General features: G+C 61.9%; 52 protein-coding genes (2 of these 52 cut by a window edge). 27 read left to right on the forward strand and 25 right to left on the reverse strand.

What is annotated here, in order from left to right:
- Positions 1-173, forward strand: partial view of an ABC transporter ATP-binding protein gene (locus HPY65_04380; protein ID NPU83704.1) — the final stretch only. Its footprint begins 517 nt before the window's first position; 173 of the gene's 690 nt are visible here — the last part of the coding sequence; its start codon lies beyond the left edge, outside the window; it ends in the stop codon at positions 171-173.
- A gap of 39 nt (positions 174-212) precedes the next feature.
- Positions 213-1385: an FtsX-like permease family protein gene (locus tag HPY65_04385; protein ID NPU83705.1), complete on the forward strand. Its 1173-nt coding sequence runs from the start codon at positions 213-215 to the stop codon at positions 1383-1385.
- 105 nt (positions 1386-1490) lie between these two features.
- Here HPY65_04385 and HPY65_04390 read toward each other — a convergent pair whose 3' ends face one another.
- From HPY65_04390 to HPY65_04440, 11 genes are all read right to left on the reverse strand, one after another.
- Entirely contained in the window at positions 1491-2648 is a 1158-nt protein-coding gene (locus tag HPY65_04390) for an iron-sulfur cluster-binding domain-containing protein (GenBank protein ID NPU83706.1), read from the reverse strand.
- Entirely contained in the window at positions 2645-4153 is a 1509-nt protein-coding gene (locus HPY65_04395) for an NAD(P)/FAD-dependent oxidoreductase (GenBank protein NPU83707.1), read from the reverse strand. The genes HPY65_04390 and HPY65_04395 overlap by 4 nt, the downstream gene beginning before the upstream one ends.
- Positions 4154-4181: 28 nt before the next feature.
- On the reverse strand, positions 4182-7148 hold the full coding sequence (locus HPY65_04400) for a DUF748 domain-containing protein (protein NPU83708.1): 2967 nt from the start codon (positions 7146-7148) through the stop codon (positions 4182-4184).
- 75 nt (positions 7149-7223) lie between these two features.
- Entirely contained in the window at positions 7224-7994 is a 771-nt protein-coding gene (locus tag HPY65_04405) for a 2-hydroxyglutaryl-CoA dehydratase (protein NPU83709.1), read from the reverse strand.
- 2 nt (positions 7995-7996) lie between these two features.
- Positions 7997-8761, reverse strand: a complete 765-nt coding sequence (locus HPY65_04410) for an SDR family oxidoreductase (GenBank protein ID NPU83710.1) — start codon at positions 8759-8761, stop codon at positions 7997-7999.
- Between the two features lie 16 nt (positions 8762-8777).
- Complete coding sequence (locus HPY65_04415) at positions 8778-10010, reverse strand: 2-hydroxyglutaryl-CoA dehydratase (GenBank protein NPU83711.1); 1233 nt, start codon at positions 10008-10010, stop codon at positions 8778-8780.
- A gap of 168 nt (positions 10011-10178) precedes the next feature.
- Positions 10179-12566, reverse strand: a complete 2388-nt coding sequence (locus HPY65_04420) for an RNA-binding transcriptional accessory protein (GenBank protein ID NPU83712.1) — start codon at positions 12564-12566, stop codon at positions 10179-10181.
- A 107-nt stretch (positions 12567-12673) separates the two neighbouring features.
- On the reverse strand, positions 12674-13795 hold the full coding sequence (locus HPY65_04425; GenBank protein ID NPU83713.1) for a 2-hydroxyacyl-CoA dehydratase: 1122 nt from the start codon (positions 13793-13795) through the stop codon (positions 12674-12676).
- Between the two features lie 71 nt (positions 13796-13866).
- Positions 13867-15585: an AMP-binding protein gene (locus HPY65_04430; GenBank protein NPU83714.1), complete on the reverse strand. Its 1719-nt coding sequence runs from the start codon at positions 15583-15585 to the stop codon at positions 13867-13869.
- A 16-nt stretch (positions 15586-15601) separates the two neighbouring features.
- Entirely contained in the window at positions 15602-17395 is a 1794-nt protein-coding gene (locus HPY65_04435; GenBank protein NPU83715.1) for an ATP-dependent metallopeptidase FtsH/Yme1/Tma family protein, read from the reverse strand.
- Between the two features lie 84 nt (positions 17396-17479).
- Positions 17480-18469, reverse strand: a complete 990-nt coding sequence (locus HPY65_04440; protein ID NPU83716.1) for a KpsF/GutQ family sugar-phosphate isomerase — start codon at positions 18467-18469, stop codon at positions 17480-17482.
- A 215-nt stretch (positions 18470-18684) separates the two neighbouring features.
- Here HPY65_04440 and HPY65_04445 point away from each other — a divergent pair, with 215 nt between their 5' ends.
- Positions 18685-19146: a septal ring lytic transglycosylase RlpA family protein gene (locus tag HPY65_04445; protein ID NPU83717.1), complete on the forward strand. Its 462-nt coding sequence runs from the start codon at positions 18685-18687 to the stop codon at positions 19144-19146.
- A gap of 142 nt (positions 19147-19288) precedes the next feature.
- On the opposite strand, the gene HPY65_04450 is transcribed toward HPY65_04445, so the two are convergent.
- Complete coding sequence (locus HPY65_04450; GenBank protein ID NPU83718.1) at positions 19289-20191, reverse strand: LysR family transcriptional regulator; 903 nt, start codon at positions 20189-20191, stop codon at positions 19289-19291.
- Positions 20192-20350: 159 nt separating this feature from the next.
- Here HPY65_04450 and HPY65_04455 point away from each other — a divergent pair, with 159 nt between their 5' ends.
- The 5 genes from HPY65_04455 (at position 20351) to HPY65_04475 (ending at position 25511) form a co-directional block, all read left to right on the forward strand.
- Positions 20351-21268 carry a phosphate butyryltransferase gene (locus HPY65_04455; protein NPU83719.1) on the forward strand — a complete coding sequence of 306 codons (918 nt, stop codon included), beginning with the start codon at positions 20351-20353 and terminating at the stop codon, positions 21266-21268.
- A 1-nt stretch (position 21269) separates the two neighbouring features.
- Entirely contained in the window at positions 21270-22187 is a 918-nt protein-coding gene (locus tag HPY65_04460; protein NPU83720.1) for a phosphate butyryltransferase, read from the forward strand.
- Entirely contained in the window at positions 22180-23253 is a 1074-nt protein-coding gene (gene buk, locus HPY65_04465; protein NPU83721.1) for a butyrate kinase, read from the forward strand. The genes HPY65_04460 and buk overlap by 8 nt, the downstream gene beginning before the upstream one ends.
- A 36-nt stretch (positions 23254-23289) precedes the next feature.
- The gene (locus tag HPY65_04470) at positions 23290-24438 is read left to right on the forward strand and encodes an acyl-CoA dehydrogenase (GenBank protein ID NPU83722.1); all 1149 of its coding nucleotides are present in this window, start codon (positions 23290-23292) and stop codon (positions 24436-24438) included.
- Between the two features lie 158 nt (positions 24439-24596).
- Complete coding sequence (locus tag HPY65_04475) at positions 24597-25511, forward strand: 2-dehydropantoate 2-reductase (GenBank protein ID NPU83723.1); 915 nt, start codon at positions 24597-24599, stop codon at positions 25509-25511.
- A gap of 92 nt (positions 25512-25603) precedes the next feature.
- Here the strand turns inward: HPY65_04475 and HPY65_04480 are convergent, their stop codons facing one another.
- Together HPY65_04480 and HPY65_04485 are read right to left on the reverse strand one after the other, a co-directional pair.
- Positions 25604-26335, reverse strand: a complete 732-nt coding sequence (locus tag HPY65_04480; GenBank protein NPU83724.1) for a response regulator transcription factor — start codon at positions 26333-26335, stop codon at positions 25604-25606.
- A 2-nt stretch (positions 26336-26337) separates the two neighbouring features.
- Positions 26338-27306 carry a HAMP domain-containing histidine kinase gene (locus HPY65_04485; protein ID NPU83725.1) on the reverse strand — a complete coding sequence of 323 codons (969 nt, stop codon included), beginning with the start codon at positions 27304-27306 and terminating at the stop codon, positions 26338-26340.
- Between the two features lie 294 nt (positions 27307-27600).
- On the opposite strand from HPY65_04485, the gene HPY65_04490 reads away from it, so the two are divergent.
- A complete protein-coding gene (locus tag HPY65_04490; GenBank protein NPU83726.1) occupies positions 27601-29337 on the forward strand; it encodes a B12-binding domain-containing radical SAM protein in 1737 nt (578 codons plus the stop codon).
- Between the two features lie 140 nt (positions 29338-29477).
- Here the strand turns inward: HPY65_04490 and HPY65_04495 are convergent, their stop codons facing one another.
- From HPY65_04495 to HPY65_04540, 10 genes are all read right to left on the reverse strand, one after another.
- On the reverse strand, positions 29478-31013 hold the full coding sequence (locus tag HPY65_04495; protein NPU83727.1) for an MFS transporter: 1536 nt from the start codon (positions 31011-31013) through the stop codon (positions 29478-29480).
- Positions 31014-31392: 379 nt separating this feature from the next.
- Positions 31393-31797 carry a hypothetical protein gene (locus tag HPY65_04500; protein NPU83728.1) on the reverse strand — a complete coding sequence of 135 codons (405 nt, stop codon included), beginning with the start codon at positions 31795-31797 and terminating at the stop codon, positions 31393-31395.
- A gap of 145 nt (positions 31798-31942) precedes the next feature.
- Positions 31943-32344, reverse strand: a complete 402-nt coding sequence (locus HPY65_04505) for a hypothetical protein (protein NPU83729.1) — start codon at positions 32342-32344, stop codon at positions 31943-31945.
- Between the two features lie 25 nt (positions 32345-32369).
- The gene (locus HPY65_04510; protein NPU83730.1) at positions 32370-32795 is read right to left on the reverse strand and encodes a hypothetical protein; all 426 of its coding nucleotides are present in this window, start codon (positions 32793-32795) and stop codon (positions 32370-32372) included.
- A 313-nt stretch (positions 32796-33108) separates the two neighbouring features.
- Positions 33109-33528 (reverse strand): hypothetical protein, encoded by a 420-nt coding sequence (locus HPY65_04515; protein NPU83731.1) that lies wholly within the window; start codon positions 33526-33528, stop codon positions 33109-33111.
- A 125-nt stretch (positions 33529-33653) separates the two neighbouring features.
- On the reverse strand, positions 33654-34058 hold the full coding sequence (locus HPY65_04520) for a hypothetical protein (GenBank protein ID NPU83732.1): 405 nt from the start codon (positions 34056-34058) through the stop codon (positions 33654-33656).
- Positions 34059-34191: 133 nt separating this feature from the next.
- Entirely contained in the window at positions 34192-34611 is a 420-nt protein-coding gene (locus HPY65_04525) for a hypothetical protein (protein ID NPU83733.1), read from the reverse strand.
- A 107-nt stretch (positions 34612-34718) separates the two neighbouring features.
- On the reverse strand, positions 34719-35123 hold the full coding sequence (locus tag HPY65_04530) for a hypothetical protein (protein NPU83734.1): 405 nt from the start codon (positions 35121-35123) through the stop codon (positions 34719-34721).
- Between the two features lie 249 nt (positions 35124-35372).
- Entirely contained in the window at positions 35373-36365 is a 993-nt protein-coding gene (locus tag HPY65_04535) for a 4Fe-4S binding protein (protein ID NPU83735.1), read from the reverse strand.
- A gap of 218 nt (positions 36366-36583) precedes the next feature.
- A complete protein-coding gene (locus HPY65_04540) occupies positions 36584-37525 on the reverse strand; it encodes an MBL fold metallo-hydrolase (GenBank protein ID NPU83736.1) in 942 nt (313 codons plus the stop codon).
- 241 nt (positions 37526-37766) lie between these two features.
- Between HPY65_04540 and HPY65_04545 the strand changes: the two genes are divergently transcribed.
- The 7 genes from HPY65_04545 to HPY65_04575 all read left to right on the forward strand — a co-directional run bounded on the left by HPY65_04545 (position 37767) and on the right by HPY65_04575 (position 42809).
- On the forward strand, positions 37767-38267 hold the full coding sequence (locus HPY65_04545; protein ID NPU83737.1) for a cyclic nucleotide-binding domain-containing protein: 501 nt from the start codon (positions 37767-37769) through the stop codon (positions 38265-38267).
- A gap of 133 nt (positions 38268-38400) precedes the next feature.
- The gene (locus HPY65_04550; GenBank protein ID NPU83738.1) at positions 38401-39225 is read left to right on the forward strand and encodes a DUF2608 domain-containing protein; all 825 of its coding nucleotides are present in this window, start codon (positions 38401-38403) and stop codon (positions 39223-39225) included.
- 315 nt (positions 39226-39540) lie between these two features.
- Positions 39541-39912 carry a cytidine deaminase gene (locus HPY65_04555; GenBank protein NPU83739.1) on the forward strand — a complete coding sequence of 124 codons (372 nt, stop codon included), beginning with the start codon at positions 39541-39543 and terminating at the stop codon, positions 39910-39912.
- 123 nt (positions 39913-40035) lie between these two features.
- Positions 40036-40644 carry a LysE family transporter gene (locus HPY65_04560; GenBank protein NPU83740.1) on the forward strand — a complete coding sequence of 203 codons (609 nt, stop codon included), beginning with the start codon at positions 40036-40038 and terminating at the stop codon, positions 40642-40644.
- A 97-nt stretch (positions 40645-40741) separates the two neighbouring features.
- On the forward strand, positions 40742-41353 hold the full coding sequence (locus HPY65_04565; protein NPU83741.1) for a GrpB family protein: 612 nt from the start codon (positions 40742-40744) through the stop codon (positions 41351-41353).
- A gap of 72 nt (positions 41354-41425) precedes the next feature.
- Positions 41426-41926 (forward strand): HXXEE domain-containing protein, encoded by a 501-nt coding sequence (locus HPY65_04570; protein ID NPU83742.1) that lies wholly within the window; start codon positions 41426-41428, stop codon positions 41924-41926.
- 31 nt (positions 41927-41957) lie between these two features.
- Entirely contained in the window at positions 41958-42809 is an 852-nt protein-coding gene (locus tag HPY65_04575; protein ID NPU83743.1) for an MBL fold metallo-hydrolase, read from the forward strand.
- Here HPY65_04575 and HPY65_04580 read toward each other — a convergent pair whose 3' ends face one another.
- Positions 42810-44507: an AMP-binding protein gene (locus HPY65_04580; GenBank protein ID NPU83744.1), complete on the reverse strand. Its 1698-nt coding sequence runs from the start codon at positions 44505-44507 to the stop codon at positions 42810-42812.
- 467 nt (positions 44508-44974) lie between these two features.
- Between HPY65_04580 and HPY65_04585 the strand changes: the two genes are divergently transcribed.
- From HPY65_04585 to HPY65_04635, 11 genes are all read left to right on the forward strand, one after another.
- Entirely contained in the window at positions 44975-46489 is a 1515-nt protein-coding gene (locus tag HPY65_04585) for a transglutaminase domain-containing protein (protein NPU83745.1), read from the forward strand.
- Positions 46490-46495: 6 nt separating this feature from the next.
- Positions 46496-47227: an ABC transporter ATP-binding protein gene (locus HPY65_04590; protein ID NPU83746.1), complete on the forward strand. Its 732-nt coding sequence runs from the start codon at positions 46496-46498 to the stop codon at positions 47225-47227.
- Between the two features lie 3 nt (positions 47228-47230).
- Positions 47231-48925, forward strand: coding sequence for a hypothetical protein (locus tag HPY65_04595; GenBank protein ID NPU83747.1), 1695 nt, complete (start codon positions 47231-47233; stop codon positions 48923-48925).
- 83 nt (positions 48926-49008) lie between these two features.
- Positions 49009-49968, forward strand: a complete 960-nt coding sequence (locus HPY65_04600) for an MBL fold metallo-hydrolase (protein ID NPU83748.1) — start codon at positions 49009-49011, stop codon at positions 49966-49968.
- 377 nt (positions 49969-50345) lie between these two features.
- Positions 50346-51137, forward strand: coding sequence for an ABC transporter ATP-binding protein (locus HPY65_04605; protein ID NPU83749.1), 792 nt, complete (start codon positions 50346-50348; stop codon positions 51135-51137).
- Positions 51134-51907 (forward strand): ABC transporter ATP-binding protein, encoded by a 774-nt coding sequence (locus HPY65_04610; GenBank protein ID NPU83750.1) that lies wholly within the window; start codon positions 51134-51136, stop codon positions 51905-51907. The genes HPY65_04605 and HPY65_04610 overlap by 4 nt, the downstream gene beginning before the upstream one ends.
- A 7-nt stretch (positions 51908-51914) precedes the next feature.
- Complete coding sequence (locus HPY65_04615) at positions 51915-53759, forward strand: AMP-binding protein (protein NPU83751.1); 1845 nt, start codon at positions 51915-51917, stop codon at positions 53757-53759.
- 38 nt (positions 53760-53797) lie between these two features.
- On the forward strand, positions 53798-54697 hold the full coding sequence (locus HPY65_04620; GenBank protein ID NPU83752.1) for a branched-chain amino acid ABC transporter permease: 900 nt from the start codon (positions 53798-53800) through the stop codon (positions 54695-54697).
- A gap of 4 nt (positions 54698-54701) precedes the next feature.
- Complete coding sequence (locus tag HPY65_04625; protein NPU83753.1) at positions 54702-55739, forward strand: branched-chain amino acid ABC transporter permease; 1038 nt, start codon at positions 54702-54704, stop codon at positions 55737-55739.
- Between the two features lie 83 nt (positions 55740-55822).
- Complete coding sequence (locus HPY65_04630; GenBank protein ID NPU83754.1) at positions 55823-57037, forward strand: ABC transporter substrate-binding protein; 1215 nt, start codon at positions 55823-55825, stop codon at positions 57035-57037.
- Between the two features lie 207 nt (positions 57038-57244).
- Positions 57245-57671, forward strand: partial view of a nitronate monooxygenase gene (locus HPY65_04635; protein NPU83755.1) — the beginning only. 446 nt of this gene lie beyond the right edge of the window; 427 of the gene's 873 nt are visible here — the first part of the coding sequence; it begins with the start codon at positions 57245-57247; the stop codon falls past the right edge of the window.

Consider the following 57671-nt stretch of genomic DNA (forward strand, 5'->3'; position numbering starts at 1 on the left):
ACAGCCGGACCGGCCAGGAGATCATGGATCTCTTCCGAAAGCTCAACGAAGAGGAAGGAATCACGATTATCGTCATCACCCACGATCTCAAGATCGCCGCTCAATGCCGGCGCAGCATAGAGATCACCGACGGGCTCGTCACCCCTCCGGCGGTTGACGGGAATCCTCATTGAATATCCGGGCGCCGCGGGGCCTCCGGAATCAAGGACAACATGATCCTGAAAGCAAACATTTCCGAAGCGTTTACAAGCCTTGCAAACGCCCGACAGCGGACGATCCTTGCCATTATCGGCATCGTCATCGGCATCGGATCCGTCATCGGCATGGTCTCCATCGGCTCCATTGCGGAAAACGAGGCCCTCAAACAGTTCAAGGACATGGGTGTGGACGTCGTCATGGTGAGGCTGACGGAGAACAGTCCATCGGCAAACGTGACCCTACGGGACATCACGGCCCTGAAAGAAAAGGAGAGCTCGATCCTCGATGTCGCGCCTTACCTGCGATCCAGCGGCACATTCAGCATCGGCAAGAAGAGCATCTACCTGGAGGAGATGGGTGTGACCTCCAGCTTCTTCGACATGAACAAGATCCGGCTGGCGGAGGGGCGATTCATCTCGGACCTCGACGAGAACCGCTATTTCTGTGTCATCGGGAAGGAAACGGCGGCTTTCCTCCGGGGGATCGGATTGAATCCTCTCCTTGGCAGTCAGTTTCCTCTCGGAAACAGGATTTTCACGATTGTCGGTGTTCTCGACAACGTCTCGGATGGAGGGATGAGGCCTTACGGAGTCAACAGCTCCGTGATCATGCCCATTACCACGGCCGGGCGGTTCTTCGAGAAAAGCGACATCGACAGCTTTCTTGCCCTGGTCGGGAACACCGTCTCCCCGGCCCAGGCCAAGGTGGATATCCAGAATTACTTCCGGATGAAATCGCGGGACCTCAAAGTCAGGGTCACCACGGCGGAAGAGCTGATCGCCAACATGAAGAAGCAGATGCAGATCTTCTCGCTGCTTCTCGGCGCCATCGGCAGCATCTCCCTGATCGTGGGAGGCATCGGCGTCATGAACGTCATGCTCATCTCGGTTACGGAGCGCCGGATGGAGATCGGTCTCCGGCGGGCGCTGGGAGCCCAGCAGGGCGACATCCAGAGCCAGTTCATCATGGAGGCATTGGTTCTGTGCCTCGTCGGCGGCGTGATCGGGATTGTCCTCGGAGTCATCGTCTCCTTCGTTTTTGCAAAGGTCTCCCACTGGGAATTCCTGATCTCGTACGGATCCATTATTCTCGGTTTCGGCGTGGCCGCGGCGGTGGGCGTTTTTTTCGGCTATTATCCGGCGCGCTCCGCCGCCAGGCTGGACCCCATCAAGGCCTTGCGTTCCTGAGTACCGGAGGTGCGCACACTTTGCACCGGCGGCATGACCAGGGACGTCCCGAAGCATTTCGGGCGTCCCTGATCGGGCCGTTCTTGTGTCAGGGATGAAGGAAACCTACAGGAGAATCTCCAGGTCCTCCAGGGGGTAGGCGGCACAGGAGTGGATGTAGCCGTGCTGCCGGTCGGACCGCCGGACCAGCGTTCCCTCCGGCTGGTAGACCCGTCCCGCCAGCAGCTTCACCCGGCATTGGCTGCACTCCCCCGAGCGGCACAGGGACGGAATCACGATGCCCCCACGCTCCAGGGCGACAAGCAGCGGCTCCCCGGCCTTCGCCTGGATGTCCTTCCTTCCCTTGACGGAGACGGTGAAGAGATCGTTTTCCCGCACCTCCGCCGGCCAGCCGGGGGAACGGGAGATTGATTTCGGCGGTCCGAAAACCTCCCGGCGGATTTTCCCGGCGGGCACTTCCAGGGAGAGGATCTCGGGGATGCAGAACCGGTACATCTCGCCGGGGCCGCAGAGGAAGAAGGTCTTCCCCGCCGCAGATTCGATCTCCCGGCGGATCAGGTCCGCTGTGATGTAGCCGCAGGCCCCGCCGTATCCGGGTGAGGGATTCTCGATCACCGGGATGTACCGGAGATTCGGGAAACGGGTCGCCAGGCGCTCCAGTTCCTCCCGGAAAATCGCCTCTCCGGGCTCCCGGTCGCCGTGGAAGAGCCAGAACGCGCGGTCCAGGCCGCCTTCGAGGGCCTCCCGGATCATGCTCATGAAGGGCGTGACGCCGCTCCCTCCGGCCAGAAGCACCAGGGCACGGTCATGGAGGATCGGGTTGAAATGGAAATGCCCCTCCGGTCCGGAGGTCTCCAGGATGTCTCCCCGCCGGACGTCGTTCAGCAGGTGGGTCGAGACGAAGCCATCTTCCACGGACTTGACGGTGATGTCGTAATATCCCCTGTGGCCGGGCGGCGAGGAGAGGCTGTAGGGGCGGCCGGTGCGGACGCTTCCGATGTCGCAGTACACGCAGACGTACTGGCCCGCCTGGAACGGCGGCAGGGGTCCGTTCGTGGCGACGAGACGGAAGGTCTTCGCCGAGTTAGTCTCTTCTATGATCTCCGCCACCTTCAGGTGCATCCGGTCCGGGTGAAGCCTCCGGACGTAATCCTCCACGGCACCCCGGTCGACGCCGAAGTCCGTTCCATACTTGCGGCAGATCTCGCGTTCCCGGACGATCCGGTCGTATCCTTCGATTTTCGTGAGAATGTCCGGCCTCATTGCGCGTTCTCCTTTCTGCTCATCTCCCGCAGGATGGCCCGCGCCGCCGCGGCCCCCGAAGTGAGGGTCGGCTGGTAACCCGGCATGCCATACCACGCCCCGGTGCCATAAAGACCTTTGACGGGCGGCTTGGGGTTCCGGAACAGGGTCGAATCCTTGACATGCTGCTCGAACCCGTAGGGACTCCCGCCGGGGTGGCCCAGGTAGCGCATGTGGGTGATCGGCGTGGCGACCTCCATCTCTTCGATGTTCGCCGTGAAGCCCGGGAAGTGCGGTTCGATCCTGCGGAGAATGGTCTCGGCGGAGCGGTACTTCTCGGCGGCGTACTCCTCCGGAGGCACCCGGAGCCACGGCTCGGCGTACTTCATCGTCACGATGGCCGCCTGGCAGGTCCCCACCGGCGAGAAATCCGGGTCCGACACGTCGTAGCAGCTCATGATGAGCGGCGGCTCGCTAACGTCAAGGGTCCGGCAAAGGGCGAAGTCGCGGTCCATATCGGTGGACTGGCAGATGAAGTTGGTCGTCTCCGAGATGGAGACGGCCTCGGGGAGGCAGCGGAGCCCTGCATAGACCGTCAGGAACGAGGTGCCCACGACGGCCCCGCGGACCTGCTGCAAAGCCTCTGCCTGTCCGTCCCCTCCGTCCAGGAGACCGGCAAAGGTGGCCACCGCGGAGGCGTTGGAGACGACGTACCGGGTGGTGATCTCCTCTCCCCGGTCCGTCACGACGGCCTGCACGGCGCCGTCCCGTGTAACGATGCGCTCCGCCCCGCAGGAGAAGCGGATCTCGCCGCCGGCGTCCAGAACGGCTGCAGCCAGCGCGTTGGAAAGGGCCTGCGAACCGCCCTTGATGTGCCAGGGCTTGAACTCGATATAGGCGAAGAGAAGCGCCGCCAGGTCGCTGAAGGCAAGCAGGCGCGGCGGCAACCCCATGTAGCCCCAGTAGCCGGCGATGGTGAGCTTCAGGTAGGGGTCGCGGAAATGCTCGTCGATAACGCTCTGGGAATCCCGGAATGCGTACTGGAAGTACAGGGGGTACTTCTCGGGCGTCACCTCGGGGTCCCGGAGGTAGAAGGCGCCGATGACCTCCTGGAAGAACCGGTACACCAGGTCGAAGAACTGCTCAATCCCCTGCTTTTCATCGGGGAACCGCTCCTGAAGAACCTGGACGATGCCGGCCCGGTTTGCCGGCAGGGTCAGGTCCACTTTGTCCGGGACGATAAAACGGAACAGGTGCTCCATCTCCACGAATTCGAGCTTGGCGAGAACGCCCAGGTTCTGCAGGAGTCCCCGTAGAGGACCGGGAAACTCGGGGCGCCCGAGGCCTGAGAGCTGATGGAGGGAGACCTCGAACTCGAATCGGCCCCGGCAGAAGCTCGTAGCGCATCCTCCTGGGATGTTGTGGCGTTCCAGGACCAGCACCCGTGCACCGCCCCGGGCCAGCGCGGCGGCTGCGGCAAGCCCTCCATTGCCGGCCCCGATGACGATGGCGTCATAATCCGTCATTCTTTGCTCCTTTCTTTCCGATACCTTCTTATTTCAGGCGGAAATCCACCCGGCTGTTCTTCAGCTTTTCCTTTTTCTGTGGGGTCAGGGACTTCGGTTCCACGATGAACACCCGGTCCGGCGTGACGTCCCCGGATTTCAGCAGGACGTCACGGACCGCCTGCGCCCGTCGGGAAGCCAGGAGGCGGAGGTCCCCGTCCCTGATCTCGATGTTGGTGAGCATCAGTTTTTCCATCTCCGCCGGCGGCAGGCTCTTGGCCATGCCGATGAAGTTCCGAGGCTTCGGGAATGTCTCGGCGTCGTAGGCCATTTTCAGGTAGCGGTCCCGCTCTCCCGGCTCGATCTTCACGTCATCCACGGGCACCGCGACAGCGCCCTTTTTCAAGGTCTCGTTCAGCTTCTGGACCTTCAGCTTTCTCTGGAAGCGGGCTGTCCGGAGCGCCTCCCGTTCCTTTTCGACATCCACATAGCCTTCGATCTCGAGCTTCAGGGCCGGCCGTTCCTGCAATGCCTTCCCGAGCGTCACCAGTTTCTTCAGGTTTGCATCGCCGACGGCGGCGCTCCCGGCATCGAATTCAACATAGCTCATTTCCTCCCCGCCGCCCATCAGGGATCCGAGGAGGGCAAAGGGCGCCGTGGCCGCCTTGGTGAGGATGTTCACCAGGACCTGCACGATAATCCGCCAGACGCTGAATTGCGGGTCATCGAGGGTTCCCGCCACGGGGATGTCGAGCTTGATCTGGCCGTGGCGGTCCTTCAGGAGGGAGATGGCCAGGGAGACCGGTAGCTTCGTGGCCTGGGGACTCTCGACTTTTTCCCCCAGAGTGAGCTGGTCGATAAAGATGACGTTCTGCGATTCCAGCTTCCGCTTGGCAATCAGGTATCTCAGGTCGAAGGACAGCTTGCCCTTCTCGATGGCGTAGCCCGCATATTTGCCCGAATAGGGCGTCACCGGGCTCAGATCCATGTCCTTGAAGGACATCTTCAGATCCACGAAGAGGTCCTTGCTCAGGGGGTTGATCTTGCCGGTGATTTCCAGGGGGGCGTACCCGTCGAGCTTGCCTTTCAGGTCCACGTCCGCCTGGATTGCCTCCCGGGAGGACATCCTGCCGATGCGCCCCCCGATTTCCACGAGCCGGCCGGAGAAGGTGGGCTTGATGTGGCGGTCCATATAGTCGATCTCGCCGCCCTGGAGTGTTACGGCGCCGATGGTGATGTCGGGTCCCGCCTTCGGTTTCTCCTTCCCATCTTTCGCCGGCTCTTGCGGCGGCGCCTGAGGCTTGGCCGCTTCATCTTTCGCCGGCGGTTTCCCCGCTTCTTCTTTCTTCGCCGCAATGCTCTGGACGTTCAGGGTGGCGTCTGGATAGACCATGACCCGGCTATAGAAGTCCGTCAGTGCGACCTGACGGATTTGCACCTTCAGAGGGGATACATTGACATCGAGGTCGTTCAGGTACAGGGATTTCCATTTCAGGAAATCCACCGCCTGGACCTTGTCGATGGAGGCGAACCGGGTGACCATAAGACGCCCCGTGTACCGGATCCTGGGGGTCTTCTCCGCCAGGGAGACCGTCAGGGATCCCCGGGTGCCGATCTTGCCCCCGGTTACTTGGATATTGACCGCCTCCGTCCAATAGGGCTGAAATCCCGGAAGATCGATGTCCTTTGCGTCTACGGCCAGCCTGGCCGAGACCGGCGTGATGGTAACCGGCCCCTTCAGGGAAAGGGCGCCCCGTTTCGGGAAGCCGACGGAGAGATCGAGGGTTCCCTCCTTCCCGGTGGCGGTGGAGAGGTTGCGCCCCTCCAGACGGATGTCCCGAAGCGGGAGTGAAAACGGCTCCGGGGTCGTTTCGTCCCGGAAGGAGACGGTTCCTTTTTCGAGGAGCAACTCGTCGATGTCGACGACCGGGCCAGCCTTGTCCGGAGCCGGAGCGGCCTTCGCTGCAGGCAGGCCCTTCTTTTCCTCCGCTTTCTTCTCGTCTTTCGCTTTTTCCGGAGCAAGGGCCAGGAGGTTGATCTCCCCTGCCGCATTCCGGCGGACGTTTACCTCCGGTTCCTTCAGGGCCACTTTCGCCAGGTGTATTTTCACGATCAGAGGCTCCACGGCGGCCATGTCCACGGTGAGGGCCTGGAAGCGGATCAGCCGCGCCTTCCGCAGATCCTCCAGGACGACGTCGCGGAGTCCGGCCGTGCCCTTGATGATCAGCGCCGGCGTCTTGTTCCTTTCCTGACGGTACGTGAGGGTGGACTCGACGTCCAGCTTTGCCGAGGGGAGCCTGAAATTCAGCTTCATGGGCACGTAGGCCGTGTAATGCGGGATATCCAGGTCCTTGATCGAAATCCGGAATTCCGTTTCCCGGGAGTCCGCAAAAGGTTTTGTCTCCCCCTTGAGCGTGTAGGGGGTCCCGTTGATCACGGCGGAAAAGGACGGTTCGACCTTCGTTTCCAGGGCGTAGGTCATGTTCGAGAGGAAGGGGATTGCGGCCTGGATGTTTTCGGCGGTGTGCTTTGCATCTTTCGGGTTGTCCAGGAACTCGACGCGGCCGTCGATGAGGCGGATGTTGTTGACGGAGAAGAGGAACGGCTTCCCCGGCTCCTTCTTCTCTTCCCCCGGCTTCTTCTCCAGGAGATCGGAGAAGTTGTAGCTTCCGTCGGCGTTCCGCAGAATCCGGACGGAGGGCTTGACCAGCTTGACCTCGTCGAGGACGAGCGCCTGCCTGGCCACGGAGAGGATCTGCAGGTTCACGAAGAGTTCCTGGAAGGAGACAAACGATTCAGTGCCGCCCCTCTCCCGGATGCCGAATCCCTGGACGGACAGGGCGAGGGTGAAGGGATTGAAATGAATCCGCTCCAGGGTCACCTCGCGATGGAGGGATTCGGACAGCTTCTTGACCAGGACGGACTTCAGGATCGGCGGGACCAGGAAATACGAGGAAACCATCAGGATGACGAATAACAGACCCAGCGCGACCGTGATCTTCTTGAATCGGCTCATCGTGTCACCTCCCGTTAAGGCTGGGGTTCATCGGCATGCGAGCCCGCGGCGACAAAGCTCCGGCGGTGATGCGGTCTATCCCGGCCGGGAGGCCAGGAACGCGGCCCCGATGGCCCCGGTGAGCTGGGCCTGCGGGGAGACCCGAAGGGGAAGGTCGAGGGCTTTCCCCAGGGCCTGTACGACGCCGGCATTTCGGGCCACGCCACCGGTCATCATCACCGGCGGGACCATCCCGAGCCGCCTGGCCATCGCGGAGACGCGGGAGCCGATGGATTCGTGGATCCCGGCAATGATGTTCTCCCGCTTTTCCCCTCTGGCAATGAGAGAAATCACCTCCGACTCGGCGAAGACCGTGCAGAGGCTGCTGATTCTGGCCGGGGCCTCCGCATGGAGAGACAGGGCACCGAACAGATCCAGGTCCACTTCCAGAGCCCGGGCCATGACCTCCAGGAAGCGGCCCGTTCCGGCGGCGCACTTGTCGTTCATGGCGAAGGTCTTCACCCGCCCGTCCGCATTCAGGACGATGGCCTTGCTGTCCTGGCCGCCGATGTCCACGACGGAGCGGATCTCCGCATCCAGGTAGCGGGCTCCCGCGGCATGGCACAGAATCTCCGTGACGGCGCGTCCGGCAAAGGAGACGCTCTTCCGGCCGTAGCCGGTGGCGACGATCCCGCCGACGGCATCCTCTGCCAGTCCGGATTCCTGAAGGATCTCCTCAAAGATCCGGCGTCCTGCCGCCTCGGCGTTGTAGCCGGTAAAGGCGACCTTTCCCCGGACGAACCGGCCGTCCTCGAGGAGGACCGCCTTGGTGCTGATGGAACCGACATCGATGCCTGCTGTCAGCATGGTCAGACGATCGACGCCCCGCCGTCGACGGCGATAGTCTGGCCCGTGATGAAGTCGGAACAGCCCGAGCAGAGGAACAGGACCGAGTGGACCAGGTCCGACGGTTCGGAGATCCGCCCGGCGGGTGTTTCCCTGATGATCAGCTCGGCCAGTTCCGGTGAGGACCAGAAGAGCTTGCTGAAATTGGTCTTCACGAGGCCCGGTGCGATGGCGTTGGCCTGGACATTGAAGGGCGCCAGTTCCGCGCCGAGGACCTTCGTCATCATCTCCAGGGCGGCCTTGGCGATGCCGTAGACGCTCATGCCCGGCGTGGCCCGGGTGCCTGCCAGGGAGGATATGCTGACGATCTTGCCCCGCTTTTTCTCCCGCATGATCCTGCCGGCCCGGCGGGAGCAGAGGAAGGCCCCCGTGAGGTTCCCGTCCATGATCCGCTGCCAGACGGCAAGGTCCGTATCGACCAGGGATGCACTCATCAGGTTCATCCCCACGTTGTTAATGAGTATGTCAACCGTTCCGAATTTCTCCAGGACGGCGTCGAAGAGCCTCTCCACGTCCTGTTCCCGGGATATGTAGGCTTGTACGGCCAGCAGGTTGTTCCCGCCGTTAAGGATGCCTCGGGCCGAGTCCAGTCCGTCCTGCTTTCGTCCGCAGATGGCCACCTTTGCCCCCTGCTGGAGCAGGTTGTCCGCGATCTCCAGCCCGATTCCCCGGCTGCCGCCGGTGACCACAGCCACCTTGCCGCTCAGGTCGTAGGTGATGTCGTTCATTCGCGTCCTCCTTGTGTTATCCGTTCCGCCGGTTCCGGATCACTTCCATGAAGGCGTCGATCCGCGTATCGATCTGGCTCTCCGAGAAGGCCCGCTCGTCCACCATGTCCGCCTCGATCATGAGGGACGGAATGCCCGTCCGCTCCTCCACGACCCGCTGGATGTCGTACTGGCCCAGGGAGTAAGGCTTGCAGCTCCGGTTGGAGTGCAAGACGACGCCGTCGACGCCGTACTTGTCGGTCATGGCGACGACCGTGTCGGCCATCTCGTCGACACCGATGTTCAGGTAGATGCGACTGTAGCCCTCGGCCATGCTGCCCAGGAAGTCGTTCTCGTCCATGTACTTCAGGGAGCCGCACCAGGCGGACGTATAGGTGTCCGCCACGAGGCAGGCCCCGTGGGAGGCGAACTTCTCCGAGAGCCACTTGGTGCGGTACCAGACGGGCAGGTTGTCCCAGAGGAGACGGTATTTCTCGTTGGGGATGGAGCCGATGCCCTCCGCCGCCCGTTCCCGCATCTCCGCCAGGAGTTCCCGGTAGTAGTCCACGGCGATCTGCGTTCCCCGGAGGGTCACGATCAGGGCCAGGTGGAAGAAGGCGTCGAAGGCGCTGATGGGGGCCGGACGGTTCATGGCCGTGTCCAGGACCTGCTGCCAGGTTCGCTGTCCCTCGACGGAGAGGCGGCCCACCTCTATCATGCGGTCGAAGTCGAAGGGTCGGCCGCAGACCTCCCCCAGGAAGGCGGTGTACTCGTCCACCTGCCGGCGGACGTACCGCCTCATGTCTTTGTTGAATTCGATGTGGCAGAAGGGGGTGTCGAAGATGAAGAGGGGGCAGCCGAAATACCGGGCCTGGACCTCGTACCACTTAAGGACGGTGCCGCAGATGTTGTTCCCGCAGACGAGCATGTCCGGCCGGGGCAGCCCTCCGATGGGGCCGCCGTTGACGGTAGCGCACGCGATGTCCGAGCGGGCGTAGGAGCAAAGGTCGCTGGCGTAGCCCATGGCCTCCGCCTTCTCGCACAGGTCGACTCCCATCTTGCTGGCCCCTATCATGGCCCCGTGGTTTTCCGGATACACGGGGATGACGTCCATGGCCAGAAGCGGCTCCACGGGGCCGCCGCTGGTGATCCAGGCGACCTTTTTCCCCGTCTGGGCAGCCGTCTTGGCCTCGATGTAGTAGGTCGTCATGATGTCCTTCATCTTCTTGACGGCCTTCACCTTCCGCTTGTCTTCACCGGTCGATGCCATGATTCTTTCCTTGTCCCGTTGTGTAGAAATCTTGGGAGTTGCAGATTTTCCAAACCACGGTTGAATATCAGCCATGTAGCGGTTGAATTTCAACCCTAAAAAGCTTCACATTCACCGCGGGCGCTCTTTTCTCCGCCTGAACCACTCGAAGCGTGTCGCAGGCGCGGATCACTTTTTCCCGAAGACCGCGGCGAAGGGGTTGTTGAAGGGGATTTGTTCGTCCTGTCCTTTCCCTTCTTTTTTCCCTTGTCCCCGCCGGTCCCGCTTCGGTCCGCCTGGACCCGGCCGGCCGCGTCCATCCGTTCCGGTGCCGGACTTCCCGGAGCCGGGACCTTCTCCACCCGCGCCCCGCTCCGGCCGGCTCGCGGAGGCGCCTCCCGCAAGGTCCGGATTCTTCTTCAGCGACAGGGAGATCCGCCTTCTCTCCAGGTCCACCGCCAGGACCGTCACCTCGACGGCCTGACGGACCTTCAGGACCTCCCCGGGGTCCTTGACGAACCGGTCCGCCAACTGGCTCAGGTGGACGAGTCCGTCCTGGTGGACGCCGATGTCCACGAAGGCCCCGAAGGCGGTCAGGTTCGTCACGATTCCCGGAAGCTTCATCCCCGGGTGCAGATCCTCGATCTTTTCGATCCCCTCGGCAAATTGAAAGATCTCGAAGCGCTCGCGCGGGTCCCGCCCGGGCCGGGCCAGCTCGGCCAGGATGTCGTTCAGGGTGGGGAGCCCGACATCTTCGGTGATGTAGCGGGAGAGGTCGATTTGCTTCCGCAGCCCTGCGTCCGCGATGAGGTCCGCCACGGTGCACCCCAGGTTCGACGCCATCCGGTCCACGATGCCGTAGCGCTCGGGGTGGACGGAGGAGGCATCGAGAGGGTTCGCCCCGTCCCGGATCCGGAGAAAGCCCGCGGCCTGCTCGAAGGCCTTGGCCCCAAGCCGGGGTACCTGTTTCAACTCCTCCCGGGAGGAAAATGGCCCTTGCTCGTCCCGCCGGGAGACGATCCGGCCCGCCAGGGCGGGCCCGAGGCCCGAGACGTAGGTCAAAAGAGCCGCGCTGGCCGTGTTCACCTCCACGCCGACGGCGTTCACACAGCTCATGACGGTGTCGTCCAGGCCCTGTTTGAGGGCGGTCTGATCGACATCGTGCTGGTACTGGCCGACGCCGATCGCCTTTGGATCGATCTTGACGAGCTCCGCCAAGGGGTCCTGGAGGCGGCGGCCGATGGAGACGGCGCCGCGGACGGTGACGTCGTGGTCGGGGAATTCCTCCCTGGCGATCTTCGAGGCCGAGTAGACCGAGGCGCCGCTCTCGTTGACCATGACGACGGGGACCGCCTCGGGCAGGCCGATCTCCCGGAGGAAGGCCTCGGTTTCCCGGCCCGCCGTTCCGTTCCCGACGGCGAAGGCCTCAACCTGGAATTTTGCGGCAAGGGCTTGCACCCGCTCCGCCGCCTCGCCCCGGGCCCGCTCGGAGAGGTGGGGAAAGATCGCATCATGGTGGAGGAGCTTTCCCTGGGCGTCGAGGCAGACGAGCTTGCACCCCGTCCGGAAACCCGGATCCAGGGCGAGGAGCCGCTTCTGCCCGAGGGGCGGGGCGAGAAGGAGCTGGCGGAGGTTGTCGGTGAAGACCCGGATCGCCTCCGCGTCGGCCCGTTTCTTCGTGGCCAGGCGGATCTCCGTCTCCATGGCCGGGCACAGCAGGCGCCGATAGCCGTCCTCGACAGCCAGCCGGACCTGTTCCGACGTGGGGCCACCGCCCTTCACGAACATCTCCATGAGGAGTGCCAGCGCCTCCGCTTCCGGCGGTATGACCCGGAGAAACAGGAACTCCTCCTTTTCACCCCGCCGCATGGCCAGGATCCGGTGGGAAGGCGCCCGGACGGCAGGCTCTTCCCAGTCGAACCAGTCACGATAGCGGCTGCCTTCCGTCTCCTTGCCCGGAACGACCCGGGACTGGAAGAAGGCCTTCTCTGCAAAGAACGCCCGCATGCGGGACCGGGCCTCCTCGCTCTCGTTGATCCGCTCGGCGAGGATGTCCCGTGCCCCCGCAAGGGCCTCCTCCACGGAGGCCACGCCCTTTTCGGCATCGACGAAGGCGGCTGCAGAGGCAACGGGGTCGAAATCCGACTCCTGGATGAAGATCCTGTCCGCCAGGGGTTCCAGGCCCTTTTCCCGGGCAACCATGGCCCGTGTCCGCCGCTTGGGCCGGAAGGGGAGATAGATGTCCTCCAGAACGGAGAGGGTATCGGCGGCCGCGATCCTTGCCGCCAACTCGTCCGTCAGGAGCTCCCGCTCCACCAGGGACTTCAGGATCGCCTCGCGCCGCTTGTCCAGCTCAGCAAGCTGGACGAGGCGGTCCCGGATCTCCGTGATCTGGACTTCGTCGAGGGTGCCCGTTGCCTCTTTGCGGTAGCGGGCGATGAAGGGCACCGTACCCCCCTCTCCGAGGAGTCGCGCCGTGGCCTCGACCTGGCCCGCCGCGATGCCGAGCTCCCCGGCGATCTGCCGAATATGTGCTTCCGCGGGTTCTCCCGCTGCGTTGGCTGTCTGTTCCGTCATGTCTGATTCCTCTGTTGCTTGGATTCCGGGGATCGCCCGGGTTTGTGATCGCCGGGCGAACCGACCCGCTGCTCGTTCACGGCGGGTCGGGGCCGGCAAGTCGGGGTTTACAGCATCTCGAGAAATGCCTCGATGCGGGTCCGGAGCTGCCCTTCCGGCGGAAGGGGGTCCTCCACTTCCATCAGGATGCTGGGGATGCCCTCCCGGTCGAGGGCGGCCTTCAGATACGGATAATCGAAGGCGTGGGGGTCGCAGAACTTGAGGAGGAGGAAGATGACGCCCCGGGCGTCCTTTTCCTTCACGAGGTTCACCAGGTGGTCCGCCCGGTTCGTGAGGCCACCGTGCTTCGCCGGGCAGACGACCCGCTTCACGAGGCGGTCCGCCATCCCCTCGATCGGGTCTCCGCCGCCGGGAATCGGCTCCTCGAAGGCCCTGCCGCCGGTGCAGAGATCATCCCAGACGACGGCGCCTCCGGCGTCGGCGATCATTCCGTAGACGTCCGGGGCGTTGCAGACGCCGCCGGAGAGGATCAGCCGGTGTGGCTGCTTCGCTGCGGCCGGCGCGTCCTTTCCGCCTGCCTCCGCCAGGAGATCCTCCAGGAGGGCAAGAAACCGCCGGCGGTCCATGATCATGGAGGCCCGGACGATCCGGTGGACGTCGCTGCCGGAGATCCACCCGGGATTCGCCGCCCGGATCTCGTAGAGGCGCCGCAGGTCCGCCCGGATGCCGTTGGTGAGGTCGATTGCCTCCATGAGGGCCGCGTCGGTGATCGTCACCGAGAGGGTTTTTTCAAGGTCCCCCCGGAATTTCCGGAGGACGTCCGCCATGTAGTCCCGGGCGCTCGCGGTGGTCAGCTTCACCGGGAGGACCACGTCGGCGTGGAATCCGAAGGGGATGTTGAGGCGCCAGATGTCCGAGAGGCGCTGGATCGAGTCGCAGGTGTGGGGAAAGACCATCCCGTCCAGGAAATCCAGGTTTCCCGACAGTGCCTCCTCCAGGATGCCCCGCACAAGGGAGCAGCAGTAGCTCTGGAGGTGGGCGTCGGCCCGGTGGATGGCCTGATTCGTCCCGAGGAGCCGGAGCGGGTGAGCCCCCGCCGCCAGGATCAACTCCTCCGGCGTGTAGGAGCAGACGTAGCCCACCGTCCTTCCGTTTGTCCGTTTCTTGAGGTCTCTTGCGTATCCGCCGGCGTCCGCCAGGGCCGCCGTGATTTCAGCCATCGGATTCATCGATTTCGATCTCCTGTCGTGGTTTCCGGTCCGTTTGTCACAGCGGACGATCTTTCACGCCCGTGCGGCGGCTATTCCCCGGCGAACTTGCCGCAGGCCTTCAGCTTCTCGATCTCCTCCTGCTCCAGGGTGTTGTAGGCGATCTTGCCCACCAGCGTACAGGGGAGGGTGTCCCGGAACTCAATCTCCCGGGGACAGCTCCACTTGATCAGGTGCTCCTGGCAATAACGGATCAGCTTCTGCTCCATTTCCGGGGTCTCGTTCGCCCGGTCCTTCAGGACCACGAAGGCCTTCACCCGCTGGACCTGGGTCTCGTCGGGGACACCGATGACGCAGGCGTCCTTCACCTCCGGGTGGGCGTAGAGGATGTCTTCCACCTGGGCGGGATAGACGTTCATCCCCGAGGATTTGATCATCCTCTTGAGGCGGAGCTTGAAGTAGAAGAAGCCGTCGGCGTCCATGGCGGCGATGTCGCCGGTGTGGAGCCAGACCCGGCCGTCGGCGTGGGTCCGGAGCGTCCGGGCCGTCTCCTCCGGGGCGTCCAGGTATCCCATCATGACCGCCGGACCGGAGACGCAGAGCTCGCCCTCCTCTCCCAGGGGCGCTTCCTCCGTCGTGTCGACCGTCACGACCTTGGCCAGCATGTCCGGGAAGGGCACGCCGACGCTTCCCTCGCGGTACTCCTGGATCGGTGTGGCCATGATGGCCGTCACCGCCTCGGTGAGGCCGTAGCCCTCCAGGAGTTTCACGTTTCCCCCCCGCTCCTTTACCAACGTCTCGAAGCGCTCCTTTACGGGGCGGGGCAGGGTGTCGGCACCGCTGAAGGTGGCCATCAGGCAGGACAGGTCGGCGCTCTGGATGACGGGATTCCGGCAGAGGGCCTCGAAGAGCGTGGGGACCCCCACCACGAAGGAGGGGCGCTTCTTCTTGATCAGGCCGGCCACGATCTCCGGGGTGAACTGGGGGACCAGGATGCTCTTGGCGCCGCCCATGAAGGCGGCGTTGATGCAGACCCCCAGGCCGAAGCCGTGGAAGATGGGCAGAATGGCCAGGATGCCGTCGTTCTTCCCCAGGTTTCCCCAGGCGGAGACCATCATGCCCTCGCTGATGAAATTGTAGTTGGAGAGCATGATCCCCTTGGGGGTGCCCGTCGTGCCGCCGCTGTAGAGGATCACCGCCATGTCGTCCGTGCCCATGTCGGCCTTCGGCGCCTTGGGCCAGGAGGCGGCCATCATGTCCTTCCACCAGGTCACCATCGGGTCCGCCGGTACCGGCGGGATCTTCCGGCCCTTTGTCAGGTTGAAGCCGATCTTCTTGACGAGGCCCAGGTAATCGGGGATCCGCGCCAGGATCAGCCGCTCCAGCGGCGTCCCGTCCTTCGCCTCCCGGAACTTGCCGTAGAAGGCGTCCAGGGTCAGTGCAAACCGGCTCTGGCTCACGTTCAGGTAGAAAGCGATCTCCTTGGCGGTGGAGAGGGGGTGGATCATGCTGGCCACGGCACCCAGCCGGTTGGCGGCGTAGAAGGCGATGACCCCCTGGGGGCTCGTGGGCATGGAGATGGTGATCCGGTCGCCCTTTTTCAGGCCGAGCCCGGCCAGGGCGTCGGCGCACCGGTCGATCTCCCGGGCGAACTCGCGGTAAGTGGCCGTTGTGTCCAGAAAATCCCAGGCCGCGGCGTCGGGGAACTTCTCCACCGTCCCCATCAGGGCCTCGTACATGGTCACCCGCGGATAGTCGAGGGACTCCGGGACATGGCCGTAGAACTTCACCCAGGGTTTGTTGCCGCCCATAAAACCGGACCTCCTTTCACAGCAGTGCCTTGATTTCCTCTCCGTCGAGCTTTTCCTTCTCCAGGAGCAGCTTTGCCCCCCGGACGAGGGATTCCTTCTTCTCCTGCAGGATGCTTCTGGCCACGGCATACTGGGCGTCGATGAGTCCCTTGATTTCCCGGTCGATGGTGCGGGCGGTCTCGTCGCTGTAGTCGCTCGCCTCCCTGGCCGCGGGGTCCAGGAACATGGAGCGCCGCTCCCCGGAGAGATAGACCTGGCCCAGCCCTTCGCTCATGCCGTACTCCTTGATCATGCTCTTGGCGATCTCCGTCGCTCGGGACAGGTCGTTGTGGGCCCCCGTGGAGATGTCTCCGAAGACGATCTCCTCCGCCGCCCGGCCCCCCAGGAACGTGGCGATCTTATTGAGAAGCTCGGTCCGCGTCATGAGGAACCGGTCTTCCGTGGGGACCTGCATGGTGTAGCCCAGGGCGGCGATGCCTCTCGGAATGATGGAGATCTTCTGTACCGGGTCCGTCCCCGGCAGGGACAGGGCCACCAGGGCATGGCCCATTTCGTGGTAGGCCACCGTCTCCCGCTCCTTGGGATTGATGAGGCGGTTCTTCTTCTCCAGGCCGCCGACGATGCGCTCCACCGCCTCCGAGAACTCGGCCATGCTCACGTCCGTCCGGTCCCTCCGGACCGCAAGAAGCGCCGCCTCGTTCACCAGGTTGGCGAGATCCGCTCCCACCATCCCCGGCGTCATGGCGGCCAGGCGCTCCACGTCCAGGTCCGGCGCCGTCTTGATTTTCTTCAGGTGGACCTTCAGGATGTCCTCCCGCCCCTTCCGGTCCGGCCGGTCCACCAGGACGTGGCGGTCGAACCGTCCGGCCCGGAGGAGTGCCGGGTCGAGGATCTCCGGCCGGTTCGTGGCGGCCATGAGGATGACCCCGACCTTCGGATCGAAGCCGTCCATCTCCACGAGGAGCTGGTTGAGGGTCTGCTCCCGCTCGTCGTGGCCACCCATGGCGCCGAACCCCCGGGCCTTCCCCAGGGCGTCCAGCTCGTCGATGAAGATGATGCAGGGGGCCTTCTGTTTGGCCTGGACAAAGAGGTCCCGGACCCGGGCGGCGCCCATGCCGACAAACATCTCGACAAACTCGGAGCCGCTGATGCTGAAGAAGGGAACGCCGCTCTCCCCCGCCACGGCCTTGGCCAGGAGGGTTTTTCCCGTCCCCGGCGGGCCCACCAGGAGGATGCCCTTGGGGATCTTGCCCCCCAGGATTCCGAATTTTCCCGGGTTCTTCAGGAAGTCGATGACCTCCACCAGCTCCTGCTTCGCCTCGTCCACGCCGGCCACGTCGTCGAAGGTGACGTTCAACTCGTTCTCAACATAGATCTTCGCCTTGTTCTTCCCCAGGGTCATGAAGCCCGCCTGTTGGCTCCCCATGCGCTTCATGAGGAAATACCAGATGCCCACGAAGATCAGGACCGGCAGGACCCAGGACAGGAGGTCCCTGACGAAGGTGGATTCGATCTCCCCCTTGAAGACCACCGGGTACTGGGCGAGCATGTTGGAAAATTCCGGGTCGACGCGGATCGTCTTGAAGGCCTTCGTGTCCTCCGCCTTTCCGCCCTCGACCTTCATCTTCCCCTGGATCTGGTTGGCCGTGATGGCGATCTCGGTGATCTTGCCGCTCTTCAGGAGAGTGAGGAACTGGCTGTAGGGGATCACCTGGGCGGCAAAGAAGGAGGCGAGGTAACTCTGGATGAGCAGAACCGCCCAGATGGCCAGGAAGACGTACCAGATGGAAAAACGATGCTTTTTCTCCATGTATGTTCTCCTCGCGGGGGTTCCCGCTTGCTGGTGAGTATGGACTGTCCTCGCGCGGGGACGCCCGGGGGAGATTCGGGAATCCTACGGGATGACGGTCATCTTCAGGGTGCCGCCCCGCCCGAGGATGTCGTGGAGGTGGACGTAGCCCATGAGCCGGTTCTTCCCGTTGACGACCACCAGGGTGGTGATCTCCCGCTGCTGCATCGCCTCGATGGTCTCCCCGAGCGTGGTGTCCTCCCCGATGGTGCGGGGATTCGGGGTCATGAATTCGTCGATGGGACCCTGGAGCGTCCGTCCCTTCCGGATGTGGCGGCGGACGTCGCCGTCCGTCAGGATTCCCAGGAGCCTGTCCTTTTTGTCCGTTACGAGAACGAAGCCCATGTTCTTCTCGTCCATTTCGTCGATGGCCCGGAGGACGAGGGTGCCTTTGAAGACCCGGGGGATCCGCTCCCCGCTGATCATGACGTCCCGGACCTTCTCCCGGAGCCGGAGCCCCAGGGTGCCGCCGGGGTGCAGCTTGTAGAAATCCCGCTCGCGGAACTTGCGCTTCCCGATGAGGGCCACCGCCAGGGCGTCGCCCATGGCGAGGGCGGCGGTGGTGCTGGAGGTCGGGGCCAGCCCGAAGGGGCAGGCCTCCCGCTCGACCCCCACGTCGATGACGACCTCGCCGGCCCGTGCGAGGCTGGAGGAGGGATTGCCCGTCATGGTGATGAGCGGCGTTCCGATGGCCTGGATGCTGCCGACGAGCATGAGAAGCTCCTGGGTCTCGCCGCTGTTGGAGATGGCCAGGAGGATGTCGTCCTTCGTGACGATGCCCAGATCGCCGTGGAGCCCTTCCACGGGATGAAGGAAGAGGGCCTGGGTACCCGTGCTGGTCAGGGTGGCGACAATCTTCTTTCCAATGAGCCCGGACTTCCCGATGCCGCTGACGATGACCCGGCCCTTGGACTTCCAGATGAGGTTGACGGCCCGGGAGAAATTCCGGTCCAGCCGGTTCATCAGGCCGAGAATGCTTTCCGCTTCGATCTTGAGGACTTCTTTCGCCTGGGCGATGGTTTGGTCGGTTGCCATGAAACGTCGGTTCCTTTGCGCGCAGCCGGACAGACGTCCCGGCAGGTAGTGAATATCGCTTGGAAATTTATCTGAAACAGTCGGAACGCTACCAGAAATCCGGCGTGCTGGCAAGAGGCGGTTTCGGGGCGGACCGGATCGATGATTTGATTCCGCCGGTGAGTATGGTATGGAATGATCCGCTTGCGTGGAAATTCATTGCCGGGGAGTCGTGCATGCACCCAGTGAATCGGATCGGTAAGACCGCATGGATTGCCGCCGCCTGCCTGCTTGTTTTTTTCGCCGCCGTCCTGCCCCTCCGGGCGGAAGAGCCGACCGGCAGTGAACCCGCCGTGGTGGAGAAAGCGGATGCGTCCGCCGGGGACGAGCAGGATGGGACGCTCGGGAAGGCCTATTATTACCACAAGCGCTACAATTTCAGGAAAACCAGCTCGGGGGCGGTCTACGACCCCCGGAAGATGACGGCGGCCCATCCGGCACTGCCCCTGGGCACGCGGGTGAAGGTGATCAACCTCGCCAACGACCGGTCGGTCGTCGTGACCGTCAACGACCGCTGCCGCCGTCACAGCTTCGAATTCATCGACCTGTCGCGGGCGGCGGCGCGGGAGCTTGGCTTTTTCGGCCGGGGGATGGTGCAGGTGCGGATCATCCCGATGATTGAAGAGCAGCCGGAGTGATGCCGGGGGCATGACCGGTGGCGCCGGAGCGGCGGATCGAAGCCCGGCCCGGGACCGGGGAGAGGGACGCCCCGCCGGTTGAAGGCAAAGAAGACCAACCCCCGCGCTCCACCTTTCCTCCTGCCTCGAGCGTGCCGTCCGGTTACGTGCACGGGGAAAGCGAGCGCGCCGTTTTCCTGGCGATGTCGATAAAATTCCGCAGGACCGGTGACGGATTGCCGGTGACCCAGGCCATGTCGAGGACCGTCTCCACGCCGCCAGCAATCGTTCGGAATACAACGCCCTTCATGCGGGAACGCTGCATGGAGGCGGGCAAGATCGACACGCCGATTCCCGTTGCCACCAGGCCGATGACCGTGTGGAACTGCGACGCTTCGAGGACGATATGGGGGCTGAAGCCTTCCTGCTGACAGAGGGCAATGATGGAATCGAAGAAGCCGGGCCCCCGCTGTCTCGGAATCATGATGAAAGATTCTTTTGCCAGCAGGCGCAGCGGCAGAGGGGTCTCCCCTTTCAGGGGGTGATGGTCGGGAATGGCCGCAACCAGCGGTTCCCGAAAGACCGGCTCCACGGATATTCCTTCGTTTTCGATGCCCCGGGGCGGCCGCATGAACCCGACATGGATCCGGTCATCGCGGAGGGCCTCCAGCTGATGGCTTGTGTTCATCTCCGTCAGGGAAACCTCGACATCCTGGTACTGCTTCCGGAAATCGAGAATGACCCGGGGGAGTACGCTATAATTGGCGGATCCGATGAAGCCGATGGCCAGGCTCCCGAGCTCTCCCCTGTCGGCGCGGATCGTCTGACGGACCGCTTCTTTTGTCAGGGCCATGATGCGTCGGGCCTCCGTCAGGAACACGAGTCCGGCCGCGGTGATCTCTACACGCCGCCTGGTGCGGTTGAACAGCCGGACCCCGATTTCCTCTTCCAGTTGCCGGATCTGCTGGCTGAGGGGCGGTTGAGAAATGTTCAGTCTTTTCGCGGCTCGGCCGAAATGAAGCTCTTCGGCGACAGCGATAAATGAGGTGATGTGTCGAAGTTCCATTGATTTGTTATAGATATCAATTAGAGATGAATAATATATTTTTTATTTTGTGCCTTTTATATTAGCCTCCCTGTCAAGTCAATAAATCCATGGATTGACACGGCGGTACCAAGGGGCGTTACCCCGGCTGCGCGACAGTCCTGACGAAGGGGGTTGACCATGATCCGATCGTTGGCAGATTTTACCCGGATAGCGAAGGAAAAGGGACCGAAGAAGCTCGCCGTGCTCGCACCGGAGGACGAGGACTTTATGCGGGCGGTCAAGACAAGCTGGGAGATGGGCTACATCGAGCCCGTCCTCATCGGCAACGCCGAAAAGATGGAGCGGGTGGCGGCCAAAGTCGGCTTCGACATCGGGAGTTTCGACAAGATCCCCGGTGTCGAGCAGCAGGCCATCTCCGACCTGGGGATCCGCATGCTCTTCTCGGGGGAGCTGCCCATTGCGAGCAAGGGCCAGATTCCGACCTCCTACATCTACCGCTCCATCATCCGCGAGGAGGCGAAAGCGGCCTCCGGCATGACCGTGAGCGTCGTCACATTCTGGGAGATCCCCGGCATCGACCACCTGGTGGTCTTCACGGACACGGGTGTCAACATCAAACCCGACGCCAGGGCCAAGGCGGAGATCATCAAGAACGCCGCCTTCGTCTACCACCTCATGGGCGTCCCGAGGCCGCGGGTTGCCATCCTCTCGGGTCACCGGGAGGTGGGCGGCGATCTGGCCTCCTACCGGGACTACCGGTTTCTCAGGAAGGCGGCGGCCGCCGGCGAGCTGGGGGAATGCGACATCGTCGACGCCACCTCCTTCACGGAGATATTCCGGGGCTCCCGGAGGCCAGGGGCCCCGGCCGGAGACGTCAGGCGGGAGATGCCCCACATCCTGGTGGTGCCCTGCCTCGACACGGGCAACGTCATCTGCAAGCTCGACTTCTTCCTTGACGTGACGCGCAGCTCGCTCGTCGCCACGTCCCGAGGTCCGGTCTGCATCCCCGCCCGGTCCGACTTCAGCGACAACATCGTACAGCAGCTGGCCATGTGCGTCGTCCTGGCCGACCGCATGGGAAAGGAGGTGCACTGAGATGATCCGGTCCTTCAAAGACATCCTGGAAGCGGCCATGCAGGCGGGGCCGAAGCGGATTGCCGTTCCTTTTCCCACCGTCGAAGATATCCGGATCCTCTCCCGGGCGTCGTCGTCGGGACTCGCTGTTCCCTGTCTGATCGGCAGAGCGGAGGCACTGAAAGCCGCCGTCGGCCGGACGCCCCTGGCATCCCGGGAGCACGAGATCGTGGACGGGGCCGACCGGAAGGAGGCCCTGCGGCAGGCGGTGGTGCGGGTGCGGGAGGGCCGGGCCGACATCCTGATGCAGGGGGGCGCTTCGCACCGGGCCGTGATGAAAGCCGTGCTGGATCCCGCTGACGGCCTGAAGAAAAAGGGCGGCACGGCGAGCTACATCTCCGTCTTTCCGCTCCTGAAACGGGAGAAGCTGATCCTCATTACGGATACGTTCCTCAACGACTTCCCTGGCCTGGTCGAGAAGCAGGGGATCCTGAACAACGCCCTCCAGCTTGCGCGCCGGCTCGGCATCGAGACGCCGAACGTGGCCGTCCTGGCGGCGATCGAGCAGGTCAATCCGGGCATCCCTTCGACGCTGGACGCGGCGATCCTCTCCAAAATGGGGGAGAGGAGGCAGTTCGGCAAGGCCGTCGTCGAGGGTCCCGTGGACATCGACTGCGCCTTGAGCAAGGTCGCGGCGGACCGGAAGGGACTGCAAAGCGCCGTCACCGGCAATGTGGACATTTACCTGGTTCCCGAGATCGATACGGGCCACCTGCTGGCGGAATCCCTTGTCTTCTTCGGAGGCATGCAGACGGTGGGCTTTGTTGCGGGAACGGCCGGGCCGGTGCTCCTGAAGCTTCCCTTCACGTCCGCGGAAAACCGGGTCGTGGAAATCGCCTTGGCCGGCCTGATGAGCGGCAAAGGAGCGAACCATGGATAAGGAATTTCTTCTGCTCGCCATCAACGTCGGCTCGACCTCGACGAAAGTCGCCTTCTTCCGGGGAGAGCAGGCCGTCGCCCAGGAGAACATCGTCTACCGGGGGGAGGACCTGTCCCGCTTTTCCTCCCTGGCGGAGCAGCTTCCCCTGCGCGAGGAAGGCGTCCTGAAGTTCCTGGAGAAAAACGGGATCGGCCTGGAGGAGATCGACATCGTGGTCAGCCGCGGCGGCCTGGGACGGCCGGCGCCCGCCGGGGCCTACCGGATCGACGACGCCATGCGCCGCGACCTCCTGGAGGGGGTCTACGGGACGCATCCCTCCGCCCTGGGGCCGTCCATGGCCCTCGACTTTTCAAAAAAATGCGGCATGCCCGCCATCGTCATCGATCCGCCCAGCACCGACGAGTTCGAGCCTTTGGCCCGGATCTCCGGGATCCCCGAGATCGAGCGCAAGAGCGGGCTCCACGCCCTGAACCAGAAGATGGCGGCGCGGCGATGCGCCGCCGGGCTGGGGAAGAAGTACGAGGAGATCGACGTCGTCGTGGCCCACCTGGGGGGAGGCATCACCATCGGCGCCCACCGGAAGGGCCGGGTCGTCGACTGCACTCACGGGCTCGCGGAAGGCCCCTTCACGCCGGAGCGGGCCGGGGCGCTGCCGACGATGGACCTCCTGGACCTCGCCCTTTCCGGGACGATGGACAGGAAGCAGCTCCAGGGTCGCCTGGTGGGAAAGGGCGGACTGGCGGCTTATCTCGGCACGACGGACGCCCGGGTCGTCGAGGAGCGGATCCGGGGCGGGGACGAAAAGGCCGGGCTCGTCTTCGAGGCCATGGCCTACCAGGCCGCCAAGGACATCGGCGCCATGAGCACGGTCCTGGCGGGGCGGATCGACGGGATCGTCCTGACGGGCGGGCTGGCCCACTCGGAGATGCTCACCGGCCGGATCGGGGAGCGGGTCCGCTTCATCGCCCCCGTCTTCGTGTATCCCGGCGAGGACGAGATGACAGCCCTGGCGGAGGGGGGGCTCCGGGTTCTCCGGAACGAAGAGGACGTGAAGCCGTACTCGTAGCCGAACCGGCAGGGATCCGAACCGGAGGAGGCCGCCATGGATTTTCAGTGGACCGAGGAGCAGGACCTGATCCGCAGGAACATGCGGGAATTCGCCGACCGGTACGTGGAGCCCATCGCCGCGGAGATCGACGAGCACAGCCGCCATCCGGCGGAGGTCTTCCGGAAGCTCGGCGAGGACGGCTGGATGGGCATTCCCATTCCCCGGGAGTACGGGGGCGCCGGGGCGGATTTTCAGACCCATGCCGTCGCCGTGGAGGAGATCTCCCGGTCCTGCTCGTCCACGGGCTTCACCCTTTCGTTTCACGCCGGCATCATCGGTACGGCGATTCTTCTCTCCGGGACGGAGGAACAGAAGCGGAAGTACCTCGTACCCCTGGCGGAGGGCCGCCACCTGGGGGCCTTCCTGCTGACCGAGCCGGGCGCCGGGACCGACGTCATGGCCGTCCGCACGGAGGCCGTGCGGGAGGGGAGCGATTACGTCATCAACGGGACCAAGACCTTCGTCTCCAACGGTCCCATCGCGGACACCTACATCGTCTTCTGCTGGACCGACCGCTCCGCGGGCCGGAAAGGCATGAGCGCCTTCCTGGTTCCCCGGGGGACCCCCGGGCTGGAGCCGGGGCAGCCCTTCCACAAGATGGGCCTCCGGGCGTCCCAGACGTCGGAGGTCCACTTCCGCAATTGCCGCGTTCCTGCGGAAAACATCCTCGGCGGCGAGGGAGGGGGGCTTGGTGTCGCCATGAAGGGATTCGAGCGCGGGCGGGTCGGGATCGCCGCCCAGGCCGTGGGCATCCTGCAGGCGGCGCTGGACGAGTCGGTCCGGTATGCCCGGGAGCGGGTCCAGTTCGGCAGCCCCATCGCGCGGCAGCAGGCCATCGCCTGGATGATCGCCGACATGGCGACGGACCTGGCCGCGGCCCGGCATCTCGCCTGCCATGCCGCCTGGCTCCTGGACATCGGTAGGCCTTTCGGCACGGAGGCCTCCATGGCCAAACTGTTCGCCACGGAGGCGGCGATGCGGCAAACCGTCAAGGCAGTCCAGATCCACGGCGGGTACGGGTATGTCAAGGGAGCGAAGGTGGAGCGCCTGATGCGGGACGCCAAGATCGCCGAGATTTACGAAGGTACGTCGGAAGCGCAGCGGATGGTAATATCCGGAAGCGTAATGCGTCGGGGTGGCTGAAGGGCGGGCATCCGCCCCGATCCGGCCATCCCTCCGGGACGCCGGGATCGGGGTTTTTGGCTCCTCGGGGGCGGATCCCGTCACGGCCATCCGTTTCATATTGCAGACCGGTCTCATGGAAAACGGACCGTGCGACCATGTACAGGGAGGCGAATGTGATGCCGGCCATCCAGAAGGTTTCCATCATCGGGGCGGGTGCGCTGGGGGCGGCCTACGGGGCGCTCTTGTACGACATGGATCCGGGATGTGCGTCCTTCGTCGCCGCCGGCGAGCGTTTCGAGCGGCTCAGGCGGGAAGGGGTGATCGTCAACGGCAGGCATTACGCCATCCCCGTTCTTCCGCCGGAGGACGCATCGCCGCCGGCGGATCTCGTGATCGTCGCCGTCAAGAACCACCACCTGGACGCGGCGATCGGGGAGATGAAAAACCGGGTCGGCGGGGATACGGTCATCCTGTCCCTCATGAACGGGATCGACAGCGAGGAGCGCATCGGCGCCGTCTACGGCATGGACAAGGTCCTGTACGCCCTGACCATGGGGATCGACGCCCTCCGGGAGGGCAACCGCGTTGTCTACACGACGCAGGGAAGGATCTTTTTCGGGGAGGCGAAGAATCCCGCCGTCACGGAGCGGGTCGCCCGGGTGCAGGCGCTGTTCGACCGGGCGGGGATCGCCTGGGAGACGCCGCCCGACATGATCCGCACCCTCTGGTGGAAGTTCATGGCCAACGTGGGCATCAACCAGGCCTCGGCGGTCCTGCGGGCGCCCTATGCCGCCTTCCAGGCTCCGTCGGACGCTCGGGAGCTGATGCTGTCGTCCATGCGCGAGGTGATCGCCGTCGCTGAAAAAGCCGGCGTGTGCCTTACGAAAGAGGACATCGAGGCCTTCGACCCGATCCTGGCCCGCCTGAGCCCCGGGGGCAAGACGTCCATGCTGCAGGACGTGGAGGCCCGCCGGAAGACCGAGGTGGAGATGTTCGCCGGGACGATGATCGCCCTGGGGGAGAAATACAGCGTCGCCGTGCCGGTGAACCGGATGCTCTTCGAGGCCATCCGGAAAATCGAAGCAACCTGATTCAAGTCAGGAAGCGAGAACGCTCACGGCCCGCCGACTCCTCGAAGCGGCAGGGCCCTGCCCGGATGTTTTGAAGAATCGCATGTTCCTGGTCACGGGTGGTCGAACAGGTAGCCCACCGAGCGGAGGCTCTTGAAGTAGACAGGGTGCTCCGGATCCAGCTCGAAGTATTTCCGCAGGCGGACCATGAAGCTGTCCACCGTCCGCGTCGCCGTCACACCCGAGTACCCCCAGCCTACCTCCAGGAGTACCTTGCGCGACAGCGGCTTCCCCCGGTTCGTGATAAACACCCGGAGCAGCTTTATTTCCTGGTCCGTAAGCTGAATAAGCCCCTGCCTGCACTGTGCCGTCTTCTTTTCGAAATCGATGATGTTCTCGCCGAAGGTATAAATATTCGCGGCTTCGCGTCCCGTCCTCCCACCGTCCGCTGTGCCGCCCCGGCTCCAGGAGGATCTCATGAGGAGCCGTTCGACCCGGAGCAGAAATTCATCCAGGTTAAAAGGCTTGGCCAGGTAGTCGTCGACGCCGCAGGAAAACCCCCTGATCCGGTCATCGGGCTCCCCTTTGGCGGAAAGAATCAGAACGGGGAGCCTCTCGTCCTCCAGGCGGATGTGGCGCAGGACCGACAGGCCGTCCAGCCCGGGCAGCATGATGTCGAGGACAATCAGGTGGGGATTCCACTCTTTCCACAGGTCAAGCCCCCGCGTTCCGCTGCCGGCAATCGCCGTCTCGTACCCCTGAAGGGTCAGGTTCAGCTTCAGCCCCTCGGCGATGTGCTCGTCGTCTTCAATGATGAGGATGCGCCTGGTTGGACTCTCTTTCATGGTTATCCTTTTTTCTTTGCCGGGCGGTGCAGGGACAGGGTGAACACGGATCCCTTCCCGATTCCATCGCTCTCGGCCGTCATGTTCCCCTGGTGGAGCCTGGCGATTTGCTGGGCGAGGTAGAGGCCGATGCCGCTTCCCCCGGCGGGTACCTGTTCACTCCGGTGGTGTCCCTGGTAGAACTTCCTGAATATATTTTTAAGATCCTTCCCGTCGATGCCGATTCCGTTGTCCCGGAAGTGGATCAGGATGCGTTCCTTGTCCCGCCCGAAGGAGATCCGGACGCGGGGATTCCCGGAATCGTTGTATTTCATGGCGTTGGTCAGGGTATTCATGAGCAGCATTTCAAACAGGGGGACAACGACGGGATAAAGGATTGCCCCGCCTGACGGGTTTTCCAGGCTGATTTCACAACCCCGGAAGAGATGGCGGTTGCTAACCAGGAACTCCCGCATCAACTCCACCAGGTCCACCGTCGTGAAGTCGCCTCGGTAAACCCTGCTTTCAATCCGCGCCAGGTTCAGGATGCTGTTGATGTTGCCGGCCAGCCTCTCCACGTCCCGGAGCATGAAGTCGATATACCGGAGCTGGTCTTCTCTCGGTATCTCATGTTTCGCGAAGGTTTCAAGGTAGAGTTTCAGCGACGTGACCGGTGTTTTCAGCTCGTGGGTGAAGTTGTTGATGAACGTGTTCTGCAGGCGGTAGAGGTGCATCGTCTTGACATTGTAAATGAAGATCATGAGCACGCCGACCAGGATGACGCCGACCAGGAGCGACAGGATGACGATGACGACCCAGGTCTTTGCCTCGAAAAACTGGTTCGGATCGAGATTGTAGCGAAGGCTCAGCGCCTTGAGCCCCTCGCTGACTCCGACATACCAGTAGATGTAGAGAAAAAGCGAGATGGCCAGCGCGATCACGGAAAGGACGAAGGTGAAGACGGGGCGGAAAAACCATTTTGCCTGTTCCATGATCCCTTCCTGCGGGTGCGGGTGCCCTCCCACGGCCTGCATCGGGAGGATTGCTCGTAATGAGCCGGTTTGCCGATAAAAGGAGACGGATCGACGTTATCTGCGGAGACGCGACGGCATGGGAGGATACCTATATGACGGCGGGCCTCCTGTCAATCGTTCCCAATGGCTGCGTCACTCCGGTGTGCATTGTAAAAGTATTGTAAAACAACGACTTGGGTCTTCCTTTTGGCCGGTATCCATACTAAAGACAACTCACCCGCAAAAATCATCCCTTTTCACAGGAGAAAATTAATGACCAACCAGCCCCGCCATCCGCTCGGTACCCGGGCCCGCATCCTGCTGACCAGCGTCTTCGGACCCTATGCTCAGGATGATGAATACGGCAGCCGCAGGATCAACCCGATGGAGCTGTACCAGAATCAGGTGACGCGCGTTCAGGGGGGATTCTCCCTGCGCATGTTTCACCGGTCCTTCGGCCTCATGATGATCCAGGCCAACCTGGAGGCTCCCTGCACCCTCCTCGATTTTCCCGACCGGGAGCGCTTCATTGGGGAAATCCGGGATCGCACCTACGAGGTCATCGGCATCAGCGGGATTCTTCCCAATGTCGGCAAGATCCGGGAAATGTGCCGGCTGATCCGGCAGCACCAGCCCGCCGCTACGATCGTCGTCGGCGGCCATGTCACCGGGAAGGAAGGACTTGAGCAGATGATCGACGCGGACATCATCGTCCGTGGTGAGGGGATCCGGTGGTTTCAGCGGTACCTGGGACAGGACGACAAGACGCCGATCCGGCACCCCATGGCGATATCCGGCTTCGGCAGCAGGATGTTGGGCATCAATATCGGCGGCAGGCGCGGCGGCACGGCGGCGATCCTGATTCCCTCCGTCGGCTGTCCCGTCGGATGCAACTTCTGTTCGACCTCGGCCCTGTTCGGCGGCAAGGGCAATTGCATCCATTTCTATGAAACGGGGGATGAGCTTTTTGCCGTCATGTGCGAACTCGAGAAGAATCTCGAGACGAGGTCCTTCTTCACGCTGGACGAAAACTTTCTTCTCCACAAGAAAAGGGCGCTCCGGCTTCTCGAGTTGATGGAGGCCCACAACAAGAGCTGGGCCGTCTATGTCTTCAGCTCCGCCCGGGTCCTGAAATCCTACAGCATCGACCAGTTGCTGAGGCTTGGCATAAGCTGGGTCTGGATGGGGCTGGAAGGGGAAGAGAGCGCCTATGACAAGCTGAAGGGAGTGGACACCCGCGATCTGGTGAAGACCCTGCAGTCCCACGGCATCCGGGTCCTGGGTTCCTCCATCATCGGGCTCGAAGAGCACCGGCCCGAAACCATGGATGACGTGATCGACTATGCGATCAGCCATGATACGGTTTTTCACCAGTTCATGCTCTATTCGCCGGTTCCGGGGACGCCTCTTCATGAAAAGCACAAAGAGGACGGAACATTGCTTCCGGAAACGGAATTCCCCCTCGCCGATGCCCACGGGCAGTATCGCTTCAACTATCGTCACCGGCATATCCGGAACGGTCAGGAAGAGGAATTTCTCCTGGAGGCCTTCCGGCGCGACTTCGAGGTGAACGGACCCAGCCTGCTGCGCATGATCCGGGTGATGCTGGACGGATGGAAAGCGAACAGGGATCAGGCGCCGCGGATCCGGAAACGCATCGACCGGGAGGTTTTCCCCCTGAGATCGAGCTATGCGGGCGCCGTCTGGGCGATCCGGAAGTGGTACCGACGCAGCAATCCGCGGATCGCCGTGAAGGCCGACCGGCTCCTCGGGGATCTCTATGAGACCTTCGGCTGGACGACTCGGCTGATCGCGCCTGTTGTCGGCCGCTATGCCCATCTCATGCTGCAGAGGGAAGAAGAACGACTGGCCGACGGCTGGACGTACGAGCCCGGCACCTTCTGCGAGAAGAACGCCGCCGCTGTGCTTCTGGAACAGGAAGAGGCGGCAAAGGCAAAAGCGGTCGCGGGAAAGATTCGTCCTGTCGTCCGCGAGCCCAGGCCAGCCTGATCTTTCATCGTACCGGTCGCCTGGAGGAATCCCTTTCTGCCTCCAGGCGCGGCTGATCCTGCTTTTCCTCGTTTCCCCTCATCCCACATCCGCTCGAAACGGACACCTCCATGTCCGTCGTGCGTCTTTGCGCCCGCCGGTCAGACCCCGTCCTCCGCCTTCAGGCTGAGGAAGATGGCGGACAGGATGACGTAAGCCAGGGCGATCATGAATGGCTGATTTGATCCGGCCTCCCAGGGAAGGTAAATCTCGCCGGTGGGCAAGATCGAGTGGATGAAGCCGAAGAGACTGAAAACGGCGCAGAGAAAGGCGCACAGGGCGGCCGGGCGCGGCTTCCGATCAATGAGAAACGCCACGACGCTTCCCCAGAGCAGGCCGGTCAGGATGAAGCCGTTGCTGAGGACGGTCAGCGTCTGAAACATCGTCTGAAGGCGCGCCGGAAGCGTGTTCGGGTTGACCTCCAGGGCGCCCAGGAACTGGCCCAGGATGATGATCACGAGGTTGGCGACGACGGGCAGGAAACTCATGCTGACGGCGGGCGAGTGGGCGTCAGGGGCTTCCCGGTAGGCCTGGCGGATGATTTCCAGGCCGATGAAGATGAAGATCGGGGCCAGGACGGCCCGCGGGATGAGGCCCACGATCAGGGACAGGAGGCCGACGACGGAGCCGATGCCGATGAGGAGGCCCGTCATGAGTGTGTACCAGTGGGTTGCGCCCATCTTCTTGTAGGCAGGGTGGCCGATGTAGGGCGTCGTCTGCGCCACGCCGCCGAAAAACGAGGCGACGAGGGAGGTAACGGCCTCCGTCAGCAGGATGTCCCGGGTCCTGTAATCGTCCCCCGCCAGGCGGGCGCTTTCCGTGTTGTTGATCCCGCCGATGATGGTCAGGATCGCGAAGGGAACGGCGATGGGCAGATACTGGAGGCTCTGGGGCAGGCTCTTTAGAAAGGAAAGCGAGAAGACAGGGATACAAAGAGACATCTCGAAGCTCGGGGCCTTGAACTCCGGGATGTATCCGCCGTAGCCGAGAGCGAAATGGAGGGCCGATCCCAGGATTACCGCGAGCAAGATGCCGGGGATACGCCCGGGCAGCTCCATCCGGCCCAGGAGGGTGGCGAAAATCAGCCCCAGGGCCACCATGCCCACCACGACCTCGTTGAAAATCTCCAGAAGCGGCAGGAAGCCCAGCAGGAGGAGCCCGATGCCGGCGAGGGAACCCAGGATGCCGGCGGTGGGGACGATGCGCTGCACCCAGGCGCCGAAAAACGACAGGACGACCTTGGCCAGCCCGATCATGAAGAGGGTGGCCATGCCGATCTGCCAGGTCAGCTCCGCGTTTTTCGTGGCGATATAGGCGGGACCCAGGACGGCGTAGACGAGGCCGATGCTGGAGGGAGTGTCGAGGCCCAGGGGCATGGCCGTGACGTCGGTCCGGCCCGTTTTTCTCCTCAGGCGGACGGCCAGCCATGTGTAAACGAGATCTCCGAAAAAGACACCGATGGCTGTCCCGGGGATCATCCGCTTCAGGATGATCTCCGCGGGGTAGTTGAAGGTGAACATCAGGATGGCGCTCATGAAGACGAGAACGCCGACGTTGTCGAGGAACAGGGCCAGGAAGGCCGTGGTCTCGCCCCAGAAACGGCTCCTGCGGTGTGTTCCGTCTTCTTGATTGAACATGCATCAACCTCGCGTTCGCGGCCGGGCTCGATCTCAGGAGAATTTTTCCGGAACTGCTTTTAACCTGTCCAGGAACGATTTGTCATCCGTAAAGTGGGTGCAGGCCCTTTCCTCGATCATGGACATGATTTTTTTCTCGATGAAGCCCTTGACCGGAAGTCAAGCGGCAGACCGGGCGGTTGCAGAGGGAAGAGCACCGGATTTGCTGGTGGGGTTTCTTCGATGAGGAAGGATAGGAGGGCTGTGTTCTGAAAAGCGTTTCAGCGGCTCAAGGAATGATATTCATCCCGGTGGAGAAGAAAAAAGACGGTCACGACCCCCCTTCCTTTCGCGACCGTCTTTGCAGAATCTGTTTTGTAGAAGTATCGGACTTTTTGGATCATTTCCACCCAAACGTGCAGGTATGGGTGGTGTTTCCATTTTCGTCCTTGCTTTCTACAACACCTTTCCCCAAAACATCATAGACCTCAACCCACCCGTGTTTTGCGACATCGACTCGACAAACACCTTTACTGCTCCAGGTAAAGACGTCTACGTACCCTCCCTTCCCTGGTCGGCATTCATGGTTCCCTGCATTGATCTTCCAGTCATTATGGCAGAACCAGCCGCAGTAAAAGTTTACGATGATCTCTCTCGCATCTGTTTTGTTGTAAAAGCAGGATGCCTCGGCGTCTTTGGGGATCATCATGGTTCCCGTCATCAGGAAGATGACGATGATCGCCGCCCACATGGTTCCGTTCTCCGGCAACCCCCGACGGACAGTTTTTGTCAATGCATTCTTCATGACTCGACTCTCCTTTTCGCTGCCTTCGTTCCGAGTCGGACAGATTCAGTCCGTTCAACCGAACGGAGACAATCTTGAAAGCCAGCATCCATACGAGGGAACATCTTTTGCCCGCTTGGACGTGATTTCAAGCGGGTATCAAAATCTACCAATCCAATACGCATGTCTGAGTCGTGTTTCCATTATCGTCTTTGCTTTCAATAACGGCTTTACTCGAAACATCATGGACCTCGACCCAACCGTGCTTTGCAACATCGACTTGACAATACCCCTGACTGCTGGAGGCGAAGACGTGCACGAACCCTCCCTTGCCCGGTCGGCATTCGTGTCCCCCTGCATTAATCTTCCAGTCGTTATGGCAGAACCAACCGCAGTAGAAGTTAAACGTTACATCCTTTTTGTCTGTTTTGTTGTAAAAGCAGGATGCAGCGGAGTCCTTGGGAAGAATCATGGTTCCCGTTAACAGGGTGATGACGAAGACAGCCGTCCACATTGTTCCTGTCCTTCGCAATCCGCCGCCGACTGTTTTCGGAAAGATGTTTTTCATGGCTCGATCCTCCTTATTCCGGATCTCATGGGGTAGGGGTCGGCTTATCTTTATGCCAGTCAAATGTGCATGTCCGTGTTATGTTTCCATTGTCGTCTTTGCTTACGACAACGCCCTTGTCTCCGGCATGAGTGACTTCAACCCAGCCGTGTTTTGCAACCTCGATGTCGCAACTGTGCAATTTTTCAGAAGGCCTGATGGTTGCGATTCCTCCCTTTCCCGGCCTGCACTTGTGCTGATCGGGGTTGATCGTCCACTTGTTCCCGCAGAACCAGCCGCAATTGAAGGATACTGCGATATCGCCGTCCGCTTTGTTGTAGAAGCAGCATGCCTTGGCGTCTCTAGGGATCATCATGGCACCTGTTATCAGGGAGACGGCGATGACCGCCACCCACATCGTTCCTTTCATTCGCAACCCTCGACTCATTGCTTTCAATAATATGTTTTTCATGGCTCGATCCTCCTCTTTCGTTCCGCGTCAGCCAAATTCAATTCATTCGGCTTTTCGTTGATATTCTCATATCCGGCATCGACGTTGGTGGGTATGCATACCCGTTTTGTCGAGATGACCGGCAACTGTTAACCGTTCTTTGAAAAGAGGTTCTGGCTTTGAATCGATCTTGAATGAAAAGGTCAAATATCTTGCCCGCCGGACGCTCAATGGCGGTTTTGATTGCCAGGAGATTGGAGACGGCCACGGCCCCGCCTTATGCCTCGTGGCCGTCTCCACAACATCAGTGTACTCGGGAGGCCTGACAGCTGTTCTACTGAGAAAAAACCCAATCGAAATAGCATTTGTGGACGACGACACCATCGGCATTTTTGCTTTCCACTCGACCCTCACCCCCTGGAGGATAGGCATGGGTGATGTCAACCCAGCCATGCTTTTCAACAGATACATCGCAGGAAGCGACATTTCCGATGCGCCTGACGTTCGCAACCCCTCCTTTTCCCGGCCGGCACTTGTGTTCCCCGGGTTCGAGAGTCCAGTTGTTTCCACAGAACCAGCCGCAGTTGAAGGAAATATGCATCTTGCCGTCACTCTTGTTGTAGAAGCAGCATGCCTCGGAGTCCCTGGAAATCAGTACAGTTGCCGCGATCAATACAATCGCAAAGGTAACCATCCACATCGCTCCTCTGTTACCCAGCCGTTCGCAGATTGGTTTCAACCATTCATGCTTCATGGTTCGATCCTCCTTTCCAGTAATTTCACTCCGTGTCAGACAGCCCGCTCTGCTCGACAAGACGGAGGTGTTTTGCAGCCCGGCCTCGGTAAATGGCCTGTGTTATTGAGTAGCGTCACAGTTCCTTATTTGCCCCAGTCGAACTCGCACACATTGGTCGTGTTTCCATTTTCATCTTTGCTTTCCGCAACGCCTTTATCCTGGACATGATAGACGTTGACCCAGCCGTGTTTTGCAACCGGCAGAAGCTCACAAAAATCTTTTTTATTATGGTAGAGGGTGACGCATCCTTCCTTTCCCGGCCGGCATTTATGTTCCCCAGGGCTAAGATCCCAGACGTTCCAGCAGAATACGCCGCAGGAAAACTTGACCGTGATCTTGTCATCCGCTGAGTTGTAAAAGCAGCACGCCTCCGCTCTCACAGGGATCGTCAGATATCCCGCGATCAGTGCAACAGCGACGATAACCGTCCACATCGCTCTCTTCTCCGGCATCCACCAACAAACCGGTTTCGACAATCTGTTCATCATGGCTCGATCCTCCCTTCCGCTGATTCATTTGCCGGTAGACAATCATCCTGTCTGCAGCGCACAATGTTGCCCTCGGAATCCGGCATCGGCAAATCGTCAGCTCTACTGAATAATGCCGCCTCGTTCTTAATCATCACCAGTCAAAGGTGCAGGTCTCGATCGTGTTTCCGTTTTCATCTTTGTTTTCCACAACGCCCTTGTTTATGCCCTGAGCCGAAACATGATGGACCTCGATCCAGCCGTGTTTCTTAACCCAGATGTAATTGCATGCATGGTAACCATGTTTGGATTTCGAGATCGACGTGGCGTTTCCTCCCTTTCCCGGCCGGCAGGCGTGATCTCCGGGTTCAATATCCCAGTCGTTCCAGCAGAATACGCCGCAGCTAAAAGTAACGTGAATCTTCGTTTCGGTATGGTTGTAGAAGCAACATGCTTCGGTGTTCTTTGGAAACATTAAGGTTCCTGTGATCAAAGCCATGGCGATGAACGCCATCAACATCACTCCCTTGTTTCGGGGCCCTCTGCAGACTGGATTCAACAATGTGCCCTTCATGGCCCAATCCTCCTTTGCTGTGCTGGTGTCTTCTGTCAGATAAACTCAATCTCCGTGCTGCGATTATGGAATAGATCAATTCATGCCGGTGGCAATGCTTGTTCATCTCATTTCACCCAGTCGAACGTACAGGAGTCGATGACGTTGGCGTTATCATCTTTGCTTAGGACGAGGCCTTTGTTTCCTGTACGGGTTACTTCAACCCAACCATGTTTCTTGACGGTAGAGATATCGCATTTCTGTCCTGCCCTCCTGATCGTCGCGTCTCCCCCTTTTCCCGGGCGACACTTATGCTCCCCAGGCTCTAAATACCACGTATTTCCACAGAAAACCCCGCAACTGAATTCTGCATCGATGCCCCCCTTGTCCACCAGGTTATAGAAGCAGCATGCTTCGCTGACCCGCGGCGCGAGTCCGATTCCGACAACAATGGCCATGACAATAATTGTCGCCCACACCCATTGCTTTCTTTCCAACCGGCTGTCGTTGTTTGTCATCAACATGTTCTTCATGGCTCAATCCTCCTTTCCGATGATTTGTCTTCCGGTGTACAAACTCAATCATCCTGATGCGATTACAGAATAGATCATTTCATGCCGGCGGCAATGCTTGATTATCTCGTAAGTATGGTAGGTGTTGATCTGTATACGGGTGTGAATATGGGTGGGTATGATGCTATTGGGGAAAGGGGAATGGAAAAAGGAGTGGATTATAATGCTGTTGAATTCTACGATTGCATGGCCTGGCCCGCGTCTCTGGTTCTATCCCTGAAATTCCTTGGGCTCTTGGATACGAATATCGTATTTCCGTAGAAAATCCTTGAAGCCGTAGACTTTTTTCCCCATGAATACCATGTCGATTGCCTGGGCCGGGCAGTTGTTGACGCAGCCCATGCAGGCGATGCAGCGGTCCTGGTCCACTCTGTGCTGTGCAGGGTGTGTGGCGCCGACCGGGCATACCCGGACGCAGGTGCCGCAGCCGATGCATTTCGCCGCGTCGATGGTATGCCGGGAGATCAAGAGTTTCGTGAATTTCATCATCACGGATCCCTTGAAGACGTCGCCGTAATGAAACTCCTTCCGCACGGGGGAGATGGTGCTGCCGCTCCGGACCGTCTGCAGTGCCTGTTTCGCGAACTCCCGGACCTGTGTGTAGGTCTCCTCGTTCGGCCGGTCCCTGTATTTGAGGATGCGCGCCTCTTTCCCGGACGACCAGGTCGGGGCGAAGGTGGACATGTTGCCGAATGCGGCGATCCCGATCGGGACGCCTCCCTTCGCACACAGAAGCTGGAGCGTGGAGAAGGCGGTGTTGTACTGGTTGTCCCCGGGGCCGCCGAAGGTGGAATAGGCCGCCACAGGAATGCCCCGAATATCAGGAATGGACGCAAGCCAGGATCGGACGTTACCCGGCGTGTCCAGGTAATAGACTGGTGTTCCCAGGACGATGAGATCGTAGTCCTTCATCGCGGATGGATCGAACCGGCGGATATCCAGCGCCGTCACCGCCAGTCCGTTCTGCTCGAGAACCTTTCCGATCAGCCTGCCGTTCCGCTCCGTGTGTCCTGCCTGACTGTACCAGAGGACGAGTGCCGTTTTCGGCTGTGAGGATTTCAGCGGGATTTTTGAATCGGGAATGGTTTCCCTCGTGCATCCGGCCGCGCCGGCGGCTGCCAGGGTCCCTGCGGACCCGATCAGGAACGTTCTGCGCGTGCAGAAGCCCGTGGCCGGCAGGTCGCGTTTGTCTCCCTGCTTCATGGATTTGCCTCTGTGTGTGACGAGTTTGGAATCTTGTGCATCGACCGGGATGCTCAGGCGGACGTCCGTTTCACGATGCTTCCGTCTGCGACGAGGGTCTTCAGGGAATTACGATATCATTTACACTGGGTCAAGAGAAACTGCAGGGCGAGGGTCGGGATACTCGCGGTTGACTCGTTTTGCCGTTTCCAGGAATGGACCGGCGTGTTTCGCCGGGATCATGTTTTTCTGTATTTCCCGTCGGAGTAAAGGATCCTGCCCTGGGACAGGAGACGTGAGAGATGCTTGTCCACGGCGAGATGATCCCAAGCGCAGACCCATTGATCGATCAAGAATTTCCTTCCGTATATCAATCCCTTCGCATGCAGGTCCCTCAACGGTAGCGGCTCAGCGAGGGCTTCCAAAATGCGCTCGTCCCGTGCATCGATCAGCGCGGTATATTTCCGAACGGCTTTCCGGAAGTCCTTGCTCCGAACGATGCCCACCTCATGGCCGGTTACGAATACCTCGGCGTCCAGTTCAGCGATCCGTTCGGCGGATTGGATGAACCGGGCGATATCGCCGTCGGCTCCGAAATACCATGGGCCGAAGGATGTCAGGTCGATGTCTCCGGTATAGGCCACGCCTTCGCCGGGGAAATACAGGCAGCAGAATCCCGCGGAGTGCCCGGGCGCTCCAATGACTTCCATTTTCGTGGTTCCGAAATCCAGGACGTCTCCCCAGCGATAGGTGCCGTCGATTCTTGCCGTCGAGAGCCACCATTCGTGCCGGTTCTGGGGCGAGTAGGGGCTCTGGGGACTGTCGGGGCGCGAGATGCGCTCCAGCCAGCCGGGGATCCATCCTTCACCGTAATAATCGCTCATTCCCAGCCGCTTCGGGATGTCTTCGCGGTTCCGATAACATTCGCTTTCGATATCGTTGACCAGAATTTCGGCCTGATCGAAGAAGTGGTTGCCGGAAATGTGGTCGAAATGAAAATGGGTGTTGATGACCATGTCGACGTTTACAGCGCCTTTTATCTCCATCATCGCCTTCGGGCCGGCGCCGGGGTCGATGACGGCCTTGACGCCATCGTCGATCAGGAGCGAGTTGCAGAAGGGAAAGCGTCCGCCGTTGGTTCCTCGAACGACCCGTATCTTTCCGAAGACGCTTTCATCCATTTCATCCCCGGGGGAGAGTCACAGTTTATAATATTTGGTATGCGGACTATTAGCATGCCCAACAGCTGCTGTAAAGCGTTTTCCAGACCGCGGCGGTGAACCCGAAAACCGGGCCTGCCGAGGGGACGGTTCGGACCGGCGGCTTTCCCTTGACAAGAAAATGCCGGGCATGAAACGGTCACGACGGCTCATCGGGAAAAACGGAAGAGGATCGTCGCAATCACAGGAGGAGGGATGCAGGATGGATGCGCACTCGGTGAAGGAAAACGAAGAACTGATCCAGAGAGTGAAGAGCATGGCTACGTTCCGCTCCTTCGAAAAGAAGGATTTTTACCGGATCCTCAACTTCAGCAAGATCAAGGAGTATGAGCCGGGCGAGCTGATCCTGGCAGAGGGCAGCTATGACAACTGGATCTATTTCGTCCTGTCGGGCAAGGTGCGCATTGTCCGGCACGAAGAGGAGATCGGTGTCCTCAACCGCACCGGCGACATCTTCGGCGAAATGGGGATCATCGACGGATCGGCCCGGTCTGCGTCCATCTTTGCCCTGGAAAAGACCATCTGCCTGGCGACGGACATCTCGTTCATCGATCGCCTGACCGGAGACGACCGGCTGGCGTTCACGGCCATTCTTTACCAGCTCCTGGCGGAGATCCTGGCCGTCCGTTTGAGAACGACCAGTGAAGAACTGGTCAGAGCCAGGGAGGAGATCGCCGATTTGAAAGGCGGGGCGGGCCGGTGAGTGCCGGAAAGGCGGGTGTTGCTTCTTTGCTGCGGTCATAGCCTGACTTCGACCGTAACAACCCGCGAGCAGGAAATTTCAGACACGTGCGGGCGGTGGATCCCATCCATCCCGCGAAAATGGAGGTGTCGACATGAAAAGAGTTGATGGAAGACAGCATGGACGGATGTGCGATCGGGTTCGATGCACCGCGGTGGTCCTGTTGCTTCTGTTCGTTCTTGTCCTTCCTGTTTCCGCAGGAGCCGAGGTTCGCGAGACGACGGATCTGAAGAGCCTGGAAAAGGAAGTGACCGCAGGCACTCTGGTCTGTTTCGACCTCGACAATACCCTGATCCGGGCTGAGCAGATGCTGGGGAGCGACCAGTGGTGGGACGACGTTGTTTATGAGCTGGCCGCGTCCGGTCTGTCCGGGCGGGAAGCGACCATCAAGGCATACCAGATCTGGCTGCCGCTCCAGACAACCAGCCGGTTCATCCCGGTGCAGCCGGACGGCCCGGCGGTCGTGCGCGGCTTCCAGGAACGGGGCATCAAGGTGTTGGGACTCACGGCCCGTCCCTCCATGATCGCCTCCCTCACCTATAAGCAGCTGGCGTCCATCGGCATCGATCTCCGCTGGGGAGAACCCCGGAGCGAGCCGCTGAACCTGACCCTGAAGGACACCGCCCGTTACGAGAACGGCATCCTGTTTGTCGGAGAGCAGAACAGCAAGGGCGAGGCACTGAAGGGTTTCCTGGCCGCAACAGGGATGAAGCCAGCGAAGATCGTCTTCGCCGACGACAAGAAGAAGCATGTCGACGAACTGGAGAGGGTCTTCGGGAGCGGCCCCATCCCCTATGTCGGTTTCCGGTACGGCGGGGCCGATGAATGGGTGAAGCGCTACGACCGCGGCATTGTGGAGATCCAGAAGAAGTACCTGGGCCGCATCCTCCCGGACGATGTGGCGGCAAGGCTGAAATAGGAATGGAGATGGCAGCATGGGGAAGGGCAGGAAAGGAAATGTTCATGAAAGCCATTGGCTGAAGAAGTCGCTGAGGAGTTATCACCAGCGCAGCGAAAGGAGTAGGGCTGGATACACACTTTATCGGAGAAAATGACGAGCCGATTCAAAGAAAGTAAATAGATCCGTATACCGGATCATCAAGTAGGAACCTGTTTTGACAATGTCTATCTGCCATACCTCGTGGCCAGGCGGGTTATCGTTTCGTTGGATGTGAAAACCGGGGGGGAGAAGCCTTTGAAGTACGTCGAGATTGACGCAAAAGATAAGCGGCTCATGGAAGCCGCCGTTGACGTGATCCGACGAAACTACCGGGACGAGCGGCACACCGTTGGGGCGGCCGTGCTGTGTGGTTCCGGGAGAACGTACGTTGGCGTCAACATTGATTCGTGTGGGTACGGGCCTTGCGCCGAACCCGTCGCCATCGGCTCGGCCATCAGCAGCGGCGAACGGGAATTCCTGACCATCGTTGCAGTGGGTGGCCTGGATAAAGGCTATCCTGTTTTGCCGCCTTGCGGGAACTGCCGGCAGCTCTTGCTGGATTATGCTCCCGACGCGATGGTCATCCTTGAATTCAATGAAAGACTCGTCAAAGTCAAAGCCCGTGATCTCCTGCCCGCAGCCTATGCCGGTTTCAACGGCAAATAGGTGCAACAGGATTCCTTTCGAAAAAATCAAACAGACCGTTGACGGAATGCCGAATCACGTTCATTTTGACGTCGGCGTTTTTTTATTCACCAGACCGCGCAGCGCTTTGCGCAAGAGAGACGGATGGAAACGACGCTCCTCCTCAAGGGGATCCTCATCGGGTTTTCAATCGCCGCGCCCGTCGGGCCGATCGGCGTTCTATGCATCCGGCGCACGCTGGCCGATGGGCGGGTCTCGGGCCTTGTCTCCGGCCTCGGGGCTGCGGTGGCGGATGCGGTATACGGCTGCATTGCCGCTTTCGGCCTGACGTTCGTCTCCGGCTTCCTGATCGGCGGGCACGCCTGGCTTCGCATCGCCGGAGGAGCCTTTCTCTGCGTTCTGGGCATCCGGACCTTCCTGTCCGGTCCCGCCGCAAAGGTCGCTCCAGCCGCCGGGAGAAACCTGGCCGGCGCTTTCATTTCGACGTTTTTCCTGACTCTCACCAACCCGATGACGATTCTCTCGTTTGTGGGGATTTTCGCAGGGCTGGGGATCGCAGGCGCCGGCGGGGACTATGGGGCGGCGGGCGCTCTGGTCCTGGGCGTTTTCAGCGGCTCCGCCCTGTGGTGGGTTCTCCTCAGCGGTGGCGTCGGCGCACTGCGGGAGAAATTCACTCCCCGGGGGATGCAGTGGGTCAACCGGGGCGCCGGCGCGATCATTGCGGCATTCGGCCTGCTGGCCCTCCTGGGCTAGGCCGGATGGAGGATGGATCCCCGACTTCTCCGGGAAGAATGCCCGTTCCGGAGACCGGCCTGCCGGACCCGCGTATCTGGGCAACAGGAAGGAAAGAATGGAAACGCTCGACGAAAAGGTGGCCCGCGTGGTGAAGGAGGAGGTAGCCATTGTGCCGTACGATCCCGGCTGGACGGAGACGTTCGAGCGGGAGCGGCGCCATCTTCGGTCCTGCCTGCCCGCAGACCTGCTCGGGAGGATCGAGCATTTCGGCAGCACCGCCATTCCCGGTCTCCCGGCCAAGCCAATCGTCGACATGCTGGTCGAAGTGACGAGCCTGGACGAAACGAAGCGGCGCATCGCGCCCATTCTGGAGGCGCAGGGGTATGAATACTTCTGGAGACCCTCCTGGGGAGAAGACACTCCGCCGTTCTATGCCTGGTTCATCAAGCGGGATGGAAACGGGAACAGAACGCATCACACCCACATGGTCGAGTCCGGATTCGAGCAGTGGGACGGACTCCTGTTCCGGGACTACCTGCGGGAACATCCGGATGCGGCCCGGGAGTATGGCGATCTCAAAATCAGGCTCTCCCGCATTCATGTTCGTGACCGTGTGGCCTATACGACGGCCAAGGGAGACTTTGTCCGGAGAGTTACCGAACTGGCCAGGCGGCTCTATGCAGAAGACAGGAGAATGCACGGGGCGGATGAGCCGCCTCACCGTTGAAGTAGGAGGCCCAGGTACGTCCCGGGTGTAAAGAATTGGTTCCGACTGAGGACCGATCGGGGGAATCGTAACATGACATTTACAGAGTGGCAGTGGCTCTTTCCGCTGGCCATCACCGTGCACAACCTCGAGGAGGCGGTCTGGCTGCCCGCCTGGTCGCAGCGGGCCGGCCGGTGGCATCGCCCGGTGGAGCCGTTCGCCTTTCGGTTCGCCGTGGTTGTCCTGACGGTCCTGGCGTACGCCGCAACGGCCTGGAGTGCCGCCGGGGGGCCGGAGAGCGTTGGTGCCTACCTTCTTTCCGGGTATGCCCTGGCGATGCTTCTCAACGTCTTCCTGCCGCACCTCTTGGCGACGGTGGCCCTGCGCCGCTATGTGCCCGGACTGGCGACGGCGCTCCTCTGCAACCTTCCGGTTACGGCGGGGCTGCTGCAGGCCGCCTTTGCCGAAGGATATGTGAAACTCCCGACGTTTGCGTACTATGCGGTGCCGGTCTGCCTTGGACTTGTCGCTTCCATTCCCGTTCTCTTTGCCGTCGGGAGAAGGATAAAAGGCGGTCCGGGGGACGGCCGTTGAAATTTGCCATTAACGAAAGGAATAACGATTCATGCAGATCTCTCAATGCATCCACGCCATCCGGATTCCGTTTGAAATAGTGGTGGCACCCGGAGTCCGGGTCGCACGGTCGGTTTACTCCTACCTCGTGTTCGGGGACGGGATCGCCCTCGTCGACAGTGGCGTCTCCGGTGCGGAGGCCGTCCTGTTCGAGTACATCCGGAAGAGCGGCAGGGACCCCCGGGAGATCTCGACGCTGGTCCTGACCCATTCCCATCCGGACCACGTCGGATCGGCAAAGGCGATCCGGGATGCCGCGGGCTGTGAAGTCTGGGCGCACGCCGGGGAGAAAGACTGGATCGAGGACACGGAAAAACAGTTCCGGGAACGGCCGGTTCCCGGATTTCACGACCTGGTGGGAGGGCCGGTTGCCGTCGCCCGGTTGCTGGCGGACGGGGAGATCATCGATCTTGCCGGGAGGGTCGGCTGCAGGGTCATCCACACCCCGGGGCACTCGGCGGGCTCGATCTCCCTGTTTTGTGAAGAGGAAAAGGCCCTGTTCTCGGGAGACGCGGTCCCTCTGCCCGGCGACATGCCGATTTACGATGACATCGGGGAATGCATGGCGTCGATGGAAAGACTGGCGCGATGCGGCGAGGTCGAAACGCTGCTCTCGTCCTGGGAGGCACCGGTCCGGGGACGCGAGGCCGTGGCCGAACGCATGGAAGCAGGGCTCGCATATCTGCGGCGCATCCATGAAACCGTCCTGAAGGCGGGCGGCGCCGAACAGCAGGACCCGATGGAATTGTGCCGCCATGTCGTCCGGGAACTGGGGCTGCCGCCCGGCGCGGCAAACCCGCTCACGGCCCGGGCATTCACCTCGAGCCTGAAGGTGTCATCCTGATCAATCCTTTTTGCTTTCCATCATCATGGCCTTGATCTCCCGCTTCAGGACCTTGCCGACGCCGCTCGTGGGAAGCTCGTCCATGAACTCGATCCGCTTCGGGATTTTGTAAGACGCCACCTGTTCCTTCAGGTATTGAATGATGGCGGTCTTTTGCGCCTCGCTCTTGTCGACATCCGCCTTCAGGACGATCGCGGAGGCGACGCGCTCGGAGCCGGGGCGCTCCGGGTCCGGAATGCCGACCGAGGCGGCCTGGGCGATGTCGGGATGCTTCGAGAGCACCTCGTCCAGCTCCCGGGTGAACACCTTGAATCCGGAAACGATCACCATGTCTTTCAGCCGGTCCACGATACTGAAATATCCGTCCTCGTCCATGATCGCGATGTCGCCGGTGAAGAGCCAGCCGTTCCGGACCGTATTGGCCGTCTCCTCGGGCTTCCCGAAATACTCTTTCATGAGCTGGGGACCCCGGATGACGATCTCCCCGGGATCGCCCTGTTTAACCGGCTGCCCCGTTCCCGGGTCGATGAGGACGAATTCGGTGTCCGGGACGGGCATGCCGATGGAGCCGGCCTTTTTCACCCCGTAACGCGGATTGCAGGACGTCACAGGGGACGTTTCCGTCATCCCGTAGAGTTCGATGAAATTCCCCTTCCCGATGATGCCTTCGAGCTCGCCGATGCTTTCCGTCGGAAACGGAGCGGCTGCGCTTAGGCACCACTTGAGGTTCGGCATGTCCAGGCGCTTGAATTCCGGATTTTTCATGAGTTCGTAAAAGACCGTCGGGACGTTCACGATGTAGTGCGGCTGGTGGGCCTTGATCGCCTCGATGATGAAATGCGTGTCCCGGGGGTTCGGCACGCAGATCTGCGTCGTTCCGTGGGTCATGCTGAAGCCGCCCAGGGCGAGCCCTGCGATATGAAACAGGGGGAATGCCGACAGAATCGTGTCCTCCGCCAGGATGTCGGTCCAGGCGAGGACCTGCTGGCGGTTGCACATGTAGCTCCGGTGGGTGAGGACCGCGCCCTTGGCCGGGCCCGTCGTGCCGCCCGTGTACATGATGAAGATCGTGTCGTCGATGCCGCGCTGCACGTCGACGGGACCCGGGGGCGTCTCCCGGACGACGTCCATGAATTTTACCGTCTTTTTCCCGGCCAGCGGTGCCACTTCCGCGGTGGGTATCTTTTTCAGAAGCTTCCCCAGGACGCGCTTCACCCCCGGCAGAAAGTCGGCGATTTCGGAAACGACGATCGTCCCGGTGTCGATCCGGTCGGCGATCTCGGCGATCTTCCCGAAAAGCAGGTCGATCGTGAAGATCATTTTCGTCCCGGAATCCCGGATCTGGTTGACCAGTTCGCCCGGAGTCAGGAGCGGGCTCAGCCCGGTGGAGACGCACCCCGCTTTCTGGATGCCCACAATGCCGATGTAGTGGGCGGGAATGTTCGGCAGGTGCAGCCCCACGACATCATCCGGCTTCAGTCCGCATTGGACAAGATAGCGGGCGACCCGGTCGGACAGATCGTCCAGCTCGCGGAAGGTGATCCGTTTTCCCATGTAAACGATCGCCGCCTTGTCCGGATAGGCCGCGACCACTTCCCGGAACTTCTCGACGTAGGTCTTCGTTTCGTAGTTCAGCGTCGGCGGCACGTTGGGGTCATAATGCTTCAACCAGCGTTTATCGGCTTGAACCTCGCTCATTTCTCGCCCTCCTTTCGTGAAGCGGATTCTGAGGCTCGTTTGCCTGCGGCTGTGGGGTAGCGGCTGCAGGCCTGACAGCGATTATCTTCGTGCTGCACAGACTTCGGTGGAGAGTTGAGTGAAGAAGGAATGACGATTGCCCACCGTTCGATACATTGTTGGTGATGAATGGGTGGTTGACCGTTGTCCGATCCTTCGTCCGGGAATCGGTGCCCGCAGAACGAAGGGAAAAGAGGGATGATGCGGGTTGATTATAAAGGGCTATTGGATAGGAATGTCAAGCAATATCATGCATTAACGATTAGTATCCCCGCACTTTGCCGCGGGATGCAGAAAACCCTCCTGGCGCCGTCCCGGCCGCATCGTCGCTGATCTGCGGAGCGCTTGCCGCCGTTCGATTGACACGGTTGAGAAGCCTGATGTATGAATGTTTATATGAAACCCCAATATCTCCGGAGTCACTCCCGATGAGCCCCGACCTTTCCCCGGAAGGAGGAAGCCCGCGATCTTCGTTTCTCGCCCGCTGGCCCTGGGTGGTGGGGGCGCTTGCCCTGGCGGTCTTCGTGATTCTTCTGGCCGTCCGGATGGACTGGCTTCCCCGGGCCTTCAAGCCGGCCGGCATCCAGGAGGGACAGGCGGGCAGCCTGGTCGAACGGGATCTCTGGATGAGCATCCTCCAGAGCGGCCGGAAAATCGGCTATACACACCGCGTCACGTTGTCTTCACCGGGGGGATGGAAGGTCCGGGAAGACGTGTCCATGCGGATCAACACCATGGGATATCCCCAGAGCATCACCTTTCGCACGTCGGGGGATCTTCATCCCGACCTGACCCTGAAGGCCTTCACGTTCGATCTTCAGTCCAGCCTGTTCCGTTTTTCCGCCCGGGGCTCCGTGGAAGGGGACTCCCTCGTCGTTACCTCCGGACCGCCGGGTGAGGAGAAGGGCGCCCGGTTTTCCCTCCAGTCGGCGCCGCGCCTGTCGGCGGGAATCCTGGAGGCCGTCTGGGCGGCGAGGCTCGGGGAAGGCGAGAGCCGTACGTTCCAGGTCTTCGACCCGGTGGCGATGGGGCAGCGCCCCGTGACCGTAACCGCCGGCGGCGAGGAGGCCGTGGTGATTCAGGGGACCCGGTACAAGGCGCGGAAATACGATGTCGATTTCATGGGCGCCCGTCAGACCGCCTGGATCGGAGAGAAAGGGGACGTTCTCAGGGAGGTGGGTGTGCTAGGCATCAGCCTGGAACGGACCACCCGGGAGCAGGCTCTTGCGGGGCTTGCTTCGGATGCATCGGCGGATCTGACCGAAGTGGCCTCCGTGGCGTCCAACCTGACGCTGAAAAATCCCGCCGGCCTGACCCGGCTCCGGATCCGCCTCACCGGTGCGGACGTGCCGAACCTGGCCCTCAACGGAGACCGGCAGCACTTCGAGGACGGCATTGTCACGGTGACGAAGGAGTCCCCCCAGCCGGCCGGGAAGTCCGAACGGGCGTTCGTGGTCCAGGGAGCCTACCTGGGGAGCAACCCTTTCATCCAGTCGGACGACCGGCAGATCCTGGACCAGGCCGGCCGGATCGCCGCTTTCACCGAGCCGGATTACATCAAGGCGCTGAAGATCGTGTACTGGGTATTCCGGAACATCGAAAAGAAGCCCGTCCTCTCCGTGCCGAACGCGCTCGAGACCCTGCAGAACCGGGTGGGCGACTGCAACGAACACGCCGTCCTTGTGGCGGCCCTGGGACGCGCTTCCGGCATCCCGACCATCGTCGAGGCGGGACTCGTGTACCAGAGGGGGCGGTTCTATTATCATGCCTGGAACGCCTTCTATATCCGCGACTGGGGCAAGTGGGTGACCGCCGACGCGGTGTTCAACCAGTTGCCCGCCGATGTGACCCATCTCCGCCTTGTCCGCGGCGACATGGACCGGCAGATGGATCTGCTGGGCCTGATCGGCCGCCTCCGGCTTGAGATCCTTGCAGCGTCGTAGGGAATCATGATCGAACTGAGCCAGCTGTCCAAGCGTTACGGCCACACCCTGGCGGTGGACCGCCTCGACCTCTCGGTGCCTCCGGGAGAGATTTTCGGCTTCATCGGGCCAAACGGGGCGGGCAAGACCACCACGATCCGCATGATGGGGGGCATTCTGGCCCCGACCGCGGGAACCGTGAGGATCGGCGGCGTCTCCATGGCGGAGGATCCCGTCCGGGCCAAGCGGGCCATCGGTTTCATTCCCGACCGGCCATATCTTTATGAAAAACTCACGGGGATGGAGTTTCTCCGCTTTTCCGCCGATCTATACGGAGCGGCGGGAACCGGTTTCCGGCAGAAGGCCGGGTCGCTCCTGGAAAAGTTTTCCCTCTCCGGCTGGGCCGACGAGCTGGTGGAGGCCTACTCCCACGGGATGAAGCAGCGGCTCATCATCGCCGCGGCGCTTCTCCACGACCCGCAGGTGCTCATCGTCGACGAGCCCATGGTCGGTCTCGACCCGGGAGGCATTAAAATGGTGAAGGACCTGTTCCGGGACCTCGCCGGCGGGGGGACAACCATCTTCATGTCCACCCACACCCTCCAGGTGGCCGAGGACGTGTGTCACCGCATCGGCGTCATCCACCGGGGCCGTCTCATCGCCCTGGGAACCACCGGTGAGCTGCAGCGGACCGCCGGCTCCGGAGATGCCGACCTGGAATCGGTTTTCCTTGTCCTGACGGCGGAGGAAGCGAAGTAATCCATGAACGCCGTCTGGACCCTGCTCACTCCCCGGATCCTGTCTTTTCGCAACGGTGCCGTCGTGGACGCCCAGCGCTACCGAATCCGCGCCGCCCTGTTCGGGTCCCTGGGCCTGCTCTTCTGGGCGGGAATCTTCGCCGTCTTCTACCGGGTCCTGAAATATTTCCGAGGCGCCGAGGGATTCGGCGACATTCTCGCGGCGAAGCTCCTCTCGATGGTGCTGGTGACGTTCTTCGCCATCCTCGTCTTCAGCGGCATCATCACGAGCCTCTCCAAACTCTACCTGAGCCGGGACCTCGTCCTCGTCCACGCCCTGCCTGTTTCGCCTGCGCGGATCTTCCTGTCCCGCTGGATCGAGAGCACTGCCGACAGTTCCTGGATGGTCGTCGTCTTTAGCCTGCCGGTTTTTCTCTCCTACGGCATTGTCTACGGGGCGGGTCCGGGGTTCTACGCCGCCGCCGGCCTTTCGCTCCTGTCACTGTGCCTGATCGCCTCGGGCATCAGCGCCCTGGCGGTGCTCGTCGCCGCCGTCGTGCTGCCGGCGGGGCGTCTCCGGACGGTGTTCCTGTTTCTCGCCGTGGTCATTACACTGGGACTCGTCCTGGCGTTCCGTCTCATGCGGCCGGAGCGAATGGTCAATCCCGAGCAGTTCCAGACGGTGATGGCCTACCTGAAATCCATGGAGACGCCGGGCTCGCCCCTCCTGCCCACCACCTGGATGATGGACGCCCTTCTGGCTTCCCTGAAGGGCGCCTGGAGGGACTCTCTGTTTCACCAGGCTTTGTCCTGGAGCTGTGCGGCGTCCTTTGTCTTCGTCACCACGGGACTCGCCGGCGTTCTGTATTTCCCCGGGTTTTCCAGGGCCCAGACGGCGGCCGAGCGCCTGTTCCCGACCCGCTGGCTCCGGCCGGGGCGGCGGCCCGTCCTGCTACGCTTTCTGCCGCCGCCGGTCCGGGCTCTGGCGTTCAAGGAGACCCGGAGCTTCTTCCGGGATCAGACCGCCTGGCCCCAGCTGTTCATGATCGCGGCCCTCATCGCGGTGTACCTCTACAATTTCTCCGTCCTGCCCCTGGACAAGACGCCGATCCGCACGGTCTATCTCCAGAACCTGTTCTCCTTTCTGAACATGGGACTGGCGTCGTTTGTGCTTACGGCCATCGCGTCGCGCTTCGTCTTTCCCGCCGTGAGCATGGAAGCGGAGGCCTTCTGGATCCTGCGCTCCGCGCCGGTCTCGATCCGGACGTTCCTGTGGATCAAGTTCTTCCTGTACTATGTGCCGCTGGTTATCCTGGCGGAGATCCTGATCGTCTTGTCCAACCTGCTTCTGAACGTCACCCCGTTCATGATGGGACTGTCGACGGTCACCGTGTTCGCCATGGTCCCCGGCGTTGTGGCCCTGGCGGTCGGCTTGGGGGCGGCTTACCCGGATTTCAAGTCCGAGAATCCCGCCCAGGCCGTGACCAGCTTCGGCGGTCTCCTGTTCATGATCTCCTGCGCCGGGTTCATCGGGGCCGTCATCATCCTGGAGGCCGGCCCGGTGTACCAGGTCTTCATGAAGGGCCTCCATGGGGGAGCTCTTTCCGGACTTCAGTGGGTATGGCTCGTCGTTTCCTTTGCAGTCTCCCTGGTCCTCTGTATCCTCGCCGTTGTGCTTCCCATGCGGATGGGGGAGCGGCACCTGCTCAATCTCGAATAAACATCATAGAAATGTTACAGGATTATTGCCAATCCGGTTCCCAGTCTGTTATAGTTCGCCCCACTTGATGGGGGGGAACATACATGTACGTTCATTTCTGGGGAACCCGCGGCTCCCTGCCGGTTTCCATGACGGCGGAGGTTGTCCGCGGGAAGATCCGCCGGGCCCTTCTTGAGAGCCGGAAGCAAGGCCTCAAGACCGATCAGGACGTGGAGGCGTTTCTGGAGAAGCTTCCGTTTTCGGTCCGGGGCACCTACGGCGGAAATACAGCCTGCGTGGAGATCGGGGGCGGCGAGGAGACCGTTCTCTGCGATGCCGGAACGGGTCTCCGGGACTTCGGGAACGCCTTTCTCAAGTCCGGTCGCGGTTCCGGAAACAATCCCGCCGTCTTTCACCTCTTCATCACCCATGTCCACTGGGACCATATCCAGGGGTTTCCGTTCTTCGTCCCGGCATATATCCCGGGGAACCGGATCATCGTCTACGGAGTCCATCAGGATCTCCGGCGGTGCCTGACCCGCCAGCAGGAGAGCCCCTTCTTCCCGGCGCCGCTCTCGTCCATGAAGGGGGACATCCGGTTCGTTACCCTCCAGGAGGCTAGGGAGTACGAGATCGCCGGGTTCAAGGTTCGGGCGATCCGCCAGAACCACCCGGGGGATTCCTATGGATACTCCTTCGGGCGGGGCGGCCAAAAAGTCGTCTTTTCCACCGATGCGGAGCACAAGGGGGAGAACAACCGGCATGCGGAAGATATTGTGGAGTTCTACCGCGACGCCGACCTCCTGATCTTCGATGCCCAGTACAACCTCCTGGACGCGATCGACACGAAGGAGAACTGGGGTCACTCGAGCAACCTGACGGGCGTGGAGCTGGCCGTCCGGGCCGGGGTGAAGCGGCTGTGCCTGTTCCACACGGAGCACAGCTACCCGGATGAGATGATCGAGCAGTTCCACCAGGACACGAGAAAATACCTGAAGATCCACGCCGAGTCCCATCCCCTGGAGATTCTGGCGGCCTACGACGGCCTGTTGATCGAACTCTGATAAACCGCCCGTTCCGGGAGGTTTTCGTGGGGGGACGGCCGTTGTCTCCTGAATGTCTGCCGGGTCGTTCACCTGTGTTCTCTCCCGGACAGACCGCCCGCTGCATTCTTGTGCAGCGTTTTTCATCGCATCACACCAAAAATTGTTCTCTGTTGTGCGCAACATATGGATTCACTGTCCGGCATGTTGTGCGCAACTCCCCGTCCGAGGCGGCTGATCGAATTGTAATGTCTCGATAGCATTCATGTATTGAAGATGTCCGCCGTGGCATCCTTCTTGCGTTTTCTATCACTGGTTACCCGGCAAGTCTCCGGCCCCGACGGCCGGGGCAAAAGTCTCAATTTTCCCTTATTCCCGTAACAGATTCATACAGGGCGATGCTCAAGATCACCAATCTGGAGACAACCTATCATGATGTCGTGCTGGCGTTGAAGGGAATCTCCCTTACGATTCCGGCGGGCGGGGTCGTGGCGCTCCTGGGCTCGAACGGAGCGGGAAAGACGACGACCATCAACAGCGTCTGCGGGATTCGGAAGACCATCAACCTTACGGTCGAGGACGGGACGATCGAATTCGCGGGATCGGTGATCAACGACCGGGCGCCCCACGAGATCGTGGCCCTGGGGATCTCGCAGGTCCCTGAGGGACGGCGGATTTTCGCGGAGCTGACCGTCGAGGAGAACCTCCGGATCGGATCCTGGCGTGTCGACCGCCGCCGGTTCCCGGAGAACCGCGATCGCGTGCTCCGGCATTTCCCGGTCCTCCGGGAGCGTGGGCGGCAACTGGCGGGATACCTGAGCGGCGGGGAGCAGCAGATGCTCGCCATTGCCCGGGCCCTGGTGGCGGAGCCCGGACTCCTGATCATGGACGAGCCTTCCCTGGGGATTGCGCCGATCGTGGTCCGGGAGATCTTCGAGATCATCCGCCGGATCAACCGGGAGGAGGGAACGACGATTCTCCTGGTGGAGCAGAATGCCAGCGCAGCCCTGTCTGTCGCCGATTACGGCTATATCATGGAAAACGGGCGCATCGTCATGGAGGGGGCTGCGGCTGAACTCCGGGAGAGCAGGGACATCCGCGAGTTCTACCTGGGCCTGACGGCGGTGGGGACCCGGAAGAGCTTCCGGGACGTAAAGCACTACCGGCGGAAGAAGCGATGGCTGTCATGAAGGATGCGGGTGCGGAACTTCTGGCGCTGGAGGGCCTGTCGATCCATTTCGGCGGCATCCGGGCTCTCGAGAACGTCTCCCTTTCCGTGCGGGAGGGTGAGATCTACTCCATCATCGGCCCCAACGGCGCGGGCAAGACGACCCTTTTCAACTGCATCAGCGGCATCTACCGGTACCAGCAGGGGAGCGTCCGTTTCGCAGGCAGGGCGATCAAGGGCCGGAAGCCCCACGAGATCGCCCGCATGGGCGTCGGCCGGGCCTTCCAGAACATCGCCCTCTTCCGGGGCATGACCGTCCTCGACAACCTGCTGTCGGCCCGGGAGCCGATTCTCCGTTACGGCCTCCTGGAAGCGGCCCTGTTCTGGGGGCGCTGCCGGCGGGAGGAGATCAAGAGCCGCGACGCTGTGGAGGAGATCATCGAATTCCTCGACCTCCAGGCGGTGCGAAAGCTCCCCGTGGGGAGCCTCTCCTACGGCATCCAGAAGCGGGTGGAACTGGCCCGGGCGCTGGCCATGAATCCGAGGCTGCTGCTGGTCGACGAACCGGTGAGCGGCATGAACATGGAGGAGCGGGAGGACATGGCCCGCTACCTCATCGACATCAACGAGGAGATGAACATCACCGTGGTGCTCATCGAGCACGACATGGGGCTCGTCATGGACCTGTCCGACCGGGTCTCCGTCCTGAATTTCGGAACCCGGATTGCCGAGGGTACTCCCGATGAGATCTCCGGGAATCCCGAGGTGATCCAGGCCTACCTGGGGGCGTAACGATAACATGGAAACGACGGATACGACCCTGCCCCGGCTGCTCCTGGAAAAGGCGGAGCGCTACGGCGACCGCGTCGCCATGAGACACAAGCACAAGGGAATCTGGCAGGAGATCTCCTGGCGGACCTATCTGGCACGGGTGCGGGCTCTGGCGGCGGGGCTGGCGAAGCTGGGGATGGAGCAGGGCGACCATGCCTCGATTCTGGGAGAGAACTGCCCGGAATGGGTGATCGCCGACCTGGCCATTCAGAGTCTGGGGGGCGTCTCCGTTGGCGTCTATCCGACCAACTCGGCGGAGCAGGTGCGCTACATCCTTGACCACTCCCGGTCCCGGTTCGTCGTTGTCAAGGACCAGGAGCAGGCCGACAAGGTCCTCTTCGTGGCGGACCGGCTGCCGCTCCTTGCAAAGATCGTCGTGATCGACATGAAAGGACTCCGGAATCACCCCGACGATCGGATCGTTCCCTTCGCGGAGGTGGAGAAGGCGGGGCGGGAGGCGGCCGGCCGGGCGCCCGGGGCCTTTGCCGAGGCCGTTTCCCGGACGCGGCCCGACGACGTGTCCTTCATCGTCTATACCTCGGGCACCACCGGCGCACCCAAGGGGGCCATGATCACCCACCGCAACATCGTCCACCAGATCCTCCACGCCCTGCAGCCGGTGCTCCACCTGGGTGAGCGGGACTCGATCCTGTCCTATCTTCCCCTCTGCCACATCTTCGAGCGGAACCTCGCCATGGCGATGCCCCTGGTCCTCGGCTACACGGTCAACTTCGCCGAGTCCATCGACACCGTCCAGGAGAACCTCCGGGAGATCTCTCCCACCTTCTTCGCTGCGGTGCCGCGGATCCTGGAGAAGATCCATTCGACGGTGCGGATCAAAATGGAGGACTCGACGCGCTTCAAGCGGCTCCAGGTCCGACTTTGGGAGCCCGCGGGGAAGGCTGCCGCCGGGCATCGCATGGGCGGCAGGCCGCTTCCTCCGCTCCTGCGCCTGGCCTATGCCCTGGGATACCTTTGGAGCTACCGGCCGCTACGGGACCGGATCGGCCTTGCCCATTGCCGGTGCATCATGAGCGGCGGGGCGCCCATCGCGCCGGAGATCCTGGCCTTTTTTCGGTCCCTCGGAATCCGGACCGTCGAGATGTACGGGCTCACGGAAACATCCGGCGGGGCGACAGGCCCCCACGGCCGGATCAAGGACGGATCTGTCGGCGAGCCCTGCCGGGCTCTCGAGTGCCGCCTCGCCGCGGACGGCGAGATCCTGCTGAAAGGCGACTCGATCTTTGCCGGATACTACCGCGACGAGGCCGCCACAGCCGACGTGATCCGCGACGGCTGGCTCCACACCGGCGACATCGGCCAGTTCGACGAAGACGGCCACCTCTATATTGTGGACCGCAAGAAGGACATCATCGTCACTTCCGGGGGCAAGAACATCTCCCCCTCGGAGATCGAGAACCGGCTCAAGTGCAGCAGTTATATCAAGGAAGCCGTCATTGTCGGGGAGGGCCGCAAGTACCTGACCGCCCTGGTCCAGATCGACTACGACAACGTGGGCAACTGGGCCCAGCGGAAGCGGATCCCCTACACGACCTACCGGAGCCTGGCGGAGAACCCGGACGTCTACCGGCTGGTCCGGGACGAGGTGGAGGCCGTGAACGAGGACCTCGCCCAGGTCGAGCGGGTCAAGAAATTCCACATCCTCATCAAGGAACTCGACCAGGATGACGAGGAAGTGACGGCTACGCAGAAGGTCAAGCGGAGGATCATCGACGAGCGGTTCTGCCGGGAGATCGAATCGATGTACGGCGAAGCGGGAAAAAAAGAACCGGGGGCGCAGGCAGGCAGATAAGCCCGGAGGCCGGAAGGCCGGAAAGGCGTGGGGTACGGATGGAGAAGGTGCTGGAGATCGTGTTCAACGGGGTGTCCATGGGCGCGATCTACGCCCTGCTGGCGCTGGGATTCGTCATGATCTTCAAGTCCACGGGCATCCTGAACTTCGCCCAGGGCGAACTGGCCATGGCGGGGGCCTTCCTCTGCTATACCTTTGCCACGCTGGCCCAGCTTCCCTATGTCCTGTCCTTCGTCCTTGCGCTGGCCGCCGCGGGCGTCCTGGGGGCCGTCGTCGACGTCGTCTTTTTCCGGCGCATGGTGGGAGAGCCGGTCTTCTCCACGATCATGGTCACCGTCGGGCTGGCCTGCATCCTCACCTCCCTGGCGGGTTTCCTCTGGGGGCACGATGTCTATTCCATCGTCTCCCCGTTCACCGACGGGACGGCGGCCGTAGGGGGCCTCGTCGTATCCCAGGGATCCCTCTACACCATCGCTGTCTCGGTCCTCCTCTTCCTCCTGCTCCTCCTCTTTTTCAACCGCTCGCTCCTGGGGATCGCCATGAAAGGGACTGCGGAGGACGCCGACACGGCGGGCCTGATGGGGATCAACGTACGGCGGATTCACGCCCTGGCCTGGGTCCTCGGGGCGGTGCTGGCCGCCGTGGCCGGGATCTTCCTGGCGGAGCAGAGCTTCGTCCGCCTTTCCATGAGCCACACGGGGATCAAGGCCATGGCGGCGGCCATCCTGGGCGGGATGGAGAGCCTCGGCGGCGCCATCCTGGGGGGGCTCCTCATCGGGATCGTCGAGAGCCTGGCGGCGAACTATCTCAGCGGAATGGAGCTGGGGAACTTTCATTTCGGGGACATCAAGGACGTGGCTGCCTTCGCGATCATGATCCTGGTTCTGATGATCCGTCCCCACGGCCTCTTCGGCCGGAAAAAGGTGGAGCGGGTGTAACGCCATGGGGCGATCCTTCAAGACAAGCTACGGGGCCGACATGGCCCTGCTCCCGAATCTCTGGGTGAAGGCGTGGCTCGTCCTTCTCGTCCTGGCCCTCATCGCGGTTCCGTTTTTCCTGAACCGCTACCAGCTCAGCATCCTGAGCGAGATCTGCATCGCCGTCATCGGGGCGCTCGGCCTGAACCTGCTGACGGGATACACGGGACAGATCTCGCTGGGCCACGGGGCCTTCCTGGCCATCGGGGCCTACACGACGGCCCTGCTCACCGGGGAATTGGGCCTGCCCTTTGCGCTCTCCCTCCCTCTGTCGGGATGCATGGCGGCGCTCCTGGGTATGGTCGTCGGCGTCCCGTCCCTGCGGCTCAAGGGGCTTTACCTGGCTCTGGGCACCCTGGCCTTCGGTTTCATCGTCGAGTACGTCCTCTTCCACTGGGACCTGACCCAGGGAGACCGGGGGCTGCCCGTGCCGCCTATCGGCCTGGGCGGATTCACCGCCGATACGGAGCGGCAGGTGTTTTTCGTTCTTCTCGCGCTCTCGGTCGCGGCGGTCCTGGCAGCCAAGAACATCTCCCGGACGAAGATCGGCCGCAGCTTCTGCGCGATCCGGGACCGGGACATCGCAGCGGAGGCCATGGGAATCCCGCTGGCCCGGTACAAAATCATGGCCTTCGGCATCAGCGCCTTCTTCGCCGGGGCGGCCGGCTGCCTTGCCGCCCACTACCAGAAATGGATCGTGCCGGGTCTTTTCGACCTTTCCCTCTCCCTCGCCTACATCGCCATGATCGTCCTGGGGGGGCTCGGCACCATCCTGGGGTCGATCCTGGGCGCGCTTCTGATCTCGGGGATTCCCCACGGCATCACCTATGCGGTCGATCTCTTCAAGGAAAGCCATCCGGCCCTGAGCGGTCTGATCGTGGATTTCAAGCTGGGGATTTTCGGGCTCATCATCGTCCTTACGCTTCTCTTCGAGCCGCGGGGCCTCTTCGGGGTCTACCTGCGGGCGAAGACGTACTGGAAGACGTGGCCTTTCCGTTACTGAGGCCGCGGGAGATTCGGAAACCGGGCCTTTCCGGTCGGCCGGGGGGCGGGCCGGAGGGTCAAACCAGGAAAAGGAGGAATACCATGAAAAAGAGGACTGTCTTGACCGCCCTCGTGGCGGGGTTGCTGATCGGCCTGATCGTCGTGGCCGGTTCATGGGCTGCGGACGTGCGGGGAGTCGCGGACAAGTCCGTCAAGATCGCCTGTCTGGTCGATCTGTCCGGGCCGGGCAAATACGGTGGGCCCCCGGTGGCCGACGCCTTCCGGGACTATGTTGCCTGGGTCAACGACACAGGCGGCGTTCACGGCCGGAAGATCGACCTGATCGTCGAGGACAACGGCATCCTTCCCAGCACGACCATGGCCGCGGCCCGGAAGGTCCTCCTGAAGGACGGCGTCTTTGCCATTGCCTTCAACCTGGGAAGCGCCGGCGCCAGCGCCATCGTGCCGCTCTGCGAGGAAAACAGGGCCGTCCTCATGCCCCACGGGGCGAACAAGAAATTCTACCAGCCGGGAAACAAGTGGGTCTTCGTGCCTCACACGGCGCAGTTCGACATGGCGACCCGGGCGGTGGAATACATCCTGGAGAAGAATCCGCGGGCGCGGATCGGCATCATCTACCAGGACGACGACTTCGGCCGGGAGGGCCTGGACGGCGCCCGTGCGGCGGCGGCCTTCAAAAAGACGGCCCTCGTGAAGGAGGCGCCTTACAAGACGGGAACGATCGACTTCACCCCCCACATGAACGCCATGCGGGACGCAAAGGTGGACACCATCGTCCTGTGGACCTATTTGCCCCAGTCGGCGGCCATCATCAAACAGAGGGCGAAGATGGGCTGGAGCGTCAGCCTGATCTCCAACAACACCACGGGGGTTCCGCCCCTTTTCGCCCTGGCGGGGGAGCAGGCCGACGGCTACATGCTCGTGACGCCCTATGCGCCGGGCTGGATGGACCTCCCGGGAATCAAACGGATCAAGAAGATCAACGCGAAGTACGGCAACGTGCAGAAGACCCTCGGAAACCCCGCCTATCCGGACTATCTCTACCTGGCCGCCTGGGGCTACATCGAGGCGTTTGTCGAGGGGCTCCGGAAGGCCGGCCCCAACCTGACGCCGGACACCTTCGTCCGAGGTCTGGAGAGCATCCGCAATCACGACATGGGCGGTCTGTGTCCGGACATCACCTTCGGGCCGAAGCGGCACGTCAGCAGCTTCTCCAGCCTGATCCTGAAGGCCGACGGCAAGAAGAAGCGCTTCGTCATCGTCGATCCGATCCGGGAGCCGAAAACGCCGCGCTAGAAGACGGACCGGGCGGTGGGGGCAGGCGGAAACGCAGTCTCCCTCCGCCCGCCGGCGGATTGCGGACGTCCGGCCGCCCGTCCGGGGAGATGGTAAAGACGGACAGCCGGAAGACAGGATAAAACCGGCGGCGGTCGCTGTGACACGGGCCGGAAAGGGGGGGAGGGGATGGAAGCGCCGGCGGCGATCCGGACGGAACTGACGGAGATGCTGGGCATCGACTACCCCATCATCGGGGCGCCGATGTTCCTTGTCTCTTTTGAAGAACTGGCGGCGGCCGTCTCGATGGCCGGAGGGCTGGGGACGCTTCCGCTGCCCAATTTCCGGACCGTCGGCGACCTGAGGAAGTCGCTCGAGGCGGTCCGTCGCGCCACCGACCGGCCCATCGGGGTGAACATCCACCTGTCGGGCAAGTTTGACTGGCGTGAGCAACTGGCGGTCTGCCTGGACTACGGCGTCCGCTTCTTCCTGACCTCCCTGGGAGACCCGCAGCTGATCCTCGACGCCGTCCATGGAAAGGGCGGCGTCGTCTTCGCCGATGTCGTTTCGCTTCGCCAGGCCGTCCGTGCCGGTGAGAAGGGCGTCGACGGCCTGGTGGCGGTGGGCTCCGCCGCGGGCGGGCATTCCGGGACGA

Source organism: Syntrophaceae bacterium (assembly GCA_013177825.1).
Classification (GTDB): domain Bacteria; phylum Desulfobacterota; class Syntrophia; order Syntrophales; family PHBD01; genus PHBD01.

What these genes read in the sequence shown, in the direction of transcription:
- HPY65_04525 (NPU83733.1), bottom strand. Translation starts at nt 34,611, where the DNA reads ATGAAGGGCACATTGTTGAATCCAGTCTGCAGAGGGCCCCGAAACAAG.
- HPY65_04600 (NPU83748.1), top strand. Translation starts at nt 49,009, where the DNA reads ATGTACGTTCATTTCTGGGGAACCCGCGGCTCCCTGCCGGTTTCCATG.
- HPY65_04435 (NPU83715.1), bottom strand. Translation starts at nt 17,395, where the DNA reads ATGGAGAAAAAGCATCGTTTTTCCATCTGGTACGTCTTCCTGGCCATC.
- HPY65_04505 (NPU83729.1), bottom strand. Translation starts at nt 32,344, where the DNA reads ATGAAAAACATCTTTCCGAAAACAGTCGGCGGCGGATTGCGAAGGACA.
- HPY65_04610 (NPU83750.1), top strand. Translation starts at nt 51,134, where the DNA reads ATGAAGGATGCGGGTGCGGAACTTCTGGCGCTGGAGGGCCTGTCGATC.
- HPY65_04390 (NPU83706.1), bottom strand. Translation starts at nt 2,648, where the DNA reads ATGAGGCCGGACATTCTCACGAAAATCGAAGGATACGACCGGATCGTC.
- HPY65_04385 (NPU83705.1), top strand. Translation starts at nt 213, where the DNA reads ATGATCCTGAAAGCAAACATTTCCGAAGCGTTTACAAGCCTTGCAAAC.
- HPY65_04430 (NPU83714.1), bottom strand. Translation starts at nt 15,585, where the DNA reads ATGGGCGGCAACAAACCCTGGGTGAAGTTCTACGGCCATGTCCCGGAG.
- HPY65_04485 (NPU83725.1), bottom strand. Translation starts at nt 27,306, where the DNA reads ATGGAACAGGCAAAATGGTTTTTCCGCCCCGTCTTCACCTTCGTCCTT.
- HPY65_04555 (NPU83739.1), top strand. Translation starts at nt 39,541, where the DNA reads ATGGAAGCCGCCGTTGACGTGATCCGACGAAACTACCGGGACGAGCGG.
- HPY65_04425 (NPU83713.1), bottom strand. Translation starts at nt 13,795, where the DNA reads ATGAATCCGATGGCTGAAATCACGGCGGCCCTGGCGGACGCCGGCGGA.
- HPY65_04545 (NPU83737.1), top strand. Translation starts at nt 37,767, where the DNA reads ATGGATGCGCACTCGGTGAAGGAAAACGAAGAACTGATCCAGAGAGTG.
- HPY65_04460 (NPU83720.1), top strand. Translation starts at nt 21,270, where the DNA reads ATGATCCGGTCCTTCAAAGACATCCTGGAAGCGGCCATGCAGGCGGGG.
- HPY65_04560 (NPU83740.1), top strand. Translation starts at nt 40,036, where the DNA reads ATGGAAACGACGCTCCTCCTCAAGGGGATCCTCATCGGGTTTTCAATC.
- HPY65_04495 (NPU83727.1), bottom strand. Translation starts at nt 31,013, where the DNA reads ATGTTCAATCAAGAAGACGGAACACACCGCAGGAGCCGTTTCTGGGGC.
- HPY65_04500 (NPU83728.1), bottom strand. Translation starts at nt 31,797, where the DNA reads ATGAAGAATGCATTGACAAAAACTGTCCGTCGGGGGTTGCCGGAGAAC.
- HPY65_04450 (NPU83718.1), bottom strand. Translation starts at nt 20,191, where the DNA reads ATGGAACTTCGACACATCACCTCATTTATCGCTGTCGCCGAAGAGCTT.
- HPY65_04580 (NPU83744.1), bottom strand. Translation starts at nt 44,507, where the DNA reads ATGAGCGAGGTTCAAGCCGATAAACGCTGGTTGAAGCATTATGACCCC.
- HPY65_04575 (NPU83743.1), top strand. Translation starts at nt 41,958, where the DNA reads ATGCAGATCTCTCAATGCATCCACGCCATCCGGATTCCGTTTGAAATA.
- HPY65_04475 (NPU83723.1), top strand. Translation starts at nt 24,597, where the DNA reads ATGCCGGCCATCCAGAAGGTTTCCATCATCGGGGCGGGTGCGCTGGGG.
- buk (NPU83721.1), top strand. Translation starts at nt 22,180, where the DNA reads ATGGATAAGGAATTTCTTCTGCTCGCCATCAACGTCGGCTCGACCTCG.
- HPY65_04510 (NPU83730.1), bottom strand. Translation starts at nt 32,795, where the DNA reads ATGAAAAACATATTATTGAAAGCAATGAGTCGAGGGTTGCGAATGAAA.
- HPY65_04490 (NPU83726.1), top strand. Translation starts at nt 27,601, where the DNA reads ATGACCAACCAGCCCCGCCATCCGCTCGGTACCCGGGCCCGCATCCTG.
- HPY65_04520 (NPU83732.1), bottom strand. Translation starts at nt 34,058, where the DNA reads ATGATGAACAGATTGTCGAAACCGGTTTGTTGGTGGATGCCGGAGAAG.
- HPY65_04405 (NPU83709.1), bottom strand. Translation starts at nt 7,994, where the DNA reads ATGCTGACAGCAGGCATCGATGTCGGTTCCATCAGCACCAAGGCGGTC.
- HPY65_04565 (NPU83741.1), top strand. Translation starts at nt 40,742, where the DNA reads ATGGAAACGCTCGACGAAAAGGTGGCCCGCGTGGTGAAGGAGGAGGTA.
- HPY65_04595 (NPU83747.1), top strand. Translation starts at nt 47,231, where the DNA reads ATGAACGCCGTCTGGACCCTGCTCACTCCCCGGATCCTGTCTTTTCGC.
- HPY65_04400 (NPU83708.1), bottom strand. Translation starts at nt 7,148, where the DNA reads ATGAGCCGATTCAAGAAGATCACGGTCGCGCTGGGTCTGTTATTCGTC.
- HPY65_04590 (NPU83746.1), top strand. Translation starts at nt 46,496, where the DNA reads ATGATCGAACTGAGCCAGCTGTCCAAGCGTTACGGCCACACCCTGGCG.
- HPY65_04540 (NPU83736.1), bottom strand. Translation starts at nt 37,525, where the DNA reads ATGGATGAAAGCGTCTTCGGAAAGATACGGGTCGTTCGAGGAACCAAC.
- HPY65_04615 (NPU83751.1), top strand. Translation starts at nt 51,915, where the DNA reads ATGGAAACGACGGATACGACCCTGCCCCGGCTGCTCCTGGAAAAGGCG.
- HPY65_04420 (NPU83712.1), bottom strand. Translation starts at nt 12,566, where the DNA reads ATGACGGAACAGACAGCCAACGCAGCGGGAGAACCCGCGGAAGCACAT.
- HPY65_04530 (NPU83734.1), bottom strand. Translation starts at nt 35,123, where the DNA reads ATGAAGAACATGTTGATGACAAACAACGACAGCCGGTTGGAAAGAAAG.
- HPY65_04570 (NPU83742.1), top strand. Translation starts at nt 41,426, where the DNA reads ATGACATTTACAGAGTGGCAGTGGCTCTTTCCGCTGGCCATCACCGTG.
- HPY65_04410 (NPU83710.1), bottom strand. Translation starts at nt 8,761, where the DNA reads ATGAACGACATCACCTACGACCTGAGCGGCAAGGTGGCTGTGGTCACC.
- HPY65_04585 (NPU83745.1), top strand. Translation starts at nt 44,975, where the DNA reads ATGAGCCCCGACCTTTCCCCGGAAGGAGGAAGCCCGCGATCTTCGTTT.
- HPY65_04625 (NPU83753.1), top strand. Translation starts at nt 54,702, where the DNA reads ATGGGGCGATCCTTCAAGACAAGCTACGGGGCCGACATGGCCCTGCTC.
- HPY65_04515 (NPU83731.1), bottom strand. Translation starts at nt 33,528, where the DNA reads ATGAAGCATGAATGGTTGAAACCAATCTGCGAACGGCTGGGTAACAGA.
- HPY65_04440 (NPU83716.1), bottom strand. Translation starts at nt 18,469, where the DNA reads ATGGCAACCGACCAAACCATCGCCCAGGCGAAAGAAGTCCTCAAGATC.
- HPY65_04630 (NPU83754.1), top strand. Translation starts at nt 55,823, where the DNA reads ATGAAAAAGAGGACTGTCTTGACCGCCCTCGTGGCGGGGTTGCTGATC.
- HPY65_04415 (NPU83711.1), bottom strand. Translation starts at nt 10,010, where the DNA reads ATGGCATCGACCGGTGAAGACAAGCGGAAGGTGAAGGCCGTCAAGAAG.
- HPY65_04605 (NPU83749.1), top strand. Translation starts at nt 50,346, where the DNA reads ATGCTCAAGATCACCAATCTGGAGACAACCTATCATGATGTCGTGCTG.
- HPY65_04445 (NPU83717.1), top strand. Translation starts at nt 18,685, where the DNA reads ATGCACCCAGTGAATCGGATCGGTAAGACCGCATGGATTGCCGCCGCC.
- HPY65_04395 (NPU83707.1), bottom strand. Translation starts at nt 4,153, where the DNA reads ATGACGGATTATGACGCCATCGTCATCGGGGCCGGCAATGGAGGGCTT.
- HPY65_04550 (NPU83738.1), top strand. Translation starts at nt 38,401, where the DNA reads ATGAAAAGAGTTGATGGAAGACAGCATGGACGGATGTGCGATCGGGTT.
- HPY65_04455 (NPU83719.1), top strand. Translation starts at nt 20,351, where the DNA reads ATGATCCGATCGTTGGCAGATTTTACCCGGATAGCGAAGGAAAAGGGA.
- HPY65_04535 (NPU83735.1), bottom strand. Translation starts at nt 36,365, where the DNA reads ATGAAGCAGGGAGACAAACGCGACCTGCCGGCCACGGGCTTCTGCACG.
- HPY65_04620 (NPU83752.1), top strand. Translation starts at nt 53,798, where the DNA reads ATGGAGAAGGTGCTGGAGATCGTGTTCAACGGGGTGTCCATGGGCGCG.
- HPY65_04470 (NPU83722.1), top strand. Translation starts at nt 23,290, where the DNA reads ATGGATTTTCAGTGGACCGAGGAGCAGGACCTGATCCGCAGGAACATG.
- HPY65_04480 (NPU83724.1), bottom strand. Translation starts at nt 26,335, where the DNA reads ATGAAAGAGAGTCCAACCAGGCGCATCCTCATCATTGAAGACGACGAG.